Source organism: Streptomyces kronopolitis (genome assembly GCF_050953795.1).
Classification (GTDB): domain Bacteria; phylum Actinomycetota; class Actinomycetes; order Streptomycetales; family Streptomycetaceae; genus Streptomyces; species Streptomyces kronopolitis_A.
Map to the genome: position 1 here is coordinate 7,575,242 of NZ_CP191850.1, position 57,671 is coordinate 7,632,912.

The 57,671-nt window shown below is 73.3% G+C and carries 5 protein-coding genes (2 of these 5 running past the window's edge); all 5 read left to right on the top strand.

The window, feature by feature from the left end:
• Window positions 1–9,236: the 3' portion of a type I polyketide synthase gene (locus ACQP17_RS33470; protein WP_433859674.1), read on the top strand. Its footprint begins 3,412 nt before the window's first position; the window shows 9,236 of its 12,648 coding nt (coding positions 3,413–12,648); the start codon falls outside the window, past its left edge; the stop codon is at window positions 9,234–9,236.
• A gap of 46 nt (window positions 9,237–9,282) precedes the next feature.
• Window positions 9,283–24,132 carry a type I polyketide synthase gene (locus ACQP17_RS33475; protein ID WP_433859675.1) on the top strand — a complete coding sequence of 4,950 codons (14,850 nt, stop codon included), beginning with the start codon at window positions 9,283–9,285 and terminating at the stop codon, window positions 24,130–24,132.
• Between the two features lie 322 nt (window positions 24,133–24,454).
• Complete coding sequence (locus ACQP17_RS33480; protein WP_433859676.1) at window positions 24,455–36,235, top strand: SDR family NAD(P)-dependent oxidoreductase; 11,781 nt, start codon at window positions 24,455–24,457, stop codon at window positions 36,233–36,235.
• A 100-nt stretch (window positions 36,236–36,335) separates the two neighbouring features.
• Window positions 36,336–52,175, top strand: a complete 15,840-nt coding sequence (locus ACQP17_RS33485) for a type I polyketide synthase (protein WP_433860076.1) — start codon at window positions 36,336–36,338, stop codon at window positions 52,173–52,175.
• Between the two features lie 49 nt (window positions 52,176–52,224).
• A protein-coding gene (locus ACQP17_RS33490) for a type I polyketide synthase (protein ID WP_433859677.1) crosses the window boundary here: on the top strand, window positions 52,225–57,671 show its 5' end (the start). It continues 19,924 nt past the right edge of the window; the window shows 5,447 of its 25,371 coding nt (coding positions 1–5,447); it begins with the start codon at window positions 52,225–52,227; the stop codon falls past the right edge of the window.

The window sequence follows — 57,671 nt, forward strand, 5'->3', positions numbered from 1 at the left end:
CCGGCATCGACCCGACCGGGGTCCGGGGCAGCCTCACGGGCGTGTTCGTCGGGGCCATGGCCCAGGAGTACGGCCCCCGGCTGCATCAGGCGGGCCGGCAGGTCGAGGGACATGTGCTGACCGGTACGACCACGAGCGTGGCGTCCGGGCGCATCGCCTACACCCTCGGTCTCGAAGGACCGGCCATCACCGTGGACACGGCGTGCTCCTCCTCCCTGGTCGCGCTGCATCTCGCGGCGCAGGCCCTGCGCACCGGGGAGTGCACCCTCGCGCTCGCCGGCGGGGCGACGGTGATGTCCGGGCCCGGCATGTTCGTGGAGTTCAGCCGGCAGCGGGGACTGGCGCCCGACGGCCGCTGCAAGCCGTTCGCCGCGGCCGCCGACGGCACCGCCTGGGGCGAAGGCGCCGGGATCCTGCTCCTGGAACGCCTGTCGGAGGCCCGCCGCCACGGCCATCCGGTACTCGCCGTGCTGCGCGGCAGCGCCACCAACCAGGACGGTGCCTCGAACGGCCTCAGCGCCCCCAACGGCCCGTCGCAGGAACGCGTGATCCGAGCGGCGCTCGCCGCCGCCGGACTGCGGCCCGCCGACGTCGACGCGGTCGAGGCGCACGGCACCGGCACCGCGCTCGGCGACCCCATCGAGGCGCAGGCGCTGCTGGCGACGTACGGGCAGGGGCGGGAGCCGGACCGGCCGCTGTGGCTCGGCTCGCTCAAGTCCAACATCGGACACACCCAGGCCGCCGCCGGTGTCGCCGGCGTCATCAAAATGGTGCTCGCCCTGCGGCACGGCCGCCTCCCCGAAACCCTGCACCTCGACGCCCCTTCCCCGCATGTGGACTGGTCGGCGGACACGGTACGGCTGCTCACCACGGACCAGCCGTGGCAGGCGAACGGGCAGGTGCGCCGGGCCGGCGTCTCCTCGTTCGGCATCAGCGGCACCAACGCGCATGTGATCGTGGAACAGCCCCCGGCCGAGGGGGAGTTCACCTCCGCGCGGCCCGACGCGGCGGAGCCGGGCGACCGCGGTGACCGGCCGGTCGTGCCCTGGGTCGTGCACGGCCGGACCCCGGAGGCGCTGCGCGCCCAGGCGGCCGCGCTCGCCACCCACCTCGACTCCCTCCCCGACGCGGCGCCGTACGACGTCGCACACTCCCTGCTCACGACGCGCGCGGCCCTGGAACACCGGGCGGTGCTCGTCGGTGCCGACCGCGCCACCCTCCTCGCGGACCTGCACGCCGTGGCCGAGGGCGACCCCGGCCCCCACACCGCCACCGGCTCCGTTCCCACCACCCCCGCTTCGTCAGCGGTGTTCGTCTTCCCGGGGCAGGGGTCGCAGTGGGCCGGGATGGCGGTGGAGTTGCTGGACTCCTCGCCGGTGTTCGCGGGTCGGTTGGCGGGGTGTGAGGCGGCGTTGGAGCCGTTCGTCGACTGGTCGTTGAGCGGGGTGCTGCGGGGGGTTGAGGGTGCGCCTGGGCTGGACCGGGTGGATGTGGTTCAGCCGGTGTTGTGGGCGGTGATGGTGTCGTTGGCCGAGGTCTGGCGTGCGCATGGTGTGGAGCCTGCGGCGGTGGTGGGTCACAGTCAGGGTGAGATCGCGGCGGCGTGTGTGGCCGGTGCGTTGAGCTTGGACGATGGCGCGCGGGTCGTGGCGCTGCGGAGCAAGGCCATTCGTGCGCTGTCCGGTCGCGGCGGGATGGTGTCCGTGGCGCAGTCCTCGTCCGAGGTGGCGAAGCTGATCGAGCCGTGGGGCGGCCGGGTCTCGGTCGCGGCGGTCAACGGACCGACGGCCGTGGTGGTCTCCGGTGACGCGGATGCGCTCGATGAGCTGATGGAGGTCTGCCGCGAGCGGGATGTCCGGGCCCGCCGCATCGACGTGGATTACGCCTCGCACTCCGCTCATGTGGAGTCGATCCGCGAGGAGTTGCTCGACGTGCTGGCGCCGGTGGTGCCCAGGGCGTCGGAGGTGCCGTTCTTCTCGACGGTGACGGGGGAGTGGCTGGACACGGCGGAGACGGACGCCGGGTACTGGTACACGAACCTGCGGCGGACGGTGGGCTTCGCGCCCGCCGTCGAGGCCCTCACCGCCGCCGGCCACCGCGCGTTTGTGGAGGTCAGCCCGCATCCGGTGCTCACCGTGCCGCTCCAGGAGACCGTGGAGGACGCGGGCGTGGACGCGGTGGTGACGGGGACCCTGCGCCGGGACGACGGCGGCCTGCCGCGACTCCTCACCTCGCTCGGCACGCTGTACGCGCACGGCGTGGACATCGACTGGTCTCCCCTCTTCGCCGACCGTCGCCCGCACCGGGTGGAACTGCCCACGTACGTCTTCCAGCGGCAGCGCTTCTGGCTGGAGCCGGAGACGCCCGCCGTCGACGCCTCCCCCGAGGAGGCGGCGTTCTGGACGGCTGTCGGGGAGCAGGACGCGGCATCGCTGGCGGGCACCCTCGGGCTGCCCGGCGCCGAGGCCTTGGACGAGGTGCTGCCCGCGCTGTCGTCGTGGCACAAGAACCGGCGGCAGCGGAGCACGATCGACGGCTGGCGCTACCGCGTCGTGTGGCGTCCCCTCCCGGAGCCCTCCGCACCTCAACTCGACGGCAGTGTATGGCTGTTGGCGATCCCGTCCGGGTACGAGGACGACGCGCTGGTGCGCGGCGCCCGCGAGGCCCTGGAGGAAGCGGGCGCCCGCACCCACGCCCTGACCGTGGACGACAGCGACGGGCTCGCCGCTCTGTTGCATGCCGCCGCCGGCCCCTTCACCGGTGTGCTGTCCCTGCTGGCCCTGGACGAACGGCCGGACCGTACCCAGCCCTGCGTACCCGGCGGCCTTTCCCGCACCCTCGCACTGCTCCAGGCACTGGGGGACGCCGGGATCGACGCCCCGCTGTGGTGCGTCACCCGGGGCGCGGTCGCCACCGGCAGCACGGCCGGACCCGCGGAGGATGCCGGCACCGCCGATTCCCCTGGCGCTGCCGACGGGGACACCGCAGTGGATCGTGCGCCCAAGCATCCCGACCAGGCCGGCGTCTGGGGGCTCGGCCGGGTCGCCGCGCTGGAGCATCCGGAGCGCTGGGGCGGGCTCGTCGACCTGTCCGGCCACCTGCCCGGCCAGGTGGCCGTCGACGGCCGGGAAGTGGCGCTGCTGGCCCGGATCCTGGCAGCCGGTGGCGAGGAAGATCAGCTCGCCGTCCGCGGCGCCGCCGTGTACGGGCGGCGGCTGGTCCCCGCGCCGGTCGCCGGGCGGACCCCGCGTCGCTCCTGGCGCCCGCGCGGCACCGTCCTCGTCACCGGCGGCACGGGTGCGCTCGGTGCCCATATCGCCCGCTGGCTCGCGGACAACGGCGCGGAACACCTCGTCCTCACCGGCCGTCGCGGCGCCGACGTCCCCGGTGTCTCCGCCCTCTGCTCCGCACTCCGTGACCAGGGTGTGCAGGTCACCGTGGCGGCCTGCGACCTCGCCGACGAGCAGGCGGTGGCGGCCCTCGTACGGCAGATCGAGCAGGACGGGGAGCCGGTCCGCGCCGTGATCCACGCCGCCGGCGTCAGCGCCCTCGGCTCGCTGGCGCAGGCCGGTCCGCACGACCTCGCGGCCGCGCTCGCGGGCAAGGTCGCCGGAGCCGACCACCTGTCCTCCGCACTCGACCCCGCCCACCTCGACGCCGTCGTCCACTTCTCCTCCATCTCCGGCACCTGGGGCGTGGCCGAGCACGGCGCGTACGCCGCCGCCAACGCGCTCCTCGACGCCCGTGCCGCCCGGGGACGGGCCGACGGCCTGCCGGTCCTGTCGGTCGCCTGGGGCCCGTGGGCGGGCGGCGGCATGATCTCCGACTCGCTTCACGACGTACTGCGGCGCCGCGGCGTGCCCGTCATCGACCCGGAGACCGCACTCACCGCCCTCCAGCAGGCGCTCGACCACGACGAGACCTCGCTCGCGGTCGCCGACGTCGACTGGCAGCGCTTCCACAGCGTCTTCACCTCCGTCCGGCCCAGCCGACTCCTCACCGAGATCCCGCAACTGGCGGACACCGGAGACGGTGCGGGGGGCGGTACGGAGCGCGGGTCCGTACGTTCACCGCTCGCCGAGCGGCTGGCCGGGCTCGACGGCCGGCAGCGCGCCACAGCGCTGCTGGACCTCGTCCGTGAGCAGGTCGCCTCGGTGCTCGGCCATGACAAGAATGCCCCGGTCGACCCCGAACGCCCCTTCAAGGAGCTGGGTTTCGACTCGCTGACCGCCGTCGAGCTGCGCAACCGCCTGAGCCGGGCCACCGGGCTGCGACTGCCCAGGACCGTCGTCTTCGACCATCCCACCCCGACCGCGCTCGCCGGATACGTCGGCACCGACCTGGCCGGCGAGGAGGCCGGCACCACGCAGCCGGCCACGGCGCCCGCCCTCGTCCCCGGCACCGCCGCCGAGGACGACGACCCGATCGCCATCGTGTCCATGGCCTGCCGGTACCCGGGCGGCGTGCAGTCGCCCGAGGACCTGTGGCGGCTCGTCCGGGAGGGTGTCGACGCGATGTCCGCCTTCCCCACCGACCGCGGATGGGACCTCGGCGGCCTCTACGACCCCGATGCCGACAAGCCGGGCAGGAGCTACGTCCGGGAGTCCGGTTTCCTGCGCGAGGCCGGCGACTTCGACGCCGAGTTCTTCGGCATCTCGCCGCGCGAGGCGCTCGCGATGGACCCGCAGCAGCGACTGCTTCTGGAGACCTCATGGGAGGTCTTCGAGCGGGCCGGCATCGACCCCAAGTCCCTGCGCGGCAGCGGGATCGGCGTCTACATGGGCGTCACCGACCAGGAGTACGGGAACCGGCTGCGGACGTCGGACCCCGAGCAGTTCGAGGGCTATCTCGCCACCGGGGCGGCCGCGAGCGTGGCCTCCGGCCGGGTCGCCTACACCCTGGGGCTGGAAGGCCCGGCCGTCACGGTCGACACGGCGTGCTCGTCGTCACTGGTCGCGCTGCACATGGCGGTGCGGGCACTCCGCTCGGGGGAGTGCTCGCTCGCCGTGGCGGGAGCGGCGATGGTCATGGCCGATCCCGGTCCCTTCATCGGCTTCAGCCGGCAGCGGGGGCTGGCACGGGACGGCCGGTGCAAGCCGTTCGCGGCGGCGGCCGACGGCTTCGCGCTCTCCGAAGGCGCCGGTGTCCTGCTGGTGGAACGTCTCTCGGACGCCCGCCGCAACGGTCACCCGGTGCTGGCGGTCGTCCGGGGTACGGCCATCAACCAGGACGGTGCCTCGAACGGTCTGACCGCGCCGAACGGTCCCTCGCAGCAGCGGGTGATCCGTGCCGCGCTCGCCGACGCGGGTCTGTCGGCCGGTGCGGTGGATGTGGTGGAGGCGCACGGTACGGGTACGTCGCTGGGTGATCCGATCGAGGCGCAGGCGCTGCTGGCGACGTACGGGCAGGAGCGGGCGGCGGACCGGCCGCTGTGGCTCGGCTCGGTGAAGTCGAACATCGGACACACCCAGACCGTTTCGGGTGTGGCCGGCGTCATGAAGATGGTGCTCGCCATGCGGCACGGTGAGCTGCCGGCGACCTTGCACGTGGACGCGCCGTCGCCGCATGTCGAGTGGTCGTCGGGCGCGGTGGAACTGCTCACCGAGGCCCGCCCGTGGACGTCCGACGAGGGCCGTCCGCGCCGCGCCGGCATCTCCTCCTTCGGCATCAGCGGAACCAATGCGCATGTGATCGTGGAACAGGCCGAGCCGGCCGAGGAGGAGACCGTCGCGCCGTCGTCGGCCTCGGGTGTGGCCGTGCCGTGGGTGGTGTCCGGGCGTTCCGCCGAGGCGTTGGCCGCGCAGGCGGAGCGGTTGGCGTCGCGGGTGGCCGACAGCGACTGGTCGCCGGTGGAGGTGGGCTGGTCGTTGGTGGCTTCGCGGTCGTCGTTCGAGCACCGGGCGGTGGTCGTGGGCTCCGAGACGGCCGAACTCGCTTCGAAACTCAGGGAGTTGCATCCCGCCACTCCGGTGGGCGACCCGGGCCGTACGGTGTTCGTCTTTCCGGGGCAGGGGTCGCAGTGGGCCGGGATGGCGGTGGAGTTGCTGGACTCCTCGCCGGTGTTCGCGGGTCGGTTGGCGGAGTGTGAGGCGGCGTTGGAGCCGTTCGTCGACTGGTCGTTGAGCGGGGTGCTGCGGGGGGTTGAGGGTGCGCCCGGGCTGGACCGGGTGGATGTGGTTCAGCCGGTGTTGTGGGCGGTGATGGTGTCGTTGGCCGAGGTCTGGCGTGCGCATGGTGTGGAGCCTGCGGCGGTGGTGGGTCACAGTCAGGGGGAGATCGCGGCGGCGTGTGTGGCCGGTGCGTTGACCCTGGAGGACGGCGCGAGGGTCGTCGCGTTGCGCAGCCAGGCCATCCGGGCGTTGTCCGGTCGCGGCGGGATGGTGTCGGTGGCCCTGCCGCCGTCGGAGGTCCCGGAGCTTGTCGAGCCGTGGGACGGCCGCATATCGGTTGCGGCGGTCAACGGCCCGACCTCCGTGGTGGTCTCCGGTGACGCGGACGCACTCGATGAGCTGGTCCCGGTGTGCCGGGAGCGCGGGATCCGGGTCCGCCGGATCGACGTGGACTACGCCTCGCACTCCGCTCACGTGGAGTCGATCGAGAAGACGCTTGCGGAGGTCCTGGCGCCGGTCACGCCCCGCAAGTCGTCCGTGCCGCTGTTCTCGACCGTGACGGCGCAGTGGCTGGACACGACGGAGATGGACGCCGGGTACTGGTACACGAACCTGCGGCGGACCGTGGAGTTCGCGCCCGCCATCGAGGCCCTCACCGCCGCCGGCCACCGGACCTTCGTGGAGGTCAGCCCGCACCCCGTACTCACCGTGCCGCTCCAGGAGACCGCCGAGGCGGCCGAGGCCGAGGCAGTGGTGACGGGGACTCTGCGTCGCGACGACGGTGGACTGTCGCGGCTCTACACCTCGCTGGGTGAGCTGTATGTGCAGGGCGTGGACGTGGACTGGTCCCCGGCCTTCGCCACGTCCCGGCCCATGATCGTCGATCTGCCCACGTATGCGTTCCAGCGTCGTCGGTACTGGTTGGAGTCGGGTCGGTCGTCTTCGGATGGTGTGGTCGATCCGGTGGAGGCGCGGTTCTGGGAGGCGGTGGAGCGGGCGGATGTGGAGGGTCTGGCGGCGACGCTGGGTCTGACGGATGCGGGTGTGCTGGGTGAGGTGTTGCCGGCGCTGTCGTCGTGGCGGCAGGGTCGGCAGCAGCGCAGCACGGTCGACGGCTGGCGCTACCGGATCGCCTGGCGGCCCCAACCCGAGCCGGAACAGGCCGAGTGGGACGGCAGCTGGGTGATCGCCGTACCCGCTGACCACCTGGCGGACGACCTGGTGCGGGCGACCTCCCGCAGCCTCGGCGAACGGGCTCACCTCATGCCGGTCTCGCCCACCGCCGACCGCGCGGAACTGACGGCACAGCTGGCGGCGCTGCACGATGCCGCCCGGTCCCCGCTGCACGTGGTGTCGCTGCTCGCGCTCGACGACCGGGACGCCGGCGGACACCGCGGAGTGCCCGGCGGCCTGCTCAGCACCCTGGCGCTCACCCAGGCACTCGCCGACACGGAACACAAGGCCCGCCTCTGGGCGGTCACCCAGGGCGCCGTCTCCACCGATGACCCGGCCGGGGGACCGGAATCCGACCGGGCGTCCGACCCGATACGCCACCCCGGCCAGGCGGCCATCTGGGGTCTGACCCGGGTCTTCGGCCTCGATCACGACGAGCGCTGGGGCGGGCTGATCGACCTGCCCGAGACCCTGGACGACGACGCACTGCGGCGTTTCCGGTCCCTGCTCGGCGGTGGCGGCAACAGCAGGGACGAGTTCGCCGTCCGCCCGACCGGTGTCCATGCCCGGCGCATGGTGCGGGCGCCCCTCGACCCGTCGGCAGTCGCCGCGCCGTGGCAGCCGCGCGGCACGGTGCTCATCACCGGGGGCACCGGCGCGCTCGGCGCCCATGTGGCGCGGGCGCTCGCGGACGGCGGCGCCGAGCACCTGGTACTCGCCGGCAGGCGGGGGCCCGACGCCCCGGGGGCAGCCGAGCTGTCCGCCGAACTGACGGCGCTCGGCGCACGCGTCACGGTGGCCGCCTGCGACGTCACCGACCGGGCCGCGCTGGCCAAGCTGCTGGACTCGCTCACCGACGAGGCACCGCTGACCGCCGTGGTGCACACCGCGGGCGTCGTCGGCGAGGCCCGTCCCCTCGACGAGACCTCCCTCGACGAGGCCATGGCCGCCGTACACGCCAAGATCTCCGGAGCCTGCCACCTCGACGAGCTGCTCGCCGATCACCCGCTGGACGCCTTCGTACTGTTCTCCTCCGGCGCCGGAGTGTGGGGCAACGGCGGACAGGGCCCCTACGCGGCGGCCAACGCCACCCTCGACGCCCTCGCCGCATGGCGCCGGGCCCAGGGCCGTCCGGCCACCTCCCTCGCCTGGGGGGCCTGGGCCGGCGGCGGCATGGTCGACGAGGCCGTGGCCGAGCAGCTGAGCCGCCGCGGGGTGCCCGCCATGGACCCCGCACTGGCCGTGCACGCGCTGCGCGAAGCCGTCGGCCAGGCGGAGACCACCCTCGTCGTCGCCGACATCCGATGGGACCGCTTCCTCCCCGCCTACACGGTGAGCGGGCCACGACCGCTCCTGGACGAACTCCCGGACGTACGGCGACTGCTCGCCGGCCGGGCGGAGGAGCGGGCGGACGAGGCGGGCGCGAAGGGTTCGGACCTGCCGGAGCGGCTGGCCGCGCTCGCCGAGCCCAAGCGCAAGCGGATGCTGCTGGATCTCGTCCGCACCCAGGCGTCCGCCGTCCTGGGGCACTCCTCGACCGAGGCGGTCCGGCCCGCGCGGGCCTTCCGCGAGCTGGGCTTCGACTCACTGACCGGAGTGGAACTGCGCAACCGGCTCAACACGGCCACCGGACTGAAGCTCCCCGCCACCCTCGTCTTCGACCACCCCACTCCGACCGCGCTCGCCGCGTACCTGCGGGACGCACTGCTCCCCCCGGAAGCGGAGGCCGGGAGCGACCTCCCGGTGCTCCCCGAGCTGCACCAGGTCGCGAGCGCACTGCAAGCGGCCACCGACGACGACACCCGGCGGGCGCTCACCGAAGGGCTGCGCGGCCTGCTCGCCCACTGGGAAGGCCAGGAGTCGCCACCGGCACAGACCGTCGACGACGAACTCGCGGAAGCGAGCGATGAGGACATGTTCGACCTGATTGACAGGGAACTCGGGATCGGCTGATCCGGAACGTACACCGACCGCCGGTTTCTTGAAGGGCTGACGCTACATGGACAACGAGGACAAGCTCCGCGACTACCTCAAGCGGGTCACCACGGACCTGCGGCAGACCCGCCGCAGGCTGGAGGAGGTGGAGTCGCGGGAGCACGATCCCATCGCGATCGTCGCCATGGCCTGCCGCTTCCCGGGAGGAGTGGCCTCTCCGGAGGAACTGTGGCAGCTGGTGGCCGACGGCACCGACGCCATCGGGCCCATGCCGACCGACCGCGGCTGGGACGTGGACAAGCTGTACGACCCGGACCCCGACCGGCCCGGCAGCAGCTACGTCCGCCAGGGCGGCTTCCTCTACGACGCCCCGGAGTTCGACGCCGGCTTCTTCGAGATCTCCCCGCGCGAGGCCCTCGCGATGGACCCGCAGCAGCGGCTCCTGCTGGAGACCTCCTGGGAGGTCTTCGAGCGCGCGGGCATCGACCCCACCTCGGTACGCGGCAGCGCGGGCGGTGTCTTCGTCGGCTCCAGCAACCAGGGCTACGCCGCTGCCGCCGACGGCAGCACCGCCCCCGAGGGCGTCGAGGGCCATCTGCTGACCGGCGGCTCGGCCGCGGTGCTCTCCGGACGGCTCGCCTACAGCTTCGGGCTGGAGGGCCCGGCCGTCACCGTCGACACCATGTGCTCGTCCTCGCTGGTCGCCCTGCATCTCGCCGTCCAGGCACTGCGGCACGGCGAGTGCGAGACGGCGCTCGCCTGCGGAGCGACCGTGATGTCCTCGTCGCGGAACTTCGTGGAGTTCAGCCGGCAGCGGGGGCTCGCCCGCGACGGCCGCTGCAAGCCCTTCGCGGCGGCCGCCGACGGCACCGCATGGGGCGAGGGCGTCGGCGTCCTGCTGCTGGAACGCCTCTCGGACGCCCAACGCAACGGCCACCCGGTCCTCGCCGTGATCCGCGGCAGCGCCACCAACCAGGACGGTGCCTCGAACGGTCTGACCGCGCCGAACGGCCCCTCGCAGCAGCGGGTGATCCGCGCCGCGCTGGCCAATGCCGGTCTGTCGCCCCGCGAGGTGGACGTGGTGGAGGCGCACGGCACGGGTACGTCGCTGGGCGATCCGATCGAGGCGCAGGCGCTGCTGGCGACGTATGGGCAGGAGCGCTCCGCGGACCGGCCGCTGTGGCTCGGCTCGTTCAAGTCGAACATCGGCCATGCGCAGGCCGCCTCCGGCATCGCCGGAGTGATGAAGATGGTCCAGGCGATACGCCACGGCGTGCTGCCCGCGACGCTCCATGTCGACGCGCCCTCACCGCATGTCGACTGGTCGACGGGGAACGTCCGGCTGCTCACCGACGAGACGGCATGGCCCGAGACCGAAGCCCCCCGGCGCGCCGGTGTCTCGTCCTTCGGCGGCAGCGGCACCAACGCCCATGTCCTGCTCGAACAGGCACCGGCGGAGGAACCGTCCGAGGAAGCGGCCGACGAACAGCCCGCGCAGGACGCGGCGCCCGCCGCGCTGCCCTGGGTGGTCTCCGGACGTTCCGCGACGGCCCTGCGCGCACAGGCGGACCGGCTCGCGGCGTGGGCCGAGACCGCCGGGCAGCCCTCGGCGGACGTGGGGCATGCGCTGGTCGCCACGCGCGCCGCCCTGGAGCACCGGGCCGTGGTGGTGGGATCCGACCAGGACGCACTGGTCGCCGGACTGCGTGCCGTGGCGGAGGGCGAGACACCCGCCGGCGCGGTGGTGGGCGACGCGGGAGCCCTGGAGGGCGACGCCGATGTGGTGTTCGTCTTCCCGGGGCAGGGGTCGCAGTGGGCCGGGATGGCAGTGGAATTGCTGGACTCCTCGCCCGTGTTCGCGGATCGGTTGGCGGGGTGTGAGGCGGCGTTGGAGCCGTTCGTCGACTGGTCGTTGGGTGGGGTGCTGCGGGGGGTTGAGGGTGCGCCTGGGCTGGACCGGGTGGATGTGGTTCAGCCGGTGTTGTGGGCGGTGATGGTGTCGTTGGCCGAGGTCTGGCGTGCGCATGGTGTGGAGCCGGCTGCGGTGGTGGGTCACAGTCAGGGTGAGATCGCGGCGGCGTGTGTGGCCGGTGCGTTGACCTTGGAGGACGGCGCGAGGGTCGTCGCGTTGCGCAGCCAGGCCATCCGGGCGTTGTCCGGTCGCGGCGGAATGGTGTCCGTTGCCCTGGCTTCCGCCGGGATTGCGGCCTTGATCGAGCCGTGGAACGGCCGCATTTCCACGGCGGCGGTGAACGGTCCCACTTCTGTGGTGGTCTCCGGTGACGCGGACGCGCTCGACGAGCTGATGGAGGTCTGCCGCGAGCGGGAGATCCGGGCCCGCCGCATCGACGTGGATTACGCCTCACACTCGGCTCATGTGGAGTCGATCCGCGAGGAGTTGCTCGAAGTGCTGGCGCCGGTCGCGCCCCGTAAGTCGTCCGTGCCGTTCTTCTCGACGGTGACGGGGGAGTGGCTGGACACGGCGGAGATGGACGCCGGGTACTGGTTCACGAATCTGCGGCAGACGGTCCAGTTGGAGCCGGCGGTGCGTGCGCTGCTGGCGTCGGATCACCGGGTGTTCGTGGAGGTCAGCCCGCACCCCGTACTCACCGTGCCGCTCCAGGAGACCGCCGAGGCGGCCGAGGCCGAGGCAGTGGTGACGGGGACTCTGCGTCGCGACGATGGTGGGCTGTCGCGGCTCTACACCTCGCTGGGTGAGCTGTATGTGCAGGGCGTGGAGGTGGACTGGTCCCCGGCCTTCGCCGCCTGCCGGCCGGGGGTCGTCGATCTGCCCACGTATGCGTTCCAGCGTCGTCGGTACTGGTTGGAGTCGGGTCGGTCGTCTTCGGATGGTGTGGTCGATCCGGTGGAGGCGCGGTTCTGGGAGGCGGTGGAGCGGGCGGATGTGGAGGGTCTGGCGGCGACGCTGGGTCTGACGGATGCGGGTGTGCTGGGTGAGGTGTTGCCGGCGCTGTCGTCGTGGCGGCAGGGTCGGCAGCAGCGCAGCACGGTCGACGGCTGGCGCTACCGGATCGCCTGGCGGCCCCAACCCGAGCCGGAAGGCGGCAAGTTGGTGGGCACCTGGCTCGTCGTCGTGCCCGCCGACCACCTCGGTGACGACCTCGTACGGGCCACTCTCCAGGGCATGGGGGACAGCGGTGCCGAGGCCGTGCTCCTCGTCCTGGAGGAGTCGACCACCGACCGTCAGGCCGTGGCCGACCAGCTGCGCAGCTCCCTCGCGACCGGCGCCCCCGGCGGCGTCGTCTCCTTCCTCGCGCTGGACGAGCGGCCGCTGACCGGGCATCCCGAGGTCAGCGTGGGACTGGTCCAGTCCGTGGCCCTCATGCAGGCGCTCCTCGATGCCGACGTCGAGGCTCCGCTGTGGCTGCTGACGACCGAGTCCGCCGCCACCGGATCCGACGACGAGGTCCGGCACCCGCTCCAGGCGGCAGTCTGGGGCCTGGCGCGGGTGTTCGCCCTGGAGCACCCCAAGCAGTGGGGCGGCCTCCTCGACCTGCCCGCCGCACTGGACGACCGCGGGGCGGCCCTGCTGTCCGGAGTCCTCGCCGCGGGCGGGGACGAGGACCAGCTCGCCCTCCGTGGCTCCGCACTTCTCACCCGGCGGCTCACCCGCGCCCCACTGGACGGCGACGCGCCGGCCACCCCCTGGCGCACCAGCGGAGCCGCGCTGGTCACCGGCGGTACCGGCGGTCTCGGCGCGCACACCGCGCGGCTGCTCGCCCGTAACGGCGCAGAGCATCTGGTGCTCACCAGCCGACGCGGCCCGGACGCACCCGGTGCGGCCGAACTACGCGCCGAACTGGCCGAGTTGGGGGCTCGGGTCACCATCGCCGCCTGCGATGTGACGGACGCCGAGGCACTGGCCGAGCTGGTCGCCCGGGTCGAGTCCGACGGCCCGGCCATCCGCTCCGTCGTGCACACCGCCGGCGTCGGCCTGCTCGTGCCGCTCGCCGACACCACACTGGAGGAGTTCGCCGAGGGCGCCCGCGCCAAGCTGCTCGGCGCCCGCAACCTCGACGCGCTCTTCGACCGTGCCGGACTCGACGCGTTCGTGCTGTACTCGTCCGTCGCCGGCACCTGGGGCAGCGGCGACCACGGGGCCTACGCCGCGTCGAACTCCTACGTCGACGCGCTCGCGGCACACCGGCGCGCCCGCGGCCTGACCGGCACCTCGATCGCCTGGGGCATCTGGAGCCCGGAGGGCGGCGGCATGGCCGTCGATGTCGTCCAGGAGCAACTGCGCTGGCGCGGCATCCCGTTCATGCCGGCGCAGCTGGCCGTCGTGGGACTGCAGCAGGCGCTCGACCACGATGAGACCTTCCTCGCCGTGGCCGACATCGACTGGGAACGCTTCGTCCCCGTCTTCACCGCCGCGCACCGCCGGCCGCTGCTGCACGAGGTCCCGGAAGTGCTGCGGGCGCTGGAGGCCGACGAGGCCGACACGGACGCCGCCGAGAACACCTCCGAGTCGCTCCGCTCCCAGCTCGCCGGGCTCGTCCCCGCCGAACGCGAGCGGCAGCTCTCCGACCTCGTGCGCAAGCAGGTCGCGGCCGTACTCGGATACGCGGACACCTCGGAGGTCGAGGTCGGCCGGGCCTTCCGCGAGCTGGGCTTCGACTCCCTCACCGCGGTGGAACTGCGCAACCGGCTCAACACGGCCACCGGGCTGAAGCTCCCCGCCACCGTGGTCTTCGACCATCCGACGGTGAAGGCGCTCGCCGGACACCTGGAGACCGCCCTCGTCGGACCGCGGGCCGGTGGCGGCACCGCCCTGCCCGAAGAGGCCGCCGCCCCGCACACCGCGGCCCCCGCCGCCCCGGACGAGGACGACGCGATCGCGATCGTGTCCATGGCCTGCCGGTACCCGGGCGGCGTGCAGTCGCCCGAGGGCCTGTGGCAGCTGGTGCGGGACCGGACCGACGCGATCTCGGAGTTCCCCGCCGACCGCGGCTGGGACCTCGACGCGCTCTACGACCCGGACCCGGACCGCACCGGCACCTGCTACGTCCGCGAAGGCGGATTCCTCGACGCGGCCGGCGACTTCGACCCCGAGTTCTTCGGGATCTCGCCGCGCGAGGCGCTCGCGATGGACCCGCAGCAGCGGCTCCTGCTGGAGACCTCCTGGGAGGCGATCGAGCGCGGCGGCATCGACCCCCGCACGCTGCGGGGCACCCCGACCGGCGTCTTCTTCGGCGCCGCCTACCAGGGATACGGCAACGGCGAGGCACCCGAAGGTCTGGAGGGGCACCTCATCACCGGAACGGTGACCAGCATCGCCTCCGGCCGCATCTCCTACACCCTCGGGCTGGAAGGCCCCGCGGTCACGCTGGACACCGGCTGTTCCTCCTCACTGGTGTCGCTGCACCTGGCCGTCCAGGCGCTGCGCTCGGGGGAGTGCTCCCTGGCGATCGCCGGAGCCGCGGCGGTGATGAGTGAACCGATCGGCCTCGTGGGCTTCAGCCGCCAGCGGGGGCTGGCGCGCGACGGCCGCTGCAAGCCGTTCTCGGCGTCCGCCGACGGCATGGGCATGGCCGAAGGCGTCGGTGTCCTGCTGGTGGAACGTCTCTCGGACGCCCGCCGCAACGGCCACCGCGTGCTGGCGGTCGTCCGCGGCACGGCGGTCAACCAGGACGGTGCCTCGAACGGTCTGACCGCACCCAACGGCCTCTCCCAGCAGCGGGTGATCCGTGCCGCGCTGGCCAATGCCGGTCTGTCGGCCGGTGCGGTGGATGTGGTGGAGGCGCACGGTACGGGTACGTCGCTGGGTGATCCGATCGAGGCGCAGGCGCTGCTGGCGACGTACGGGCAGGAGCGGGCGGCGGACCGGCCGCTGTGGCTCGGCTCGGTCAAATCCAACATCGGACACAGTCAGGCCGCCTCCGGCATGGCCGGTGTCATCAAGATGGTGCAGGCACTGGGCCACGGCGAAATGCCGGCGACGCTGCACGCCGACGAGCCGTCGCCGCACGTCGAGTGGTCGTCGGGCGCGGTGGAACTGCTCACCGAGGCCCGTCCGTGGACACCGGAGGGCGGCCGTCCGCGCCGCGCCGGCATCTCCTCGTTCGGCGTGAGCGGGACCAATGCGCATGTGATCGTGGAACAGGCGGAGGAGGCCGGGCAGGCGGAGCCGGCGGAAACGGACGCCGGGCCGGTCGCCGACGAAGCTCCGGTGGTTCCGTGGGTGGTGTCCGGACGTTCCGCGCAGGCGCTGGTGGCACAGGCGGAGCGGTTGGCTTCGCGGGTGCCGGAGAGTGGCTGGTCGCCGAGTGAGGTGGGCTGGTCGCTGGTGGCGTCCCGGTCGTCGTTCGAGCACCGGGCGGTGGTCGTGGGTTCGGAGAGCGCTGAACTCACCGCGAAATTGGGAGAGTTGAAGAACAGCTCTCCGGCGGGAGAGCCGGGCCGTACGGTGTTCGTCTTCCCGGGCCAGGGGTCGCAGTGGGCCGGGATGGCAGTGGAATTGCTGGACTCCTCGCCCGTGTTCGCGAGCCGGTTGGCGGAGTGTGAGGCGGCGTTGGCGCCGTTCACCGACTGGTCGTTGAGTGAGGTGCTGCGCGGGGCCGAAGGTGCCCCGGGCTTTGACCGGGTGGATGTGGTCCAGCCGGTGCTGTGGGCCGTGATGGTGTCGCTTGCCGAGGTCTGGCGCGCGCATGGTGTGGAGCCGGCTGCGGTGGTGGGTCACAGTCAGGGTGAGATCGCGGCGGCGTGTGTGGCCGGTGCGTTGAGCTTGGAGGACGGCGCGCGGGTCGTGGCGCTGCGCAGCAAGGCCATCCGTGCGCTGTCCGGCCGTGGCGGAATGGTGTCCGTTGCCCTGGCTTCCTCTGAGATAGCAGCGCTGATCGAGCCGTGGGGCGGTCGCCTTTCGATGGCGGCGGTCAATGGCCCCACCTCGGTGGTCGTCTCCGGTGACGCGGACGCGCTCGACGAGCTGAGGGACGCCTGCGGCGAGCGCGACATCCGCGCGCGCCGGATCGACGTGGACTACGCCTCACACTCGGCTCACGTGGAGTCGATCCACGAGGAGCTGCTCACGGTCCTGGCGCCGGTCGCGCCCCGTAAGTCGTCCGTGCCGTTCTTCTCGACGGTGACGGGGGAGTGGCTGGACACGGCGGAGATGGACGCCGGGTACTGGTTCACGAATCTGCGGCAGACGGTCCAGTTGGAGCCGGCGGTGCGTGCCCTGCTGGCGTCGGATCACCGGGTGTTCGTGGAGGTCAGCCCGCATCCGGTGCTGACGATGCCGGTGCAGGAGACCGCCGAGGCCGCGGGCGGGGAAGCCGTGGTGACGGGGACCCTGCGCCGCGACGACGGTGGGCTGTCGCGGCTCTACACCTCCCTCGGTGAGCTGTATGTGCAGGGTGTGGACGTGGACTGGGCCCCGGCCTTCGCCGCGCCCCGGCCCGCGGTCGTCGACCTGCCCACGTACGCCTTCCAGCACCGCCACTACTGGCTCGCCTCACACAAGTCCGCGGTGGCTACGGCCGATGCGGGACCCGTCGACGCCGCCGACGTCCGCTTCTGGGAGACCATCGAGCGCGAGGACGCGGACACCCTGGCGGAGACGCTCGGGCTGTCCGACGACGGTGCGCTGCGCGAGGTGCTGCCCGCGCTGTCGCTGTGGCACAAGCAGCGGCAGCAGCGCAGCACGGTCGACGGCTGGCGCTACCGGATCGCCTGGCGCCCCCAGCCGGAGCCCGAGCGCACCGGGCTGGACGGCACCTGGCTGATCGTCGTGCCGGAGGGCCACCAGGACTCCCCGGTGGTCGCGGGGGTCGACCGCGCGCTGCGGTCGGGCGCCGCGGACCTCCGGACCCTGATCGTCGGCGGCGAGGACGCCGACCGGGAACGGCTCGCGGAACGGTTGCGGGACGAGGCGGAGGCGGCCGGCGGGACGTTCGCCGGGGTGCTGTCCCTCGTCGCGCTGGACGAACGGCCGTGGGCCGCCACCGAGTCCCTGCCGGGCGGACTGGTGCTGATGACCTCGCTGCTCCAGGCGCTCGGCGCCGCCGGGATCGACGCGCCGCTGTGGTGTGCGACGCGCGGCGCGGTGTCGGTCAACCGTGCCGAGTCCGTCGACCGTCCGACGCAGGCCATGGCGTGGGGACTGGGCCGCATCGCCGCCTTCGAATACCCGCAGCGGTGGGGCGGACTCGTGGATCTGCCCGGCGAATTGGACGACCGGGCCGGGCGCCGGCTGGTCGCCCTGCTGGCGCGGGACGCGGGCGAGGACCAGGTGGCGCTGCGCGCTTCCGGTGTCTTCACCCGGCGGATGCTGCGGTCGCTCCCCGCCGACCGGCCGGCCGGTGAGGGCTGGCGGCCGCGCGGCACCGTCCTGGTCACCGGTGGCACGGGCGCGCTGGGCGGCCATCTCGCCCGCTGGCTCGCCCGCAACGGTGCCGAACACCTCGTACTCGTCAGCCGCCGGGGCCCCCGGGCGCCGGGCGCCGACGCACTCGTCGAGGAACTCGCCGGGCTCGGGGCACAAGCGACCGTACGGGCCTGCGATGTCGCCGACCCGGCGGCGCTGGGGGCCCTCCTCGGGAGCCTGCCGCCGGAGCAGCCGCTGACGGCCGTGGTGCACACCGCGGGCGTCCTCGACGACGGGGTGATCGACCAGCTCACCCCGGACCGTGCCGCCACCGTGTGGGAGCCCAAGGCGGGGGCGGCGTTCGCCCTGCACGAGGCGACCCGGCACCTGGACCTGTCGGCGTTCGTGCTCTTCTCGTCCATGGCGGGCACGCTCGGCGGACCCGGCCAGGGCAGCTACGCGGCGGCGAACGCCTGCCTCGACGCACTCGCCCTGCAGCGCCGTGCCGAGGGCCTGCCCGCCACCTCGATCGCCTGGGGCGCCTGGGGCGGCGGCGGTCTGGTGAGCGAGGAACTGGCCCTGCGGCTGCGCCGCGACGGTGTGCCGCCGATGGACCCCGACCTGGCCGTCTCCGCCCTGCAGTCCGCTCTGGACGAGGACGAGACGTTCCTGGTCGTCGCGGACGTCGACTGGGACAAGGCCCCGGCCCGGCGGGTCGCGGCGGTCAGTGAACTGCCGGAGGTCCGGGCGTCGGCCGGCGCGGACGCGGACGGGGCCACGGTGCGCGGTGACGCCGCGCCGCTCGTCGCGCGGCTGCGGGACCACGCACCGGCGGAGCGGCGCGCCGCGCTGCTGCACGAGGTCCGGGCCGCGGCCGCGGCCGTCCTCGGCTACGACCGGCCCGACGCGCTCCCCGCCGACCGGGCGTTCCGTGACCTGGGCTATGACTCGCTGACCGCGGTCGAGCTGCGCAACCGGCTCGCCGAGGCGACGGGACTGCGGCTGCCGGTCACCCTGGTCTTCGACCACCCGACGGCGACCGCGCTCACGGCCTTCCTCCACGACGGCCTCTTCGGCGCGGAGCCGGAGGCCGCGGACCGGTCCGCGATCGCCGTACCGGCCGATGACGACCCGGTCGTCATCGTCGCGATGAGCTGCCGCTACCCGGGGCAGGCCGACTCGCCCGAGGAGCTGTGGCGGCTGCTCGACGGGGGCACCGACGCCGTCTCGGGCTTCCCCACCAACCGCGGCTGGGACATCGAGCGGCTCTACGACCCGGACCCCGACAAGCCGGGCACCTTCTACGCCCGCGACGGCGGATTCCTCTACGACGCCGACCACTTCGACCCGGCGTTCTTCGGGATCTCCCCGCGTGAGGCGATCGCCATCGACCCCCAGCAGCGACTCCTGCTGGAGACCTCCTGGGAAGCGATCGAGCGGGCCGGCATCGACCCGGAGGCGCTCCGGGGCACGGCCGCCGGCGTCTTCGTCGGATCGAACTACAACGACTACGGCTCCCGGGCGCACACCGCCCCGGAGGGCATGGAGGGCTATCTGGCGACGGGCAGCGCGAGCAGCGTCGCCTCCGGCCGCATCGCCTACACCTTCGGGCTGGAGGGGCCGGCCGTCACGGTGGACACCGCGTGTTCGTCGTCGCTGGTCGCCCTCCATCTGGCGGCCCAGGCCCTGCGGTCCGGCGAATGCTCGCTGGCGCTGGCCGCGGGCGTGACGGTGATCTCGACGCCGCAGACCTTCATCGAGTTCAGCAGGCAGCGGGCGCTCGCCCCCGACGGGCGCTGCAAGGCGTTCTCGGCGGACGCCGACGGCGCCGGATGGGCCGAGGGCGTCGGTGTCGTGCTGCTGGAGCGGCTCTCCGAGGCCCGTCGGCGCGGGCACCCGGTGCTGGCCGTCGTCAAGGGCACGGCCGTCAACCAGGACGGCGCCTCCAACGGCCTGACCGCACCCAACGGACCGGCCCAACAGCGCGTCATCCGCCAGGCGCTGGCCCACGCGGGCCTGGCCGCGGGCGACGTGGACGCCGTCGAGGCACACGGCACCGGCACCCAGCTGGGTGACCCGATCGAGGCACAGGCGCTGCTCGCCACCTACGGCCGGGAACGGCCGGCGGAACGCCCGCTGTGGCTCGGCTCGGTCAAGTCGAACATCGGGCACACCCAGGCCGCGGCCGGGGTCGCCGGCATCATCAAGATGGTGCAGGCCATGCGGCACGGCGTGCTGCCCCGCACCCTGCACGCCGCGCAGCCGTCGCCGCACATCGACTGGTCGGCGGGCAACGTGCGGCTGCTGAACGAGCCGCAGGAGTGGACACCGGGCGACGGCCCGCGCCGGGCCGGTGTCTCCGCCTTCGGCATCAGCGGCACCAACGCGCATGTGATCCTCGAAGAGCCCGAGCCGGCGGCCGACGAGAGCGGCACCGCGACGCAGGACGGGCAGCAGGCCGACGCCGTCGTCCCCTGGCTGCTGTCCGCGCGGGGCACCACGGCCCTGCGGGACCAGGCCCGGCGGCTGGCCGCCCACCTCAACCGCAACACCGGATTCGCGCCCGCCGATGTCGCCCTGTCCCTGGCCACCTCGCGCACCGCGTTCGAGGACCGGGCGGCCCTCGTCGGCCGGGACACCGGTGAACTGACCGAGGCGCTCCGGGCGTTCGCGGACGGCCGGGAGCACCCGAAGGTCACGGTCGGTCGTGCCCGCCCCGGAAAGCTGGCCTTCCTCTTCCCGGGACAGGGATCGCAGCGCGCCGGCACCGGACGCGCCCTCTACGCGACCCACGACGCGTTCGCCGACGCCCTGGACGCGGCCTGCGCACACCTGGACGGCCACCTCGACCGGCCCCTGCGCGAGGTGCTGTTCGCCGAGCCCGGCACGCCCGACGCCGAACTGCTCGACCGCACCGTCTACACCCAGGCCGGACTGTTCGCCCTCGAAGTCGCCCTGTTCCGGCTGCTCGAAAACCATGGCGTGCACCCGGACCTGCTGCTCGGCCACTCGATCGGCGAGCTGGCCGCCGCGCATGTCGCCGGGGTGTTCTCGCTGGCCGACGCCTGCCGCCTGGTCGCCGCGCGCGGCCGGCTGATGCAGTCCCTGCCCGCCGGCGGCGCCATGGTGTCCGTCCAGGCGGCCGAGCAGGACGTCCTGCCGCTGCTCGCGCCGTACGAGGACCGGGTCGTCATCGCGGCCGTCAACGGACCGGCCGCCGTCGTCCTCAGCGGCGACGACGACGCCGTCACCGAGGTCACCGGACAGCTCGCCACCGCGGGCCACCGCACCAAGCGGCTGCGGGTCAGCCACGCCTTCCACTCCGCCCACATGGACGCGATGCTCGACGAATTCACCTCCGTGGCAGCCGAGTTGACCTACCAGCCGCCGGCCGTCCCCGTCGTCTCGAACGTCACGGGCCGCCCGGCCACGGCCGAGGAACTGTGCAGCCCCGCCTACTGGGTGCGGCACGTACGGCAGGCGGTCCGGTTCCACGACGGGACCCGGACCCTGGAGGAACTGGGCGTCCGGAGCCTGCTCGACCTCGGGTCCGGCGTGCTGACCGCCATGGCGGACGAGTGCCTCACCACGGACGGGATCACCCTCGGCACGCTGCTGCGCCGGGACACCGACGAGGCCGAGTCGCTCACCACCGCCCTCGCCCAGCTGCATCTGCACGGCCACGGACCGGACTGGGAGAGCTACCTCGCCCCCACCGGCGCCCGGCGGGTGGCGCTGCCGACCTACCCGTTCCAGCGGCAGCGGTACTGGCTGGAGGCCGGCACGGACCTCACGGATGTCGCCGCCGTGGGGCTGGAAGTGGCCGGGCATCCGCTGCTCGGCGCGGCCGTGCCGCTCGCCGGATCCGACGGCGCCCTGTTCACCGGGCTGCTCTCGGCGGGCCGCCAGCCGTGGCTGGCCGACCACGCCCTGGACGGCACGCTGCTCTTCCCGGGCACGGGATTCCTGGAACTGGCGCTCCAGGCCCGCGCCCGGACCGGCGCCGGACACCTGGAGGAACTCACCCTGCAGTCCCCGCTGGTGATTCCCGAGGACGGCACCGTGCAGCTCCAGCTCACCGTCGGGGAGCCGGACCCGACCGGCCGCCGCACGCTGTCCGTGCACTCGCGCCCGGCGACCCGCCCGGAGGACGAGGAGCAGCCCTGGACCCGGCACGCCGAGGGCACCCTCGCCGACGGCCCGCCCGAGACCGAAGCGCCCGCCGACCTCACCGCCTGGCCCCCGCCCGGCGCCGAGCCGGTCGACGTCTCCGACCTCTACGAGCGCACCGCCGCCAACGGCTTCGCCTACGGCCCCGCCTTCCGCGGCCTGCACACCGCCTGGCGCCGTGGCGACGAGGTGTTCGCCGAGGTCACCCTGCCCGAGCAGTACCGCGACACCGGCTTCGTGCTGCACCCGGCGCTGCTGGACGCCGCCCTGCACACCGTCGCCCTGGCCGCCCCCGACACCGAACGGGCCGTACTGCCCTTCAGTTTCCGGTCGGTCACCGCGGCACCGGCGGCTCACCCGGACACCCTGCGGGTCCGTCTCGACCGACAGGCCGACGACATCTACGCGGTGCAGCTGGCCGACACCTCGGGCGCCCCGCTCGCCGCGATCCCGGCGCTCGTCCTGCGGCCCGTCGACCCCGCCCAACTGGCCGCCGCCGCGCCCCGGCTGACCGATCTGTACCGGATGGACTGGGTCGAGCCGCCGCCGCACGGACAGCCGGCCGAGCCGTACGCGGTCCTCGGCACGGACGGGATGCCGGAGCCGCCCGAGGGCCACGGCACCCGGTACGCGGATCTGGCCGCGCTGGCCGCGGCCGTCGACGCCGGGGCCGAGGTGCCCGGGACGGTCCTCGTCGGCTCGCCGCCGGCCGGCGGCGACCCGGCCGAGGCCACCCGACGGGCCGTGCACCACGCGCTGGAGGTCGCGCAAGCCTGGCTGAACGAGGAGCGGTTCGCCGCCTCTCGGCTCGTCCTGTGCACCCGCGACGCCGTGGCCGACCGGTCCGGCGCGCCGGTCCCCGGACTCCCGCAGTCCGCCGTCTGGGGCCTGATCCGCACCGCCAAGGCCGAGAACCCCGGCCGCTTCGCCCTGCTCGACCACGACGGCACGGCCCCCTCCGCGGCCGCGCTGCCGGCCGCCCTGGCGACCGGCGAACCCGAGATCGCCCTGCGCGCCGGCACCGCCCGGGTGCCGCGCCTGGTACGGGCCGGGACGGCCGAGCCGTTGCGGGAGCTGGGCGCCGGCGGCACGGTACTGATCACCGGGGCCGGCGGCATGCTCGGCCGGCTCGTGGCCCGTCATCTGGTGACCGCGCACGGCGTGCGCGGCCTGCTGCTCGCCAGCCGCCGCGGACGGACCGCGGACGGGATGCCCGAGCTGGAGAAGGAACTGCGCGAACTGGGCGCCGAGGTCGAGATCGCCGCCTGCGACCTCGCCGACCGCGACGACACCGCCCGGCTGCTGGCCTCCGTCCCGGCCGAACGCCCGCTCACCGCGGTGATCCACACCGCGGGCGTCCTCGACGACGGGGTGCTCGGCTCCCTCACCCCCGACCGTATGGACACCGTGCTGCGGGCCAAGTCGGACGCCGTCCTCCACCTCGACGAGCTGACCCGCGACCTCGACCTGTCGGCGTTCGTCCTGTTCTCCTCGCTCGCCGGAACCTTCGGCGGGGTCGGGCAGGGCAACTACGCGGCGGCCAACGCGTTCCTCGACGCCTTCGCCCACGCCCGCCGGGCCGCCGGCCGGCCCGCCGTGTCCCTCGCCTGGGGCCTGTGGGCCGAACGCAGCGGGATGACCACCAAGCTGGACGACAGCGACCTGCACCGGATGGCGCGGGGCGGGGTGCGCCCGATGCCGTCGGACCAGGCGCTGGCGCTGCTCGATGCCGCACTCGCCGCCGACGAGGCGTTCCTCGTCCCGGCCCGGCTCGACCTGGCGGCGCTGCGGACCGCGGCGGGGGAGGTGCCCGCTCTGCTGCGGTCGCTGACCGGGCCGCGGCCCGCCACCCCGGCGGGCCGACCGGGCCCCGCGCCCGCCGCGGAGACCGTACCGCTCGCCACCCGCCTCGCCGCGCTGCCCGAGCGGGACCGGCACCAGGCAGTGCTCGATGCCGTGCTGGGCCAGGCCGCGCTGGTCCTGGGCCATGCCTCGGCCGACGCGATCGACCCCGAGCGCGGCTTCCTGGAGCTGGGCTTCGACTCGCTGACCGCCGTCGAGCTGCGCAACCGCCTCACCACCGTGACCGGGACCAGGCTGCCCGCGACCCTGCTGTTCGACTACCCGGAACCGGGCGCCCTCGCCGACCACCTGCTCGGCAGGCTGGCCGCCGCGGTGGAACAGCAGCCGGCCGCAGGCGGCCCCGCTTCCGGTCCGCTCGACGCGTGGGAGGCGCAGATCGAGCGGCTGATGGACGACACCACCGCCCGGGCCGCGCTGCGCAGCCGCCTCCAGGGCCTCATGGAACGGCTCGACAGCCTCCCCGAGGACCCGGACAGCGCGCTGGAGAGCCGGCTGGACCAGGCGTCGGACGACGAGCTGTTCGACTTCATCGAGCAGGAACTCGGCGGATCATGACGCGCTGAACGCCCGCACACCGGCTCCGGCCGCCCATCGAGGGCTGCCGGAGCCGGCCTCGTCAGGGAGCGCGTACGGAGGGGCGCCGCCCGTGTGCCGCGCCCCCTGCAGCGCACCGCCCCACGCCTCGGCGGACCCCCGGCAGCGCCCGTCCAGGCGGGCCCGGCACCTCCTAGGGGTTCTCTTAGAGTCACCGGCCGGCGCCCGATTCGGCCGACCGGCGGCCACAGAATGTGACAGCGAGTAGAGATTCCAGCGTTGTGGTCGCCGGTGTGAGGCAGGCCGCCGGTCCGCCGAGCGGTCCGGGGAAGGGAGCTGAACGGTGAGCGAGGGAAAGCTCCGCGACTATCTGAAAAGGGTGACGGCGGATCTCCACCGCACCGGCAAGCGGCTGCGCGAGATGGAGGCCCGCGAGCGCGAGCCCATCGCCATCGTCGCCATGAGCTGCCGCTACCCCGGCGGTGTGCGCTCGCCCGAGGACCTGTGGCAGCTGGTCGCCGACGGCGCCGACGGCATCACGCCCTTCCCCGAGGACCGCGGCTGGAACGTGGACTCCCTCTACCACCCGGACCCCGACCACCCCGGCACCTGCTACACCCGGGAAGGCGGCTTCCTCCACGACGCCGCCGACTTCGACCCCGACTTCTTCGCCATGTCGCCCCGCGAGGCACTGGCGACCGACCCGCAGCAGCGCCTCCTCCTCGAAACGTCGTGGGAGGCCTTCGAACGCGCGGGCCTGCGCCGGCAGACCCTCAAGGGCAGCCCCACCGGCGTCTTCGTCGGCGTCATGTACAACGACTACGGCTCGCGGTTCACCGAGCCGCCCGCCGGACTCGAAGGACACCTCGGCAACGGCAGCGCCGCCAGCATCGCCTCCGGCCGCGTCGCCTACACCTTCGGCCTCGAAGGCCCGGCCGTGACCGTCGACACCGCCTGCTCCTCCTCGCTGGTCGCCCTGCATCTGGCCTGCAACGCACTGCGCCAGGGCGAGTGCTCCCTCGCCCTGGCCGGCGGCGTGACGGTGATGTCCACGCCCGTCACCTTCCTGGAGTTCAGCCGGCAGCGCGGGCTGTCCGCCGACGGCCGCTGCAAGGCGTTCTCCGACGACTCCGACGGCACCGGCTGGGGCGAGGGCGCCGGCATGCTGCTGCTGGAGCGGCTCTCCGACGCCCGCCGCAACGGCCATCGCGTCCTCGGCCTCGTCCGGGGCACCGCCGTCAACCAGGACGGCGCGAGCAGCGGACTGACCGCCCCCAACGGGCCCTCCCAGCAGCGGGTGATCCGCGCGGCACTCACCGCGGCGGGCCTCACCACCTCCGACGTGGACGCCGTCGAGGCGCACGGCACCGGCACGACGCTCGGCGACCCCATCGAGGCGCAGGCGCTGCTCGCCACCTACGGCCAGGAGCGGGAAGCCGGCCGCCCGCTGTGGCTCGGCACGGTCAAGTCCAACATCGGGCACACCCAGGCCGCGGCCGGGGTCGCCGGCGTCATCAAGATGGTCCAGGCGATGCAGCACGGCGTGCTGCCCCGCACCCTGCACGCCGAGCGGCCCTCCACCCACGTCGACTGGAGCGAGGGCGAGGTCCGGCTGCTCAGCGACGCCGTCGACTGGCCCGCCACCGACCGCCCGCGCCGCGCCGGCATCTCGGCCTTCGGCGTCAGCGGGACGAACGCCCACGCCGTCCTGGAACAGGCCCCGCCCGCCGACGCCCCGCAGCCCGACGCCCCCGACGCGACGGAACCCGTGCCCCCGGCCGAGCAGCCCGCCGCCGCACCGCTCCCGGTCGTCCCGTGGGTGCTCTCCGCCCGCAGCGAGTCCGCACTCCGCGCTCAGGCAGCCCAACTGGCAGCTCATGTCAACCAGTTGGCCGACCTCCGAACCGAGGACATCGGCGCCTCGCTGGCCACCACCCGCACCGCCTTCGAGGAACGCGCCGTGGTGCTGGGTGAGGACCGCGCGGAGCTGCTCCGGCACCTCGCACGCTTCGCGCAGGGCGACGACACCGCGGCCGTCCTGGGCACGGCAGGCCGCGGCAAGACGGCGTTCCTCTTCGCGGGCCAGGGCGCCCAGCGCCTGGGCATGGGCCGTGACCTGCACGCGGCGTTCCCCGTCTTCGCGGCGGCCTTCGACGAGATCTGCGCCCACCTCGACCCGGAGCTGCCCCAGCCGCTCGCGGACGTCGTCTTCGGCCAGGACGCGGCCGCGCTGGATCGCACCGGCTTGACCCAGCCCGCCCTGTTCGCCTTCGAGGTGGCGCTCTTCCGGCTCGTCGCCTCCTGGGGCCTGGCCCCCGACTTCCTGCTCGGCCACTCCATCGGGGAGCTGGCCGCCGCGCACGTCGCCGGCGTCCTGTCGCTGCCGGACGCCTGCCGGCTCGTGGCGGCGCGCGGCCGCCTGATGCAGGAACTCCCCTCCGGGGGCGCGATGTTCTCGCTCCGGGCCGCCGAGGACGAGGTGCTGCCGCTGCTGGCCGACGCCGGCGAACAGCTGAGCGTCGCCGCCGTCAACGGGTCCCGGGCGACCGTCGTCGCCGGCGCCGAGGAGGCGCTCGCCCCGCTCGTCCGGCGCTTCGAGCAGCAGGGCGGCAAGGCCAAACGGCTCCGGGTCAGCCATGCCTTCCACTCCCCGCTGATGGACCCCATGCTCGCCGCATTCCGTTCCGTGGCGGAGAGCGTGACGTTCCATCAGCCCGAGATCCCGGTCATCTCCAACGTGACGGGGGAGTCGGCCACCGACCTCGCGACCGCCGACTACTGGGTACGGCACGTGCGGGAGGCCGTGCGGTTCGCGGACGGCATCCGCGCCCTGGAGCGCCGCGGCGTCACCCGTTTCCTCGAAATCGGCCCCGACGCCACCCTCACCGCCCTGGCACAGGGCTGCCTCGACGCGGACCCCGGCCACCCCGGCCCCCTGCTCGTGCCCGCCCTGCGCAAGGACCGGGCCGAGACCCACAGCCTCCTCACCGCGCTGAGCGCCCTGCACACCCGCGGCGCCGGCCCCGACTGGGACCGCCTCTTCCCCGGCGCCGACCACGTCGACCTGCCCACCTACGCCTTCCAGCGCGAGCGCTACTGGCTGGCCCCCGAAGCGGCTCCCGCACACCGCACGGGCGACCACCCCCTGTTGCCGACGGCCCTGACCCTCGCCGACCGCAGCGCCGTCGTCTCCACCGGACTCCTCACCTCCTCCGCACACCCCTGGCTCGCCGACCGGGCACTCGACGGCCGCGTCCAACTCCCCACCAGCGCCTTCCTCGACCTCGCCCTGCACCTCGGCGCGCTCGCCGGCTGTGAGCACATCGCCACCCTCACGGTGGACGTCCCGCTCGTCCTGTCCGAGCGGTCCGCCGTCGAGATCCAGGTGATGCTGGACGCCGCCGCGGAACCGGACGGGCAGCGCACCCTCACCGTGCACTCCCGCCCCGCCGACCGGCCGGACGACGAGACCCCGTGGACCCGGCACGCCCACGGCACCCTCACCGCACGGCCGCCCCGGCTCCCCGGCCACGACCTGACCCCCTGGCCGCCGGCCGAGGCCCGGCCGGTCGACACCGGCCAGGGGGGCGTATGGCGCCGGGGCGACGCGGTGTTCACCGAGGCCGCACTGCCCGAGGAGTACCGCGGCGACGCGGCCCGGTTCGCCCTCCACCCGGCGCTGCTCGACGCCGTGCTCCAGGCGCTCCCGGCGGCGGGACACCCCGACGCCGTCGCCGTGTCCTGGAACAACTGTGTGCTGCATGCGGTGGCCGCGGAATCGGTCCGCGCCCGCCTCGCTCCCGCGGACGACGGCGGCCTGGAACTCCACCTCACCGACGAACTCGGCGAACCGGTCGCCTCGTTCGGCTCCGTGACGCCCGTACCCGCCACCGAGTTCGCACCGCCGCACGACCCGGCCGACGGCCGCGACGATCTCTTCACCGTCGAGTGGAGTGGACTGCCGCCGTCCACGTCACCGCAGCGGCCCGGCCGGGTCGTCGCACTCGGCTCGGAAGGCGCCGGGACGGGGACCGAGACCGACGAGTCGGAGGCGTCCGCGCTCCACGGTGCGCTGGACGCGCTCGCCACGGCTGTGGAACAGGGAGCCGAGGTTCCCGACCTCGTCGTCGTGCCCTGGCGGACCGCCGAGACCTCCGAGACCTCCGAGGTCGGTGAACCGGCCGCCGCCGCCCACGCCTCGGTCGTGGACGCCCTGGCGCTGGTGCAGGACTGGCTCACCCGGCCGGGCCTCGCTGACGCACGGCTCGTCTTCGTCACCCGGGGCGCCGTCGCCACCGGCCCGGACGAGACGGTCACGGACCTGCCCGCCGCCGCGGTGTGGGGCCTGGTCCGCTCGGCGCAGTCCGAGAACCCGGACCGCTTCCTGCTGGTGGACACCGACGCCGATGTCGACATGACCGACGCCGTCGTTGACGCGACCATGGTGGCGGGGGAGACCCAGCTCGCCGTCCGCGGCGCACGCCTCCTGGCCCCGCGCCTGATCCGCCTTCCCCAGCCCTCCCGGACCACCACGCCCGCGCCCGCCGCCCGCTTCGACTCGTTCCGCACCGTGCTGGTGACCGGCGCCACCGGGACCGTCGGCGCCGCCGTCGCGCGGCACCTGGTGACCGGGCACGGCGTACGGCATCTGCTGCTCGTCGGCCGCCGCGGATCCGCCGCGCCCGGTGCCGTCCAACTCGCGGCAGAACTTCGTGAGTTGGGTGCCCGGGTGACCCTTGCCGCCTGCGATGCCGGCGACCGCACGGCGCTCGCCGACCTGCTGGCCACCCTCCCCGAGGCACACCCGCTGGGCGCGGTCGTGCACGCCGCCGGGGTGCTCGACGACGGAGTGATCTCCTCCCTCACCCCCGAGCGGATCGCCACCGTCCTGCGCCCCAAGGCCGATGCCGCGGACAACCTCGACCGGCTCACCCGGGACCTCGACCTGTCGGCCTTCGTCCTGTTCTCCTCGGCCGCCGCCACCTTCGGCGGCCCGGGCCAGGGCAACTACGCCGCCGGCAACGCCTTCCTGGAGGCGCTCGCCCAACGGCGCCGCGCCGAGGGCCGCCCGGCCCTCGCGCTCGGCTGGGGCATGTGGGCCGAGCGCAGCGAGATGAGTGCCCGCCTGGACGAGACGGACCGACGGCGGATGGACCGCGGTGGCGTCGGCGCGCTGTCCACCGAGGCGGCGCTCGCCCTCTTCGACCGCTGTCTGGCCCAGGACCGGGCCGTTCCGGTCCCGGTGCCGCTCGATGTCACCGCGATCCGCAGGACCGGCCCCGCCGTCGCCCCCCTGCTCCGGACGCTCGCCGGCCGCCCCGCCAAGCGGACCGCTGCCCCGGCCGCAACCGGCGGCGACCCCGCGTCCCCGGCCGCCCCTGCGCTGGCCGCGCTGGCACCGCAGGAGCGCCACGCCCACGTCCTGGACCTGGTGCGCACCGAGATCGCCCTCGTGCTCGGCCATGCCTCGCCCGGCCGGGTCGACGCCGAGCGTGCCTTCGGGGACCTCGGCCTGGACTCCCTGACCTCCCTCGAACTGCGCAACGCCCTCGGCCGCCGCACCGGACTCCGGCTGCCGGCCACCCTGGTCTTCGACCACCCCACGCCCGCCGCCGTCGCCACCTACCTCCTGGCCGAACTGCTGTGCGACGGACAGGAGTTGACGACAGACGGCATCGACCCCGCCACCGCCGGTGAGCCCGTCGCCATCGTGGCGATGAGCTGCCGCTTCCCCGGCGGCATCCGCACCCCGGAGGCGTTCTGGGAGTTCCTGGCCGCCGGCGGCGACGCCATCGGCGAGTTCCCCGACGACCGGGGCTGGGACACCGCGGCGCTCTACGACCCCGACCCGGAGCACGAGGGCACCACCTACACCCGCCAGGGCGGCTTCCTCACCGAGGCCGACCGCTTCGACGCCGGATTCTTCGGCGTCTCGCCCCGCGAGGCCCTCGCCATGGACCCGCAGCAGCGAATCCTGCTGGAGGTCTGCTGGGAGGCGTTCGAGCGGGCCGGGATCGACCCGCAGTCCCTGCGCGGCAGTCGTACCGGCGTGTTCGCCGGCACCAACGGGCAGGACTACACCACCGTCCTGGGCAACGCCGCCGAATCCGTGGACGGATACCTGGGCACGGGCAACGCGGCGAGCGTGGTCTCCGGCCGCATCGCCTACTCCTTCGGCCTCGAAGGCCCGGCCGTCACCGTGGACACGGCCTGCTCCTCCTCCCTCGTCGCCCTGCACTGGGCCGTCCGCGCCCTCCAGTCGGGGGAGTGCTCGCTCGCCCTCGCCGGCGGTGTGACCGTGATGTCCACCCCGGCCGCGTTCCTGGAGTTCAGCCGGCAGCGCGGGCTGTCCGCCGACGGCCGCTGCAAGGCCTTCGCCGACGGCGCCGACGGCACCGGCTGGGGCGAGGGGGCCGGCGTCCTGCTGGTCGAGCGACTGTCCGACGCCCGGCGCAACGGGCACCCGGTGCTGGCCGTCGTCCGCGGCAGCGCCCTCAACTCCGACGGCGCCAGCAACGGCCTCACGGCGCCCAACGGCCCCTCCCAGCAACGGGTGATCAGGGCAGCCCTCGCCGACGCCCGGCTCACGGCCGGTGACGTGGACGCCGTCGAGGCGCACGGCACCGGTACCACCCTCGGCGACCCGATCGAGGCGCAGGCGCTGCTCGCCACCTACGGCCAGGAGCGGACCGGCGACCAGCCGCTGTGGCTCGGCTCGGTGAAGTCGAACATCGGGCACACCCAGGCCGCGGCCGGCGTGGCCGGAGTGATCAAGATGGTGCAGGCCCTGCGCCACGGCCTGCTCCCGCGGACACTGCACCTCGACGCGCCTTCCACCCACGTGGACTGGACCGACGGCGCCGTGGAACTGCTGGCCGCCCCCACCGCCTGGCCCGACCACGGGCGGCCCCGCAGGGCCGGTGTCTCCTCCTTCGGCTTCAGCGGCACCAACGCCCACGTCATCCTCGAACAGGTCACCCCCGAACCGGACGGGCCCGACGCACCGGCCGACGCCACGCAGCCGGCACCGGACGCCCACGACACCGCTGACACCTCCGACACCGCCCCGCTGCCCGTCGTCTGGCCGCTGTCGGCCCGCAGCCCCGAAGCGCTCCGCGCCCTGGCCACCGCCCTGCACACCCACGCCGCGGACCACCCCGACCTGCCCGCCGCGGCCGTCGGTCACGCCCTGGCCACCACCCGCGCCTCCTTCGAGCACCGCGCCGTCGCCCACGGCACCGACCGCGCCGGACTGCTGACCGCCCTGCACGGACTGGCCGCGGGCGAGCCGGCCACCGGCGCCCTGGAGGGCGTGGCCCCACCCGGCGCACGCACCGCCTTCCTCTTCACCGGACAGGGCGCCCAGCGCCCCGGCATGGGACGCGAACTGCACCGCACCTTCTCGGTGTTCGCGCAGGCCCTCGACGAGATCTGCGACCACTTCGCCGGCCATCTCGACCGGCCGCTGCGCGACGTCATGTTCCACGACGCCGACGGGCTGCTGCACCGCACCGCGTACACCCAGCCCGCCCTGTTCGCCATGGAAACCGCCCTCCACCGCCTCGCCGAGAGCACCGGTCTGCACGCCGACCACCTGCTGGGCCACTCCATCGGCGAGGTGACCGCCGCACACGTCGCCGGGGTGTTCTCCCTGGCCGACGCCTGCACCCTCGTCGCCGCCCGCGGCCGGCTCATGCAGGCACTCCCGGAGACCGGCGCCATGGTCGCGCTCCAGGCGACCGAGGACGAGGTGCTCCCGCTGCTCGACGGACTCGACCAACAGGTCTGCCTCGCCGCCGTCAACGGCCCCGACTCCGTCGTGCTCTCCGGTGACCGGGACACCGTCACACACCTCGCCGAACGACTCGCCGCCGACGGCCGCCGGACCAAGCAACTCCAGGTCAGCCACGCCTTCCACTCCCCGCACATGGACCCGATGCTGGACGGGTTCCGCACCGTCGCCGAATCGCTCACCTACCACCCGCCGCGACTGCCCGTGGTGTCCAACCTGACCGGCGAGGCCGCCACCGAACTGGACCGCCCCGACTACTGGGTACGGCAGGTGCGGGGCGCAGTCCGCTTCCACGACGGCGTCCGCGGACTCGCCGCCCAGGGCGTACAGCGCTACGTCGAACTCGGCCCCGACGGCACCCTCTCCGCCATGGCCGCCGCCTGCCTGCCCCCCGACGCCACCGGCACCGCGGTCATCCCGCTGCTGCACGCCCGGACGCCGGAGCCGCAGGCACTCCTCGACGGCCTCGCCCGCGCCCATGTCCACGGCGCCGACCTCGACTGGTCCGCCGTCGCCAACGCCCACCGGGGACGCCCGGCCGTCGACGGCCTGCCCACCTACCCCTTCCAGCGGCAGCGCTACTGGCCCACCCCCCGTGCCCGCGCGAGCGCGGGCATCGGCCAGGCCGGCCACCCGCTGCTGAGCGCCGCCGTCGAACTCGCCGACGGCAGCCACCTGTTCACCGGCCGGCTCTCGGTGGCCGAGCAGCCCTGGCTCGCCGACCACGCCCTGGCGGGCACCGCCGTCGTCCCCGGCACGGCCTTCGTGGAACTCGCCGTCCAGGCCGGCGACCGCGCGAGCTGCCCCCGCGTGGCGGACCTGACCTTGGTCAGCCCGCTCATCCTGCCCGAGGACGACGCGGTGGACCTCCAAGCGGTGCTCGGCGCCGACGACGGGCAGAGCCACCGCCCGTTCACCGTCCACGCCCGCCGCACCGACCCGGCCCCCGGTGAGCCCTGGACGCTGCACGCCACCGGCACCCTGACCGCCGCCCGACCGGAGCCCGCCGCGCCCGCCGTGTCGACCTGGCCGCCCGCCGGCTCCGAACCGCTCCCCGTCGAGGACCTCTACGCGCAACTGAGCGCCGGCGGCTTCGACTACGGGCCGCTCTTCCAGGGACTGGGCGCCGCCTGGCGCGACGGCGACCGCGTGCACGCCGAGATCACCCTGCCCGCGCCCGCACCCCAGGACGCGGACCACTTCGCCCTCCACCCGGCCCTGCTCGACGCCGCCCTGCACGCGACCGCGTTCCTGCCCACCGGGGACACCGACAGCGGACGGCTGCCCTTCTCCTGGCGCGGAGTGCAGATCCACGCCACCGGGGCCACCCGAGTGCGGGCCTGCCTCGACCTGTCCGCACCCGACACCGTCTCCCTCGCCCTCACCGACACCGACGGCCGCCCCGTCGCCGACATCGAGGCGCTGACGCTGCGCGAGCTGTCCCCGGACCGCATCGCGCTCTCCGCCCGCTCCGCCGGCCCCCTCTACCACCTCGACTGGCCCGTGGTGTCCCTTCCCACGACGCCTCCCGAGGACCCGGCCCGCCTGCTCGTCCTGGACGGCGACGACCTCGCCGCCGCCCTGGACGCCGCGGGCCTGGCCGCCACCCGGCTGACCGGCCCGGACCTCCAGCAGGCCACCGGCACCGTCCTCGTGGCGCTCCCCGCCGCCGACCCGCACGAGGCGGCGACCGGCGCACTGGCACTGGTCCAGCGATGGCTGGCGGACCCGCCCGCCGCGGCCCGCCTCGTCTTCGTCACCCGGGGTGCCGTCGACGCCCCCGGCACCACCCACCACGCCGCCGCGGCCGCCCCCATCTGGGGCCTGGTGCGCTCGGCACAGTCCGAACACCCCGGCCGGTTCGTTCTCGCCGACCTCGACGGCCAGGCCGCCTCCTACGCCGCACTGCCCGCAGCACTGGCCACCGACGAACCCCAATTCGCGGTCCGCGGCGGCACCGTGCACCTCCCGAAGGTCGCCCCCGTCCACTCCGGCACCGCGCTGGCCGAGCCCGTCGACGGCACCGGCTGGCGCCTGGGCATGACCGGCAAGGGCACCCTCGACCATCTCACCCTGCTGCCCCACGACGACGCCGAACGACCGCTGGAACAGGGCGAGATACGCCTCGCGGTCCGTGCGGCCGGGGTGAACTTCCGCGACGTGCTGAACGTCCTCGGCATGTACCCCGGCGACGCCGGAGCCTTCGGCCTGGAGGGCGCGGGCGTGGTCACGGAGACCGGCCCCGGTGTCGTGGGTCTGGCCCCGGGTGATCGGGTGATGGGGTTGTTCCCGTCTGCGTTCGGGCCGGTGGCGGTGGCGGATGAGCGGATGGTGATCCGGGTTCCGGAGGGGTGGTCGTTCGCGCAGGCGGCGTCGGTTCCGGTGGTGTTCTTGACCGCGTACTTCGCTCTGGTGGAGTTGGGTGGAGTACAGGCGGGTGAGTCTGTGCTGGTGCATGCGGGTGCGGGTGGTGTGGGGATGGCTGCGGTGCAGTTGGCGCGGCATCTGGGTGCGGAGGTGTTTGCCACCGCGAGTCCCGGTAAGTGGGGCACGCTGCGTGCGTTGGGTCTGGACGAGGCGCATATCGCCTCGTCGCGTGATTTGGATTTTGAGGGGTCGTTCCTGGCGGCGACCGGTGGCCGGGGTATGGATGTGGTGCTGGATTCTCTGGCGCGGGAGTTCGTGGATGCTTCGTTGCGGTTGTTGCCGCGGGGTGGTCGTTTCCTGGAGATGGGTAAGACCGACATCCGTGACCCTGAGCAGGTGGCCGCTGGCTATGGGGGTGTGCGGTATCAGGCGTTCGATCTGATCGAGGCGGGGCCGGATCGGATCGGGGAGATGTTTGCGCGGGTGCGGGAGTTGTTCGAGGGGGGTGTGTTGGAGCCGTTGCCGGTGTCGGCGTGGGATGTGCGGAAGGCGCCGGAGGCGTTCCGGTTCCTGAGTCAGGCCCGGCATGTGGGCAAGGTGGTGTTGACGATGCCCGTTGCCCTTGATGGTGAGGGGACGGTGTTGGTCACGGGTGGTACGGGTGGTTTGGGTGCGTTGGTGGCGCGGCACCTTGTTGCCGAGCATGGTGTGCGGCATGTGTTGCTGGCCAGCCGTCGTGGTCCGGATGCTCCTGGTGTGGGTGACCTGTGTGGGGAGTTGGCGGGTCTGGGTGCCGAGGTGGCGGTTGCGGCGTGTGATCTTGCTGATCGGTCGGCGTTGAGTGGGCTGTTGGAGTCGGTGTCGAAGCAGCATCCGCTGACCGCTGTCGTCCATACCGCCGGTGTGCTGGACGACGGCATGGTGACCTCGCTGACGCCCGCCCGCATGGACGCGGTGCTGGCGCCGAAGGTGGACGCGCTGCTGCACCTGCACCACCTCACCCGTGACGAGGACCTGGCGGCATTCGTCGTCTTCTCCTCCACCGCCGGGGTGTTCGGCGCGCCCGGACAGGCCAACTACGCCGCCGCCAACGCCTTCTGCGACGCCTTCGCCGCCGAGCGACGGGCCGCCGGGCTGCCCGCCACCTCCCTCGCCTGGGGACCGTGGTCCCGCACGACGGGCATGACCAGCGGACTCACCGAAGCCGACCTGCACCGCATGGCACGCGCCGGGCTGCCCGCCCTGCCCCCCGACCGCGGACTCGCCCTCTTCGACGCGGCACTCGACCGGCCCGAGGGCGCGCTGCTGCCGATGCTGGTCGATCAGCGCGCCCTGGGCTCCGGCGGGCCCGTACCGCCCCTGCTGAGCGGCCTGTTGCCGACCGCGGCACGCCGTACCGCGGCCGCGAGCCCGGCACCGGCCGGACCGGGTTCCGCCGAGACGCTGACCCGGACGCTCGCCACCCTGACCCGCGACGAGGCCCAGCACGCCGTTCTCGACGTGGTGTGCACCCAGGTCGCCGCCGTGCTCGGCCATGCCTCCGCGGCCGAGGTCGGCGACCAGCAGTCGTTCAAGGACCTCGGCTTCGACTCGCTGACCGCGGTGGAACTGCGCAACCGGCTCGGCACCGCGACCGGCGCCCTGCTGCCCGCCACCCTCGTCTTCGACTACCCGACACCGCAGGCCCTCGCCGACCACTTGTGCACGGAACTCGTCCCCGAGGCTCCCGCGGGGACGGCCGCCGTGCCGGAGGACGACGCAGCGGTACGCGACGCCCTCGCCGCCATCCCCCTCGCCCGGCTGCGGGCGGCCGGGCTGCTCGACGACCTGCTGGCGCTGGCGCAGCCGGAGCCGTCCGCCGCGGACCACGAGCCGGAAGCCGAGGACACCCCCGACTCCGACGCCATCGAGAGCATGGAAGTCGACGACCTCGTGCGCCTCGCGTTCGGCGCCACGGACGGCTGAGACCGCCGTCCCGACGAAGCCACACCACGAAGCCGGAATGATGGAGAGCTGACCAATGGCCACGTCCGCGGATCAGATCGTCGAAGCCCTCCGGGCCTCGCTGCGGGAGAACGACCGGCTGCGCAAGCAGAACCAGCAGCTGGTCGACGCTGCCGGTGAACCCCTCGCCATCGTCGCCATGAGCTGCCGCTTCCCCGGCGGCGTGCAGACGCCCGAGGAGTTCTGGCAGCTGCTCGCGAACGGCACCGACGCACTGTCCGACCTCCCCGCCGACCGCGGCTGGGACCTGGGCGCACTCGACGCGACGACCACCCGCGGCGGCTTCGTCCACACCGCCGACGAGTTCGACCCGCAGTTCTTCGGCATGAGCCCGCGCGAGGCCCTGGCCACCGACCCCCAGCAGCGGCTCCTGCTGGAGGTGTCCTGGGAGGCCCTGGAGCGGGCGGGCATCGACCCCATGACGCTGCGCGGCAGCCGGACCGCCGTCTTCGCGGGCTGCAGCAACCAGGAGTACGGCTCCGGGCTGCGCGGCAACGTCCCCGAAGGCGTCGAAGGGCACATCCTCACCGGCACCACGGGCAGCGTCGTCTCCGGCCGGGTCGCCTACGCCCTCGGTCTCGAAGGCCCCGCCGTCACCGTCGACACCGCCTGCTCCTCCTCCCTGGTCACCCTGCACCTGGCCGCACAGTCCCTCCGGGCCGGCGAATGCGATCTGGCGCTCGCGGGCGGCGTGGCGGTCATGTCCACCCCGGCCGCGTTCGTCGAGTTCGACCGGCAGGGCGGACTCGCCCGCGACGGCCGCTGCAAGCCGTTCTCCGACGACGCCGACGGCACCGGCTGGGGCGAGGGCGCCGGCATGCTGCTCGTCGAGCGGCTCTCCGACGCCCGCCGCAACGGCCACCCCGTGCTCGCCCTGCTGCGCGGCAGCGCCCTCAACCAGGACGGCGCCTCCAACGGCCTGACCGCCCCCAACGGCCCCGCCCAGCAGCGGGTGATCCGCTCCGCGCTCACCGGCGCCGGACTGTCCGCCGCCGACGTGGACGCCGTCGAGGCCCATGGCACCGGCACGACGCTCGGCGACCCCATCGAGGCGCAGGCGCTGCTCGCCACCTACGGCCAGGACCGCCCGGACGACCGGCCGCTGTGGCTGGGCTCGGTGAAGTCCAACATCGGACACACCCAGGCGGCCGCGGGCGTGGCCGGCGTGATCAAGATGATCCTCGCCCTGCGGCACGGCGTCCTGCCGCAGAGCCTGCACGCCGCCCGTCCCTCCACCCACGTGGACTGGTCCGCGGGCCGAGTCCGGCTGCTGACCGAGGCCGTGACCTGGCCGGAGACCACCCGGCCGCGGCGCGCCGCGATCTCCTCCTTCAGCATCAGCGGCACCAACGCCCACACCATCCTGGAACAGGCCCCCCAGGACTCAGACCGCACACCGGGGGACGGCGCCGCACAGCCCACGGCGGACGGCGAAGAGGCAGCGACGGACGCCACGGACGCGAACGACCCCTCGGCGCAAGGGGGTTCGGCCTCCGAAGCCACCCCGCCCGCCACCGCGGACCGCCTTCCCCACATCCCCTGGGTGCTCTCCGCCCGCAGCGCGGACGCCCTGCGGGCACAGGCCGGCCGGCTGCGCGCGCACCTGGACAGCCACCCCGACACCGACCCCTACGACCTGGCGTACTCGCTCGCCACCTCCCGCTCGGCCTTCGAGCACCGTGCGGTGCTGCTCGGCACCGACCCGGCCGAACTCCGTGGCGAGCTGACCACATTCGCCGAGGAGGGCCCGCACGCCGCGGGCGCCGTCAGCGGCACCCCCCTCCGCGGCAAGACCGCCTTCCTGTTCACCGGCCAGGGCGCCCAGCGCCTGGGCATGGGCCGTGAGCTGTACGCGACGTTCCCCGTCTTCGCCGAGGCCTTCGACGCCGCCTGCGCACACCTCGACCCCGAGCTCGAACGGCCGCTGCGCGACACCGTCTTCGGCCACGACCCGGCACCGCTGGACCAAACGGGCACCACCCAGCCCGCGCTCTTCGCCGTCGAGGTGGCCCTCTTCCGGCTGCTCACCTCCTGGGGCGTCAAGCCCGACGTCGTCATGGGCCACTCGATCGGCGAACTGGCCGCCGCACACATCGCCGGCGTGCTGTCCCTCCCGGACGCCTGCCGTCTGGTGGCGGCCCGCGGCCGGCTGATGCAGGCGCTCCCGCCCGGCGGCGCCATGGCTTCCCTCCAGGCCACCGAGGGCGAGGTGCGGCCGCTGCTCGCGGACACCGCGGACCGGGTGAGCATCGCCGCGGTCAACGGCCCCGACGCCACCGTCATCGCGGGCGACGAAGCCGCCGTGGACGCCCTCGCCGGCCACTTCCGTGACCTGGGACGCAAGGTCTCCCGCCTGCGGGTCAGCCACGCCTTCCACTCGCCTCTGATGGACCCGATGCTGGCGGAGCTGCGCGCCACCGCCCGCGACCTCACCTACCGGCAGCCGCAGATCCCCCTCGTCTCCAACGTCACCGGCCGCCTCGCCACCGCCGACGAACTGTGCAGCCCCGACTACTGGGTACGCCACGCCCGTGAGGCCGTGCGCTTCGCCGACGGCGTCCGCGCCCTCGCCGACCGCAACGTCACCCGGCTCGTCGAACTCGGCCCCGACGGCACCCTCACCGCACTCGCCGCGGCCTGCCTGCCCGACGGCGACCGGCTGCTGACCCCCCTCCTGCGCAAGAACACCCGCGAAGCCCTCAGCCTGCTCACCACGGTCGGCAGGCTGCACACCGCCGGCGTCCCCCTCGACTGGGCCGCCCTGCTGCCCGGCGCCCGCCGCGTCGACCTGCCCACCTACGCCTTCCAGCGCTCCCGCTACTGGCTGCACGCCCCCGCCCCCGAGGACACCCCCGCCGCCCGGCCGGCCGACTCCGCGTTCTGGACCGCCGTCGAGCAGCAGAACCTGCCCGAACTCGCCGACAGCCTCAGCCTCGACCGCTCCCTCCTCGAACCGGTCGTCCCCGCACTCGCGGCCTTCCACCGCGACCAGCAGCAGCACTCCACCGCCCGCTCCTGGCGCTACGCCGAACACTGGGAGCCCGTCGACCCCGGCCCCGCCGCCACCGCACCGGCCCACTGGCTGCTCGTCCTCCCCGCCACGGACCCCGAGCGGTACCGGAACGTCGCCGACGCCCTCACCACCGCACTCGCCGCGCACGGCGCGACCGTCACCACCCTGAGCCTGCCGCCGGACGCCGACGCCGACCACATAGCACAACGCCTCGACGAAACCCGCGCCCCGGACCACGGCCCCGACGAGCTGAACGTCCTCTCCCTCCTCGGCCTCGGCACCGCCCGCCACCCGCAGCACCCCGACACCCCCGCCGCCCTCGTCCTGACCGGCGCCCTCATCCAGGCACTGCTGCGCACCGACGCCCCCGTCCGGCTGTGGACCGCGACCCGGGGCGCCGTCAGCATCGGCCGCTCCGACCCGCTCGGCGCCCCCGAGCAGGCCACCGTCTGGGGCCTGGGCCGCAGCGCCGCCATCGAACACCCCGACCACTGGACCGGCCTGGTCGACCTGCCGGAACAGCTCGACGAACGCGCCCTGGACCGCCTGTGCGCGGTGCTCCACGGCCCTGCCCACGACACCGGCCACGACACCGCCCACGACAACGAGTTCGCCCTTCGCGCCTCCGGACTCTTCGCCCGCCGCCTGGTCCGGGCGCCCCGCCCCGAGCAGCCCCGCGACTCCTCCGCCTGGACGCCGGCCGGCACCACACTGATCACCGGCGGCACCGGCACCATCGGCTCCGCCCTCGCCCGTCAACTGGCCCGCGAAGGCGCCGCCCACCTGCTGCTCATCAGCCGCCGTGGCCCCGACGCCCCGGGCGCCGAGGACCTCGTCGCCGAACTCACCGCACTCGGTACCCGCACCACCCTCGCCGCCTGCGACCCCGCGGACCGCGACGCCCTGGCGCGCCTCCTCGCCTCCCTCCCCGAAGACCAGCCCCTCACCAGCGTCTTCCACACCGCGGGCGTCCTCGACGACGGCACCCTCGCCACCATGGACGCCGCACGGTTCGCCACCGTGCTCCGCCCCAAGACCGAGGCCGCCGCGAACCTCCACGACCTCACCCGCACCCACGACCTGACCGCGTTCGTCCTTTTCTCCTCCATCGCCGGCACCCTCGGCGCGGCCGGCCAGGCCAACTACGCGGCGGCCAACGCCGGCCTGGACGCCCTCGCCCAGCACCGCCGCGCCCACGGCCTGCCCGCCACCAGCATCGCCTGGGGCCCCTGGGCCCACGACGGCATGGCGGCCGACCCCACCCTGCGCGCCAAGCTCAGCCGCGCGGGCCTGCCGCCCATGGAGCCGGACACCGCACTGGTCGCCCTGCACCAGGCACTCGACCAAGGCGAGACCCACCTCGTCATCGCCGACATCGACTGGGACCTCTTCCCCGCCGGCCGCAACGCGCTCTTCGGCAAACTGCCCGAAGCCGCCGACCGGAACCCCGGCCACGACACCCCGGCCGACGACATCCGCAGCGTCCTCGCCACCCTGCGCACCCCCGCCGATCAGGAACAACACCTGCTCCGCCTGGTGCGCCGGACCACCGCAGCCGTCCTGGGATACCCCGGCCCCGACGCCGTCGACACCACCCGCACCTTCCAGGAACTCGGCACCGACTCCCTCACCGCCGTCGAACTGCGCAACACCCTCTCCACGGCCGTCACCCTTCCGCTGTCCCCGACGCTCGTCTTCGACTACCCGACCCCGCCGGCACTGGCGCGCCACCTGCGCGCCGAACTCCTGGGAGACCTCGGGGAGCAGCACACCGCCGCACTCGCGCTCCCCGTGCAGGCGGCCGACGAGCCGATCGCCATCGTGGGCATGGCCTGCCGCTACCCCGGCGACGTACGGTCACCGGACGACCTCTGGCAGCTGATCGCCGACGGCGGCGACGCCATCACGCCCTTCCCCGACGACCGCGGCTGGAACATCGACGCCGTCTACGACGCCGAGTCCACCTGCCCGGGCACCAGCTACGTACGTGAGGGCGGCTTCGTCGCCGACGCCGGCGACTTCGATCCCGGCTTCTTCGGGATCTCCCCCCGCGAGGCCCTGGCCATGGACCCCCAGCAGCGGATGCTTCTGGAGATCTCCTGGGAAGCCGTCGAACGGGCCGGCATCGCGCCGCTGTCGCTGCGCGGCAGCCGCAGCGGACTCTTCGTCGGCTGCAGCTACCAGGGCTACGGCTCGGGCGCCGTCGAGATGCCCGACGACCTCCTGGGCCATCTGCTCACCGGCAGCTCCGGCGCCGTGGTGTCCGGCCGCGTCGCCTACGCGCTGGGCCTGGAGGGCCCCGCGGTCACCGTGGACACGGCGTGTTCCTCGTCGCTGGTCGCCCTCCACCTGGCGGTGCAGTCGCTGCGCTCGGGCGACTGCGACCTCGCCCTGGCCGGCGGGGTGACCGTGATGTCCACGCCGGGCGCGTTCATCGAGTTCAGCCGGCAGCGCGGTCTGGCCGGCGACGCCCGCTGCAAGGCGTTCGCCGAGTCCGCCGACGGCACCATCTGGGGCGAGGGCGCCGGTGTCGTCCTGGTGGAGCGCCTCTCGGACGCCCGGCGCAACGGCCACCGGGTCCTCGCGGTCGTCCGCGGCAGCGCCGTGAACCAGGACGGCGCCTCCAACGGCCTCACCGCCCCGAACGGCCCCTCCCAGCAGCGGGTGATCCGGCAGGCACTGGCCGGCGCCGGGCTCTCGGCATCCGACGTCGACGCGGTCGAGGGCCACGGCACGGGCACCACCCTCGGCGACCCCATCGAGGCACAGGCACTCCTGGCCACCTACGGCCAGGACCGCGACGCGCACCGCCCGCTGTGGCTGGGCTCCGTGAAGTCGAACATCGGCCACACCCAGGTCGCGGCAGGTGTGGCAGGCGTCATCAAGATGGTGGAGGCCCTCCGGCACGGCATCCTGCCGCGGACCCGGTACGCGGACGAGCCGACCTCGCACGTGGACTGGTCGGCCGGTCACGTACGGCTGCTGAGCGAGGACGTGCCCTGGCCGGACGCGGACCGCCCCCGCCGCGCCGGCGTCTCGTCCTTCGGCGTGAGCGGCACCAACGCCCACGTCATCCTCGAACAACCCCCGACGGACGAGACCGGGGACGGAACCGAGGGCGAACTCCAGGACGGAACCCAGGACGGAACCCAGGACGGAACCCAGGACGGAAGCCCGGACGCGCCCGCACCGGCGGCCCTCGCGCCCTGGGTCCTGTCCGGACGCAGCGAGGCGGCACTCAGGGCACAGGCCGAGCGCCTGTCGGCCCATCTGCACGCCCACCCCGAACTGGACCCGCGGGACGTGGGATTCTCGCTCGTCACCACACGGTCCCCCTTCGAACACCGGGCCCTCGTGCTCGGCCAGGACCGGGAAACACTCCTCGACAGCGTCCAGGCCCTCGCCGACGGCGCACCACGGAGCAACGTCGTCGAAGGCATGGCCGCCTCCGCCGGCGGCCTGGCCTTCCTGTTCACCGGACAAGGAGCCCAACACCCAGGAATGGGACGGGAGTTGTACGACTCCTTCCCCCTCTTCGCGGATGCCTTCGACACGGCCTGCGCACACTTCGACGGTGAGCTGGAATCGCCGCTGCGCGAGGTGATGTTCGGCGACGACGCCGAGGCGCTGAGCCAGACGGCTTTCACTCAGCCGGCGCTGTTCGCCTTCGAGGTGGCGCTCTTCCGGTTGATGGAGTCGTTCGGCGTCCGCCCCGACTTCCTGGTGGGTCACTCCATCGGAGAGTTGGTGGCCGCGCATGTGGCGGGGGTGCTCTCGCTGGAGGACGCCTGCCGCCTGGTCGCCGCCCGCGGTCGCCTCATGCAGGCACTCCCCGAGGGTGGCGCGATGTTCGCGCTGGAGGCCGACGAGGACGAGGTGGTGCCGCTACTGGCAGACCAGGACCAGCGGGTGAACATCGCCGCGGTCAACGGTCCGCAGTCCCTCGTGCTCTCCGGCGAGACGGCGGCGGTGACGGCCATCGCCGACCATTTCGCCTCCGAGGGCCGGAAGTCCAAGCGACTCATGGTCAGCCACGCCTTCCACTCCCCGCTGATGGAGCCGATGCTCGACGAGTTCCGCACCGTCGCCGAGAGCCTGACATTCGAGGCACCCCGCATCCCGGTCGTCTCGAACCTCACCGGCCAACTCGCCACGCCACACGAGCTGATGTCCCCCGACTACTGGGTGCGGCATGTCGCCGGCGCCGTCCGCTTCGCCGACGGCATCCGCCGGCTCGTCGAGAACGAGGTCACCCGGTTCCTGGAGATCGGTCCGGACGGCACGCTGACCGTGATGGCGCAGAGCTGCCTCGGTGACGACACGGGCACGGACCATCTCCTCGTCCCCGCCCTCCGCAAGGGCCGTCCCGAGGTGACGGGACTCCTCACCGCACTCGGCCACGCCTGGGCACACGGCGTCCCCGTCGACTGGGCCACCCTCTTCGCCGGCACCGGCGCCCGACAGGCCGACCTGCCGACCTACGCCTTCCAGCACCAGCGGTACTGGCTCCAGCTCGCCCACACCGACGCCACGAACCTCGGTTCCGCGGGACTCCAAGCAGCCGAACACCCCCTGCTCGCGGCCACCATGACGCTCGCCGACTCCTCCTCCCTGGTCTTCACCGGCCGGCTCTCCGCGCAGCACCACCCGTGGCTCGCCGACCACGTCGTCGACGGCTCCCTCCTCGTCCCCAACACGGCCTTCCTGGAACTCGCGCTCCGCGCCGCCGACCAGGCCGGCAGCGACCAGGTCGAGTCGCTCACCATCGAGGCCCCGCTGGTACTCCCGGCCCACGAACCCGTCCAGCTGCAGATGCGCATCCAGGAGCCGGACATCTACGGCACCCGCGCACTGACCATCCACTCCTGCCGCATCGGGAGCACCGGTGCCGCGCAGGAACCCTGGATCCGGCACGCCACCGGCCTCCTCGGCGCGGGCGAGCACCGCGAGACCTTCGACTTCGCCGTCTGGCCCCCGGAAGGCGCCCGGCCCGTCCCGACGGACGGTCTCTACGAAGCCTTCGCCGACGCAGGAGTGGCCTACGGGCCTTCCTTCCGCGGGCTGCGCGCCGTATGGCAACGTGACGCCGACCTCTTCGCCACGGTGGAACTCGCCGAATCGTCGGACGCCTCGTCCTTCGGACTGCACCCCGCCCTGCTGGACACCGTCCTCCACGCCCTGGCGCTCGAAGCGGACGAGACCGCCGCCCTCGGACAACTGCCGGTCTCCTGGCAGAACGTGAAGCTGCACGCCTCCGGAGCCACCGTCCTGCGGGCACGCATCTCGGCGCATGCGGGCGACGAGGTGTCGCTCCAACTCGCGGACGCCGTGGGACAGCCGGTGGCCGAGATCGCAGCCCTCACCCGCCGGCCGATGACGGCGGACACCTTCCACCGCGCCTGGCAGGGCAGCAGCCACTCCGATGCCCTGCACCGGGTCGACTGGACCCGCCTGCCCGAAACCGCCGTGGACCCCGTCGACCTCGTGGGCGACAGCTCCGACGGCCTTCCCGGACTCGTCGATTTCCACGACCTCGGCTCCCTGCCGGACGACGCCCAGCCCGGTTTCGTCGCGCTGCGCCTCGACGCCCGCACCGACGACTCCGCCGTGACCCCGGCCGCCGCCCGGGACGCCGCGCATCGGGCCCTGGCCTGCATTCAGGAGTGGACGGCAGCCGAGCGGTACTCCGCGGCGCGCCTCGTGGTGGTGACACGGAACGCCGTCCCGGCGCAACTGCGGCGGCCCGACCCCGCCCAGGCCACGGTCTGGGGCCTCGTCCGCGCCGCACGCATCGAGCACCCCGACCGCTTCGTGCTGGTCGACGTCGACGGCACCGAAGCCTCGCAGGCCGCGCTGCCGGCCGCCCTCGCCTCGGGAGAACCCGAACTCGCCCTGCGGAACGGCACGGCCTATCTGCCGAGGCTCAGCAGCAACATCCGGCGCGATGAACTGTCCGTGCCGGGCCTGCCGCAGGACGGCTGGAGCCTTGAGACCGCCGATGAGGGCACGCTGGAGAGCCTGCGCCTGGTGCGGCGCCCCGAGACGTCGGAAGCCCTGGAGCCCGGACAGGTGCGCATCGCGGTCCGTGCGGCCGGGGTCAACTTCCGCGATGTGCTGAATGTCCTCGGCACCTACCCGGGGGACGCGGGCGCGCTGGGCCTGGAGGGCGCCGGCGTCGTGACCGAGACCGGCCCCGGTGTCATCGGCTTCGCCCCGGGTGATCGGGTGATGGGGTTGTTCCCGTCTGCGTTCGGGCCGGTGGCGGTGGCGGATGAGCGGATGGTGATCCGGGTTCCGGAGGGGTGGTCGTTCGCGCAGGCGGCGTCGGTTCCGGTGGTGTTCTTGACCGCGTACTTCGCTCTGGTGGAGTTGGGTGGAGTACAGGCGGGTGAGTCTGTGCTGGTGCATGCGGGTGCGGGTGGTGTGGGGATGGCTGCGGTGCAGTTGGCGCGGCATCTGGGTGCGGAGGTGTTTGCCACCGCGAGTCCCGGTAAGTGGGGCACGCTGCGTGCGTTGGGTCTGGACGAGGCGCATATCGCCTCGTCGCGTGATTTGGATTTTGAGGGGTCGTTCCTGGCGGCGACCGGTGGCCGGGGTATGGATGTGGTGCTGGATTCCCTGGCGCGGGAGTTCGTGGATGCTTCGTTGCGGTTGTTGCCGCGGGGTGGTCGTTTCCTGGAGATGGGTAAGACCGACATCCGTGACCCTGAGCAGGTGGCTGCCGGATTTGAGGGTGTGCGGTATCAGGCGTTCGATCTGATCGAGGCGGGGCCGGATCGGATCGGGGAGATGTTTGCGCAGGTGCGGGAGTTGTTCGAGGGGGGTGTGTTGGAGCCGTTGCCGGTGTCGGCGTGGGATGTGCGGAAGGCGCCGGAGGCGTTCCGGTTCCTGAGTCAGGCCCGGCATGTGGGCAAGGTGGTGTTGACGATGCCGGTTCCTCTTGATGGTGAGGGGACGGTGTTGGTCACGGGTGGTACGGGTGGTTTGGGTGCGTTGGTGGCGCGGCATTTGGTGGCCGAGCATGGGGTACGGCATGTGTTGCTGGCCAGCCGTCGTGGTCCGGATGCTCCTGGTGTGGGTGACCTGTGTGGGGAGTTGGCGGGTCTGGGTGCCGAGGTGGCGGTTGCGGCGTGTGATCTTGCTGATCGGTCGGCGTTGAGTGGGCTGTTGGAGTCGGTTTCCAAGCAGCATCCGCTGACCGCTGTCGTCCATACCGCCGGTGTGCTGGACGACGGCATGGTGACCTCGCTGACGCCCGCCCGCATGGACGCGGTGCTGGCGCCGAAGGTGGACGCGCTGGTGCATTTGGACGAGCTGACGCGCGGAGCGGACCTCGCGGAGTTCGTGGTGTTCTCGTCGGTGGCGGGCACCTTCGGCAGTGCGGGCCAGGCCAACTATGCGGCGGCGAATGCGTTCGTGGACGCCTTGATGTGCCGGCGCAGCGGGTCGGGACTGCCCGCCAGGTCGCTGGCCTGGGGCGCCTGGGCTCCGAACGCCGGCATGACCGGTGAACTGACCGAAGCCGACCTGCAACGCATGGCCCGCGGCGGCATCACGCCCTTCACCGAGGAGCGGGGCCTTGCGGCCTTCGATGCCGCCCGGCACACGGCCGTGCCCGTGGTCGTCCCCGTCCAGTTCAATCACACGATGCTGCGGGAGCAGGACGTCGCGGGCGTTCTTCCGCCGCTCATGCGTGGCCTGTTGGGGAGGAGTGCGCGTCGTACGGCTGCCTCCTCGACGGTGGCGCTGTCACCGGCGGACGCCCTGCGGTCCCGGCTCGCCCGGTTGTCGGAGGACGAGCGGCGAGCCGCGCTCCTGGAACTCGTGCGCACGCAGTCGGCACTCGTCCTCGGACACCCGGGCCCCGAGGCGATCGAGCCCACCCGCGACTTCCGCGGACTCGGCGTCGACTCCCTGACCGCCGTGGAAGTGCGCAACCAACTGCAGGCGGCCACGGGGCTGCCGCTGCCCGCCACGCTGGTCTTCGACTACCCGTCTCCGCTGGTGGTGGCCCGCTACCTGGAAGAAGCGTTGTCCGACGGGGACGAGGCGGCTGCTGCGGGAGCCGTGATGCCGACGGCGGCGGCACTGTCGGATGACCCGGTGGTGATTGTGGGGATGAGTTGTCGGTTCCCGGGTGGGGTGGGGTCGCCGGAGGAGTTGTGGGGGTTGTTGGTTGAGGGTGGGGATGGTGTGGTGCCGTTCCCGGTGGATCGTGGGTGGGATGTTGAGGGTTTGTATGACCCTGAGCCGGGTGTGCCGGGGAAGGTGTCGACGCGTGCGGGTGGGTTTTTGCCGGGGGTTGATGGTTTTGATCCTGGGTTTTTCGGGATTTCGCCGCGTGAGGCGGTGGCGATGGATCCGCAGCAGCGTTTGTTGTTGGAGGCGTCGTGGGAGGCGTTTGAGCGGGCGGGGATTGTTCCTGGTGTGTTGAGGGGTTCTCGTACGGGGGTGTTTGCGGGGACGAATGGTCAGGATTACACGGGGTTGTTGGTGGCGTCGGGTGAGGAGGATTTGGGGGGGTATATCGGTACGGGTAATGCGGCGAGTGTGGTGTCGGGGCGGTTGTCGTACACGTTTGGGCTTGAGGGTCCTGCGGTGACGGTGGATACGGCGTGTTCGGCGTCGTTGGTGGCGTTGCATTTGGCGGTGCAGTCGTTGCGTGCGGGTGAGTGTGATGTGGCCTTGGCGGGTGGTGTGACGGTGATGTCGACGCCGGGGTTGTTTGTGGATTTCAGTCGGCAGCGTGGGTTGGCTGCTGATGGTCGGTGTAAGGCGTTTTCGGATGCTGCGGATGGTGCGGGGTTTTCCGAGGGTGTGGGTGTGTTGGTGGTGGAGCGGTTGTCGGATGCGCGGCGTCTTGGGCATCGGGTGTTGGCTGTGGTGGCGGGTTCTGCGGTGAATCAGGATGGTGCGTCGAATGGTTTGACGGCGCCGAATGGTCCGTCGCAGCAGCGGGTGATCCGTCAGGCGTTGGCCGGTGCGGGATTGTCGCCGTCGGATGTGGATGTGGTCGAGGCACATGGCACGGGTACGTCGCTGGGTGACCCGATCGAGGCCCAGGCCCTGCTGGCGACCTACGGTCAGGACCGGAGCGGGGAGCAGCCGTTGTGGCTTGGTTCGGTGAAGTCGAACATCGGGCACACGCAGGCGGCTGCGGGTGTGGCGGGTGTGATCAAGATGGTGTTGGCGCTCCAGCACGGTGTGCTGCCGCGGACGCTGCACGTCGATGAGCCGTCCTCGCACGTGGATTGGTCGGCGGGCGATGTGCGGCTGCTCACCGAGGCCGTGGCGTGGCCGGAGGGGGAGCGGCCCCGTCGGGCGGGTGTGTCGTCGTTCGGCATCAGCGGCACCAACGCCCACACGATCATCGAAGAAGCTCCGGCGATCGACGACACGGCGGAGAGTGCGGAAAGCCCGAAGCCGCTCAAGCTGCCGGCCGTGCCCTGGGTCATTTCAGGACGTGACGAGGCCGGCCTGACGGCACAGGCGCACCGCCTCCTGGCACACCTCGAACGGTTCCCGCTCGATGCCTCCGACGATGTGGGCTACTCCCTGGCCACGTCGAGAGAGATATTCGACCACCGAGCCGTGCTTCTCGTCGACGATCACGAGACGGCCGTACAGGGGCTGACCGCGCTGGCCGAAGGCCGAAAGGCCGGCGGAGTCGTACGCGGCGAGAAGGGCCACGGGCGGACCGCATTCCTGTTCACGGGGCAGGGGGCGCAGCGACTGGGCATGGGCTGGGAGCTGTACGACACCTTCCCGGTCTTCGCGGACGCCTTCGACGCCGTATGTGCCTGCTTTGACGGCGAGTTGGGGTCGTCGCTCCGGAGTGTGGTGTTCGGTGACGACGCGGAGGCGCTGAATCAAACCGCTTTCACCCAGCCGGCGTTGTTCGCGATCGAGGTGGCGCTTTTCCGGCTGGTGGAATCGTTCGGCGTGCGGCCGGACTATCTGGTGGGTCATTCCATCGGAGAACTGGCGGCCGCACATGTGGCGGGCGTGTTGTCGCTGGAGGACGCCTGCCGTTTGGTCGCGGCCCGCGGCCGGTTGATGCAGGCACTCCCGGCGGGCGGCGCGATGGTCGCGCTTCAGGCCACCGAGGACGAGGTGATGCCGCTGCTGGAAGGGAGGGAGCAGCAGGTGAGCATCGCTGCGGTGAACGGTCCGCAGGCGGTGGTCGTTTCCGGTGCGGAAGCGGCGGTCGCGGAGATCGCCGGGCATTTCGAGTCCGAGGGCCGGAAGGTGAAGCGGCTGCGGGTGAGTCATGCGTTCCATTCGCCGTTGATGGAGCCGATGCTGGCGGAATTCCGGGCGGTCGCGGAGGGCGTGTCGTTCGCTGAGCCGCGCATTCCGGTGGTCTCGAATCTGACCGGTGAAATCGCCGGGGCGGGAGAATTGGCCTCCGCTGAATACTGGGTGCGCCATGTGCGGGAGGCGGTCCGATTCGCCGACGGCGTGCGGTGGCTGGAGCGGCAGGGCGTGTCCCGGTTCCTGGAAATCGGGCCGGACGGGACGCTGACCGCCATGGCGCAGGCCTGTGCCGAGCGCCCGGAACTGCTCCTGCTGCCCGCGCTGCGGAAGGACCGGCTGGAGTCGGAAGCCCTGGTGGCGGCGATCAGCGGCATGTTCGTCAGGGGGGCGGAGGTGCAGTGGGACGTGCTCTTTCCCGGGGCGCGGCGGGTGGATCTGCCCACGTACGCGTTCCAGCACGAGCCCTTCTGGCCGAGCACCCCGGCGACGGGGGCGAGCGCCGTGGCGGTTCAGCCGGCGGATGACGGGGCCGCGTGGTTCTGGGAGGCCGTCGAGCGCGAGGACCCGGATGCCTTGGCCGGGGAACTGGAGATTGCCGGGGACGCCTCGTGGGACGAGGCGCTGAGCGCCCTGTCGACGTGGCGGCGGCAGCAGCGTGAGCGGTCGGCGGTGGACGGCTGGCGGTATCGCGTGCAGTGGAAGCCGCTCGGTGCGGCGGCCGGCGAGAAGCCGTCCGGGCGCTGGCTGGTGGTGGTCCCCGAGGCCGCGACGGAGTCGGGCTGGGCCTCTTCGGTGCTGGAGGGCTTGGCTGCGTGCGGGGTCCAGGTCGAGCGGGTGGAGTGCGGCCCGGACGTGGACCGGGTTGCGCTGGCCGAGCGGTGTGCGGAGTTCAGCGGTGAAGCCGTCGCGGGTGTGATGGTGCTGCCGAGCGGCGTGGCGGGGGAGATCACTCGTGGGGTGCCGGCGAGTGTGTGGTGGACGACCGTGGTGGTGCAGGCGCTCGGGGACGCGGGTGTCGGCGGTCGTGTGTGGGTGGTGACGCGGAGGGCTGTTGCCGTCGGCGGTCCGGATGCCGCACCGGACCCGGTCGGCGCGGCGGTGTGGGGCCTGGGCCGGGTGGCGGCGCTGGAGTTCCCGGATCGGTGGGGCGGTCTGGTGGATCTGCCGGAGGCCGTGGAGGGCGGGGTGCTCGACCGGCTGGCCCAGGTCCTCGCGCACGGCTCCGAGGATCAGGTGGCCGTGCGGACGTCCGGAGCGTTCGGGCGGCGGCTGGTGCATGCGCCGGCTCCCGCCGTGGACGTGGCCGGCGGTTGGCGGCCGCGGGGGACGGTGCTGATCACGGGCGGTACCGGCGCGCTCGGTGCTCGGGTGGCGCGGTGGGCGGCCGAGCGTGGTGCGGACCATGTCGTCCTGACCAGTCGCCGGGGCCAGGAGGCTCCGGGGGCGTCGGAGCTGGCGGCCGAGTTGTCGGCGCTCGGTGTGCGGGTGACCGTGGCGGCCTGTGACGTCGCGGATCGGGAAGCCGTGCGGGAGCTGCTGTCCGGGTGCTCCATCGATGCCGTCGTGCACGCCGCGGGTGCGGTGGATTCGGTTTCCCTGGGCGACGCGGAGGCGGAGCATTTCGCTGAGGTGATGGGGGCGAAGGTCGCCGGCGCCGTGGTGCTGGATGAGGCGCTGCGCGATCGGACGCTGGACGCCTTCGTGGTGTTCTCGTCGATCGCCGCGGTGTGGGGGAGCGGTGGCCAGGCGGCCTATGCGGCGGGGAACGCCTTCGTCGAGGGGCTGGTGGAGGCCCGGCGGGCGCGAGGTGGGGCGGGCTGTGCGGTGGCATGGGGCCCGTGGGCCGGCGGCGGGATGGTCGCCGCGGACGGCGCGGAGGAGCACTTGCTGCGGCGTGGGCTGAGGGCGCTGGACCCGGCCCTCGCGGTGTCGGCTCTGGAGTCGGTCACCCGTGCCGGTGAGGGGTCGGCGGTCGTGGCGGACGTGGAGTGGGAGCGGTTTGCCCCTGCGTTCACCAGCGCCCGTCCGAGTCCGCTGCTGGCGGACCTGCCGGAGGTCGCCGACGCCGTGGGCGGCACGGCCACGGAGGCGGACGGGGGCGCGGGGCGGTCCTTCGTCGACCGGCTCGCCGGAGTGTCCCCGGTGGAGCGCGCGCAGGCCGTACTCGATCTTGTACGTGGCCACACCGCTGCCGTTCTCGGGTTCCGGGAGATGAAGGCCGTGGAGCCCGTCAAGGCGTTCCGGGACCTGGGCTTCGACTCGCTCACCGCGGTCGAGCTGCGGAACGGGCTGAACGCCGAGACCGGGATGCGGCTCCCCGCCACCCTGGTCTTCGACTACCCCACGCCCCAGCTTCTCGCGGAGCATGTACACGACACCCTGTTCGGCGCCGCGGACGCCGAGCCGGAGGCCGCCGTACTCGCTGACCTGGAGCGTCTCGCCAGCGCGATTTCAGGATTTTCCCCAGAGAACGCCGCCAGGGGGCTCGTCGAGGCCCGTCTTCGGAGCATCCTGTCTGAGCTGGGCGGGGCGGCCGAGGCCGATGCGAAGTCCGCCGTGTCCCAGCAGCTGGATGCGGCCTCGGACGACGAGATCTTCGATTTCATCAATCAGGAGCTCGGCCGTTCCTGAACGCCGCTGGTGAACCGTTCCGGTCTACAACGTATGGGGCAAGTTCCACATGGCGAATGAAGAACGGCTTCGGGACTACCTCAAGTGGGTCACCGCGGACCTGCATGAGACCCGTCGGCGCCTGCAGGAGCTGGAATCTCAGCAGCAGGAGCCGGTCGCAATCGTCGGGATGAGCTGCCGCTTCCCCGGGGGTGTGAGCTCGCCGGAGGAATTCTGGCGACTGCTGCACGGCGGCGAGGACGCCATCTCCGAGTGGCCGCAGGACCGCGGCTGGGACGCCGACGCCTTGTACGACCCCGAGTCCGACGGGTCGGGCACGAGCTACTCGTGCAAGGGCGGCTTCGTCTACGAGGCCACCGAATTCGACCCCGGATTCTTCGGCATCTCGCCCCGCGAAGCGCTCGCGATGGACCCCCAGCAGCGACTGCTCCTCGAAGCCTCCTGGGAGGCCTTCGAGGGCGCCGGAATCGATCCCCTCGGACTGCGGGGAAGCCGCAGCGGCATCTTCGTCGGGGCCAGCGGCCAGGAATACGGCGCCGGCCTTCGCGATATCCCCGACGATGTCCGCGGCCATCTGCTGACCGGCAACTCGACCTCGGTCGTGTCGGGTCGCGTCGCCTACACCCTGGGCCTCGAAGGCCCGGCCGTCACCGTGGACACGGCCTGCTCCTCCTCCCTCGTCGCGCTGCATCTGGCCTCCCAGGCACTCCGCTCCGGCGAGTGCACGCTCGCCCTGGCGGGCGGCGTGACCGTGATGGCCACACCGGGCGCGTTCATCGAGTTCAGCCGGCAGCGCGGCCTGGCCGCCGACGGCCGGTGCAAGGCGTTCGCGGAGGCCGCGGACGGCACCGGGTGGGCCGAGGGCGTCGGCATGCTGGTGCTGGAACGCCTCTCGGACGCCCGACGGAACGGCCACCGGGTACTGGCGGTCGTCCGCGGCACCGCCGTGAACCAGGACGGCGCCTCCAACGGCCTGACCGCGCCGAACGGCCCCTCCCAGCAGCGGGTCATCCGGCAGGCGCTCGGTGCGGCCGGCCTGTCCCCCTCCGACGTGGACGCGGTCGAGGCGCACGGCACGGGCACGTCCCTCGGCGACCCGATCGAGGCGCAGGCGCTGCTCGCGACGTACGGTCAGGACCGGGACGAGGAACGGCCGTTGTGGCTCGGGTCGGTGAAGTCGAACATCGGGCACACCCAGGCGGCCGCCGGCGCGGCCGGTGTCATCAAGATGGTGCTCGCGCTCCAGCACGGCATCCTGCCGCAGACCCTGCACGTCGATGAGCCCTCGTCACATGTGGACTGGACGACGGGCAATGTACGACTGCTGACCGACGCCGTCGAATGGCCGGAGAGCGACCGGCCGGGACGCGCCGCGGTCTCCGCTTTCGGTGTCAGCGGAACCAACGCGCACGCGGTGCTGGAACAGGCGCCGGAGCCGGAGCCCGCATCCGAAGAAGACCAGAAGGACGGCACGGCGGCATCCGTGCGGCTGCCGGTCGTGCCGTGGGTGCTCTCGGCCCGCAGTGACGAGGCCCTCCGCGAGCAGGCCGGCAGGCTGCTCTCGCACCTCGACGCCCACCCCGGGCACGACATCCACGACCTCGCCCGCTCGCTCGCCTCGACGCGCGCCGCGCTGGAGAACCGCGCCGCCGTCCTCGGCAGCAGCGGCGCGGAACTCGTCGCGGGACTGCACACCCTCGCCCGCGGCGAGCACGCCGAAAACCTCGTACGGGGCACGGACCGTCCCGGCACCAAGTCGGCCTTCCTCTTCACGGGTCAGGGTTCCCAACGCGTAGGAATGGGACGGGAGTTGTATGACTCCTTCCCGGTCTTCGCGGAAGCGTTCGATGCCGCCTGCGCGCACTTCGACGGGGAGTTGGACTCGCCGCTGCGGGAGGTCGTGTTCGGTGACGACGCGGAGGCACTGAATCAAACCGCTTTCACCCAGCCGGCGTTGTTCGCCGTCGAGGTGGCGCTGTTCCGGCTGGTGGAGTCGTTCGGTGTGCGTGCCGACTTCCTGGTGGGGCATTCCATCGGTGAGTTGGTGGCCGCGCATGTGGCGGGGGTGTTGTCGCTGGAGGACGCGTGTCGTCTGGTGGCGGCTCGTGGTCGTCTGATGCAGGCCCTGCCGGCCGGTGGTGCGATGGTCGCGCTTCAGGCCACCGAGGATGAGGTGCTGCCGCTCCTGGATGGCCAGGAGCAGCGGGTCAGCATCGCCGCGGTGAACGGCCCGCGGTCGGTCGTCGTCTCCGGCGAGGAGTCCGCGGTGGCGGCCATCGCCGACCGTTTCGAGTCCGAGGGTCGGAAGGTGAAGCGGCTCCAGGTGAGCCATGCTTTCCACTCGCCGCTGATGGAGCCGATGCTCGACGAGTTCCGCACCGTCGCCGAGAGCCTGACGTTCGAGGAACCCCGTATCCCGGTCGTCTCGAACGTCACCGGCACGCTCGCCACGTCGCAGGAACTGACCTCCCCCGCCTACTGGGTGCGGCACGTCCGCGAGGCGGTCCGCTTCGCCGACGGCATCGAGTGGCTGGCGGAGCACAGCGTCGCCCGGTTCCTGGAGATCGGGCCCGATGGCACGCTCACCGCGATGGCCCAGGCGTGTGGGGACGGCGCCGGGTTCGAGGCGGTGCCCGCGCTGCGGAGGGCACGGTCCGAGGCTCAGCACCTGATCACGGCGCTTGCGCGGCTGCACGTACACGGCGCGGTGCTCGACTGGGCCGCGCTGCTGCCCGGAACGCGGCCCGTCGACCTGCCGACGTATCCGTTTCAGCGTCAGCGTTACTGGCTGGCGGCCACCGCGACTGCGGCCGAGCACGGCGCGACGCCCGCGCTCGACGGAGCCGACGCCGAACTCTGGGACGCCATCGAGCGCGGCGACGCGGCGGCGCTGGCCGGGGAACTCGCGATCGCCGGCGATGCCTCGTGGGATCAGGCGCGGACGGCGCTGTCGTCGTGGCGGCGCCAGCGGCGTGAGCGGTCGGTGGTGGACGGCTGGCGGTACCGGGTGGAGTGGAAGCCGCTCGCCGCGCAGTCGGGCGGGGTGCCGGGGGACCGCTGGATAGCGGTGCTGGCCGCCGGGGACGCGTACGCCGAGGCCGTGGTGGACGGGCTGGCGGCGGGTGGTGTCCGGGTCGAGCGGGTGGAGTGCGCCGAGGGCGAGACGGACCGGGCCCTGCTGGCCGCGCGGGTGCGTGCGGCGACCGGTGAGGAGCCGGTGTCGGGCGTGCTGGCGGTCGGATCCGCGGACGCGGTGCGGACCGCGGTCCTGGTGCAGGCGCTGGGGGACGCCGGCGTCGGCGGGCGACTGTGGGTGCTGACGCGGGGCGCGGTCGCGATCGGCCGGTCGGACGGTGGACCGGATCCGGTGCAGGCCGCGGCGTGGGGCGTGGGCCGGGTGGCGGCGCTGGAGTACCCGGACCGTTGGGGCGGTCTGGTGGACCTGCCGGAGGCCGTGGACCGCAGGGTGTTCGACCGCCTGGCCGGAGTGCTCGGGCAGGGCGCCGAGGACCAGGTGGCGGTGCGGGCCTCCGGCGTCTTCGGGCGCAGGCTGGCGCACGCCCCGGCCCCCGCCGGCGACGACACGGCCGACGGCTGGCAGCCGCACGGGACGGTGCTCATCACGGGCGGCACGGGCGCGCTGGGCGCCCGCGTGGCCCGCTGGGTGGCGGAACGCGGCGCGGAACACGTGGTCCTGACGAGCCGTCGCGGCTCGCAGGCGCCCGGGGCGTCCGAGCTGACGGCGGAGCTGACCGCCCTCGGCGTGCGGGTGACCGTGGCGGCCTGCGATGTCACGGACCCCGACGCCGTCGAGGCCCTGCTCACCGAGCACCCCGTGGACGCGGTCTTCCACGCCGCCGCCGTACTCGACGACGGCGTACTCGACTCCCTCACCCCCGAACGGTTCGCCGCCGTCCTGCAGGCCAAGGCCGTCTCGGCCCGGAACCTGCACGAGGCGACCCGCGGACGTGACCTGTCGGCCTTCGTGCTGTTCTCGTCCTTCGCGGGTAGCATCGGCGCCGCCGGACAGGCCAACTACGCTGCCGCCAACGCCTACTTGGACGCCCTCGCCGAGCGGCGAGCGGCCGACGGCCTGCCCGCGACCTCCCTCGCCTGGGGGCCCTGGGGCGAGAGCGGTATGGCCAGCGACGAAGCGATGGCCCAGCGGATGCGCCGGGGCGGAGTGTCCCCCCTGCGGCCGGACCTCGCCATCGAGGCGATGGGGCACGCGATCCGCTCCCGGACACCCGGCCTGGTGATCGCCGACATCACCTGGACGGACTTCCGTTCCGCCTTCGCCATGGTGCGCCCGAGCCCGCTGATCGGCGACCTCCCGGAGGTCCGCACCGCGGTCGAACCCGCCGCGGGGACGGCAGGCGACGACCACCGGTCCGACCTGTACCGACAGCTCGCGGGTCGGGAGCCGGCCGAACAGGAGCGGGTACTCACCGACCTCGTCCGCGCGTACGCCGCCGGAGTGCTGCACTACGCCGGTCCCGCCGAGGTGCCGCCGCACCGCCCCTTCCGGGAGCTCGGCGTCGACTCGCTGATCGCCGTCGAACTGCGGAACGCACTCAGCCTGGCCTGCGGTATCCCCCTCAGCGCGACGGTCGTGTTCGACTACCCGACGCCGACCGAACTGGCCGGCTTCCTGCGCACCCGGATCGCACCGGAACACGCGGACGCCGAGCAGACGGTGGCCCCCGCCGCGGTCGACGGTGACCCGCTCGCCATCGTGGGCATGAGCTGCCGCTTCCCCGGCGGCGTCGACTCCCCGGAGGCCTTCTGGCAACTGCTGACGGACGGCGCGGACGCCGTCGGAGCGTTCCCGACCGACCGCGGCTGGGACCTCACCTCGGTCTACGACCCCGACCCGGAGCACGCGGGAACCACCTACGTCAACGTCGGCGGCTTCCTGACGGACGTGGACCGCTTCGAACCCGCCTTCTTCGGCATGAGCCCCCGCGAAGCGGTCGCCACCGACCCGCAGCAGCGGCTGCTGCTCGAAGTGTCCTGGGAGGCGCTGGAGCGCGCCGGCATCGATCCGCACTCCGTGCGCGGCAGCCGCGCGGGCGTCTTCATCGGCACCAACGGCCAGGACTACCCGGCACTGCTCGCCCACTCCCCGGACGACTTCGACGGCTACATCGGCACCGGAAACGCCGCGAGCGTGGTCTCCGGACGCGTCGCCTACACCCTCGGGCTGGAAGGCCCCGCGGTGACCGTGGACACGGCCTGCTCCTCGTCCCTGGTCGCGCTGCACTGGGCGGCGCAGGCCCTGCGCTCCGGCGAGTGCGACATGGCGCTGGTCGGCGGCGTGACCGTGATGTCCACGCCCGGCGCGTTCGTGGAGTTCAGCCGGCAGCGCGGACTCGCCCCCGACGGACGGTGCAAGCCCTTCGCCGCGGACGCCGACGGCACCGGCTGGGGCGAGGGCGTCGGAATGCTGCTCGTCGAGCGGCTCTCGGACGCCCGCCGCAACGGCCACCGGGTGCT

Bases quoted from the DNA above. Each gene is read 5' to 3' on its own strand.
- ACQP17_RS33475 (WP_433859675.1), top strand. From the start codon at position 9,283: ATGGACAACGAGGACAAGCTCCGCGACTACCTCAAGCGGGTCACCACG.